A 56,370-nucleotide genomic window follows, 5' to 3' on the forward strand; every position below is an offset into this window, starting at 1 on the left:
AACAGGTCGATGCCACACACTCATGCACTCACCCACACTGTGGGTGGTCGAGTCCAGGCGTTTACTGGATTGCACTTACATACGGAGTATCAGTTGCCGATACTGGTGTCCCGACGTCGGGTCGGGAGCAACGGTTCGATTCCGTTGGTCGGTATTAAGGCGGCCATAGCGGCGGGGCGACTCCCGTACCCATCCCGAACACGGAAGATAAGCCCGCCTGCGTTCCGGTCAGTACTGGAGTGCGCGAGCCTCTGGGAAATCTGGTTCGCCGCCTGCCATTCATACGCGGTTTTCGCCTCGAACAGCCACGGTGCTGTTCGGGGTTTTCTGTATTTATAGCTCACCAGTGGTGACGCCGGAGAACACATCGTCTTGGTGGCCTCGTCCGGTGCTCCTGCGGACTGGACAAGCCGCCACGCAGAGACACGGTCGACGGGTTTCTCACCGATCCCGAACACGGTGTCGACGACATCTTCGACCAACCCGGCGAGCAGGCCGCCGCCGCCCGCGGCCTGCTCGCCTCGGCATACTCATCGATTCGACACACGTCGAAGCGGTCCAGTGCAACGACGCAGCGTCGTAGAGCTACGATCCGACAGCCGAAGAGGACGACTACGCTTCCGGGTGTAGATCGTCCCAACCAGCCCAAAGATCCTGACAGGGGCGGAGCTCACACAAGCCAAGCGAGCATCTCAGGAGACGGCGATACGCGTCACTCGTGAGGGGCTCGCTGTCGAAACACCGACCTAACTGCTTGGAGACAGTGCACACGACATCCCTGACTGGCACGACCTCCGGTTAGCCGCAGGGATTGTGCCAGTCGCGCCGTACTGTCCGCGAAACACTGACGCGCGGCTCGAGACCGAGTACAGAGTCGAATACCGGGTTGAGTAACACGACGACGACGTGCCGCTCAACGATCGCTCTTGAATCAAACATACCGGGTATCCGGTCGTGTTCTCCGTGCTTTGAGCACCACGACAGCGGTGCCAAACACTGGGAAATGAGAGTGAGATGTATCCCGGTGCACAACGATGGTTACGTATGAGTTCTGAGAGCTATACTCCCCACAACCGGATTGCAACCGGCGTTTCGGGCGTCGACGAGATTCTCGAAGGCGGCTATCTCCCCGAATCCGCCACACTCGTGCGAGGACCACCTGGCTCCGGTAAGTCGATTTTCTCACTGCACTATCTTGCCGCTGGCATCGACGCCGGCGAGACCGGGCTCTACATCAATCTCGGTGAGCCCGAGACCTACATCCGGGACACCGCCCGGCACTTCGGCTTCGATATCGATTCATTGGCGTTCCTCAACCTCTCTGCGTCCGGCGACCAGTTTCAGGGCGAAGAGACGTACACGCTGTTCGAGTCCGGCGAGGTCGAAACACCCTCGCTAGTCGAGAATATCCGCACAGAGATCCAGGAGATCAACCCGGACCGAGTCGTCGTAGACCCAGTCACCGAGTTTCGGTATCTGGCCCCGGACGAGCACCAGTTCCGCTCACAGATTCTCGGCCTGATTAACCTGCTCAAAAGCGAGGGTGCGACGGTCCTGTTGACCTCACAGGCTGCCGCGTCGATGCCCGACGACGACCTACAGTTCCTCGTCGACGCCGTCATCAACATGGGGAAAGACTCGGACCGCCGGACGTTCCACGTCTCGAAGTTCCGCGGCTCCTCGGTCCGGTCCGGTCACCACACACTCCAGATTACCGACGAGGGGATGCGAGTGTGGCCGCGACTCGACCCGAACCGTCACGAGCGCGAGCACACCCCGGCGAAACTCTCCTCTGGCGTCCCGGCACTCGACTCACTCCTGTCGGGCGGGCTGATGTCCGGAACGATAACGTTCCTGAGCGGTCCGACCGGCGTCGGCAAGACCACGACGGGCCTCCAGTTCATGAAGGAGGCTGCGGGCCGGGGCCAGCGCTCGGTCCTCTACAGTTTCGAAGAGGACCGGACCACGCTGTTCGAACGCGCGAGCGCCGTCAACATCCCCCTGGCCGAGATGATCGACCGGGGCACACTCAACGTCGAAGTGATCGGACCAGAGGAACTCACAGTCGACGAGTTCACCCACCACGTCCGGGACGAAGTGGAGGACAACGACGCGGAAATCGTGATGGTCGACGGCACGAGTGGGTTCGAGCAGTCGCTTCGCGGGACGAGCGAGAACCCGATGCAGGACCTCGTTAGGATCGGCCGCTACCTCCGCAACATGGGTGTAACCGGGCTTGTCAGCAACGAAGTGCACAACATCACCGGCGAGTTCCGCGCGACGGACCAGGGGATGAGTTACCTGGCCGACAGCATCGTCGTACTGCGCCACGTCGAGTACAAGGGATCGCTCCGGAAGGTGATCGGCGTTCTCAAGATGCGCACCAGCGAGTACGAGAACCAGCTCCGGGAACTGGAGATAACTGAACACGGGCTGCGGGTGGGGGACTCGTTGCCCGAACTCCGGGGGATTCTCACCGGCACACCGACCTGGGACGACAGCGGTGATGATGGAGACTGAGACGCCGGCCTGGGGAGCCGATGTCCAGCTCGGAACAGAGGCCGCACCAGCCCAGGTCCTTCCGATGCTCTCACATGGGGGCAACCAGCGTGTGCTGGACGACTGGATACAGCGACAGGACCGCTACGAGGTCGTCTCGGGCGACCCCGATGCGCTCCCCGAGGCAGACATCGACGTCGTCGTTCTCGACGAGCCCTCACTCCGCGAGCACCGGACGGAGATTCGAGAGCGAAAAGCGGACGCAGACGCCATCCTCCCGGTGCTCCTCGTGAGCTCCGACACGACAGGGGACGCCTGGACGCAGACGGAGACACAGCCAGCGGTCTCAGAGCTCTTCGACGAGGTCCTGAAGACGCCCATCGAGACCGCGGAGTTGCGGAGTCGCCTCGACACGCTCGTTCGAACGCGAGCGCAGTCCATCGCGCTGAAACAGAACAGCGACCAGCTGTTGCTGTTGAACCGGATCACTCGACACGACATCCGCAACGACATGAGCGTCATCATCGGCTGGACCGAGCAGATCGCTGCCCACACCGACGACGCCGGTGACGAGATCCGGCAGCGAGTCCTGGACAGTAGCCAGCACGTCGTGGACCTCACGAAGGCCGTCCGCGAGTTCGTCGACACACTCCAGACGGCCGGTGACCCGGAACTGGAGGCGGTCGAACTGGGGCCTGTCGCGACGGCCGAGCTCACGAAACGCCGCGAGGCCTTCGACGACGCGGAGTTCGTCGTCGCCGGTGGTGAGATTCCACAGGTGCACGTCCGGGCGAACAACCTCCTCGCGTCGGTGTTCAGAAACGTCCTGAACAACGCCGTCCAGCACAACGACAGTGCGACTCCGCGCGTGGAGATCGCTGTCGAAGCGCGCAGTGACACGGTCGTCGTCACCGTCGCCGACAACGGCCCAGGTATTCCGCCCGACCGACGGGACGCAGTCCTGGGGCGGACCAAACAGGGGCTCGACCACCCCGCTGCGGGGCTCGGGCTCTACCTCGTCGACACACTCGTCGCCCAGTACGGCGGAACCCTCCAGATCCGCGACGCCGACCTGGGTGGCGCCGCCATCGAGATCGAGCTACCGAACGCACCAGCGGAGGCGGGGGAACTCCGAGACCGATGACTCCTGACGAGTCTGCCGACTCCCGCAGCCGTGTCCTCCCGCTGGTCTCGGATGCGGGCAATCGTCAGTTGCTCGTGGAGTGGCTCACCGACCACCCTTCCTACGAGCCTGTCGAGTTGGCCGACGGGCTGGCAGCGACCGACTTCGACGTCTGCATCCTCGACAGCGGGGCGTTCCAAGAGCACCTCGATGCGCTCAGCGCGAAGAAGTCGGCGACCGAGCCCGTCCTGTTGCCGTACCTGCTGTTGTTTCCGGACGGCAAGTCCGACGTCATCGACACGGACGCCGGACAGCTTGCAGACAACGTCGTCACGGAGTCGGTCGACGAAATCGTGACTCTGCCGATTCAGCAGGCAGAACTCCAGTGGCGGCTGTCAGCGTTGCTCCGGCTCCGAGAGCAGTCGACGACGCTACGCAACCGGGAGCGAGAACTCGAACGGCAGGTCGACCTCTTCGAGAAGGCCCAGGACATCGCGAGTGTCGGCGCCTGGGAGTACGATATCGATGACGAGGAGGGGTGGTGGACCGAAGCGGTGTATCGAATCCACGGCCTCTCAGAAGACGTGACGGCGTCCCCGGAGTCGAGCCTCCAGCAGTTCCACCCCGACGACCGCCCGGCCGTGAAGGCGGCGTTCGAGACGGCTGTCGACGACGGTGAACCCTACGACGTCGAAGCGCGCCTCGTCACTGGCGCCGACGATACTCGCTGGGTCCGGACACGCGGGGAACCGCAGTACGAAGATGGGGAAGTGGTCCGGATTCGCGGGACGGTCCAGGACATCACGGAACGCAAGGAGCGCGAGCGTAACCTCCAGCGGATCAAGCAAGCGGTCGAATCCGCTGGCCACGCGATCTACATCACCGACCCGGAGGGCGTCATCGAGTACGTCAATCCGGCGTTCGAAGCGGGGACCGGCTTCGCTGAGGAGGACGTCGTCGGCGAGACACCGCACGTGTTGACCTCTGGTGAGATGTCCGACGAGTACTTCGCAGACCTCTGGAGCACGCTTCGATCGGGGGAGGTGTGGGAAGAGGAGATCGTCAACCGCCGCAAGAACGGGGAGACGTACACGGCGATACAGACAATCGCGCCGGTCACTGACGGTGACGACATCCACGCGTTCGTGGCGATCCACGACGACATCACGGAGCGCAAGCAGCGTGAGGAGCGGCTCACGCGACGCACGAAAGCGGTCGAGGAGGCGCCAGTCGGAATCGGCATCTCGGACCCCGGTCAGGAAGACAATCCGCTCATCTACGTGAACGACGCGTTCGTGGAGATGACGGGGTACTCGCGAGCGGAGATTCTGGGGTCGAACTGTCGGTTCCTGCAGGGCGACGGTACAGACCCGGACCGAGTGGCGAGCATCCGGGCGGCGATCGACGACGAAGAGCCGGTCTCGGTCGAGCTCCGGAACTACCGCAAGGACGGCACGGAGTTCTGGAACCACCTCGAGGTCGCGCCGGTCGAGAACGACGCTGGGGAGGTCGTCAACTGGATCGGGTTCCAGCAGGACGTGACCGAGCGGAAACAACGGCAGGAGCAGCTGTCAGTGCTCGACCGGGTGTTGCGACACAACCTGCGAAACGACATGAACATGATTCGGGGGCTGGCCGAGACCATCCGCTCCGAAGCCACGGGCGAGGTCGCGGATTTCGCGGCTCGCATCGTCGAGAAGAGCGACCAGCTGGTCGAGCTGACCGAGAAAGAGCGACAGATAACTGCGCTGTTGCAGGAGGACCCGGAGTACGAGCAGTTCGAGGTGGGAGACCGGCTCCGAACCGTCGTGTCGACAATCGAGTCGAAGCATCCGGACGCGAGAATAAATGTGGACTGCCCCGAGGGCATCACTGTCGATGCGACGACGCGGTTCGAGCAGGCGATCAGCGAACTGGTCACGAACGCCGTCGTCCACAGTGACTCGCTGTCGCCCGAAGTGACACTTTCGGCCACGCAGACCGCTGAAACCGTCCGCATCGAGATAGCCGACGACGGGCCACAGATTCCCGAGATGGAGCGGGAACTGCTGACGGGCCAGACGGAGGAAACACCGCTGTACCACGGCAGTGGGCTCGGCCTGTGGCTCGTCAAACTACTCGTCACTCGCTCCCACGGCACCATCACGGTCGAAGCGAACACGCCGACGGGCAACGTCGTCACCATCGCACTGCCACGGTGACAGTGTCCGTCCAGTTCACTCACTGCTGGCCCTCCTCGTCTCGCGCGCTGCCATCGCGTTACGGGACTACGCCGTCCCGAGCCGGAACCACGCCACCGCGACGGACGGCGTCTCTCGCCCCTGCAGCGGTCCCTGTGTAGATCGGGTGGCTTGGTGCGCCAAGCAAAAGTGGTTCTGTGGTGGCTGCAGAGTCTAGCGTATGAAAGATACTCTCGGTTCCCCCGCCCTCCCGGTTGCCAGCGACGAACCGAGAGACGCTGCTGCTCGACGCGTCATCGACGGCGTCGCGACCCACGCGATTTTCGTGCTCGATACGGACGGGCACATCGTCACGTGGCCGGCTCCAGCCGAAGCACTCTACGGATACGACGCGGCGGAAGTTCTCGACAGCCACGTGCGGCTGCTGTTCGCCGACGACGAGGACGACGCAGACACCGATTCGCTTCCCTCTGACTTCTTCGAGGAGCCGACGACCGACTCGGTGGAGATCGAACACTGGCACCGACAGGCAGATGGCTCCGTCTTCTGGGGGACGCTGACGCTGTCACCGCTGGGCGGTGACTCACTCCACGGGTACGCCGCGGTCAGTCAGGACACCACGACGACCAAAGAGTACGAGCGGATGCTGGAACGCCAGAACGACCGGCTCAAGGAGTTCACCGACATCCTCGCACACGACCTCAGAAACCCGCTGAACGTCATCGATGGGCACCTCACCCTGTACGAAGACACCGGCGACGAGGACCACCTCGAAACCATCGACGAGACGACCGACCGGATGGCACAGCTCGTCGACGACTTGCTCCGTGTGGCCCGACAGGGAGACGTCGTCACGGACCCGGAGCCGACCGACATCGGAGCGGTCATCGATACCACCTGGCAACGCCTGGCCCCCACGGGTGCCACCCTGCACTACGAGACGGTTCGGTCGGTGAGCAGCGACCCCGACCGGCTCTCCGAACTGTTCGAGAACCTCTTCTCGAACGCCATCCACCACGGCGGAGCCGACGTATCGGTTCGCGTCGGCCCACTCGACACCGGATTCTACATCGAAGACGACGGGCCGGGAATCGACGACGAGCACAAACCGGACGTCTTCGACCACGGATTCACTACCAGCGAATCTGGCCACGGATACGGGCTCTCGGTCGTCCGGACGATTGTCAACGCCCACGGCTGGGACATCGTCGCGACAGACGCACACCCCCACGGCGCACGCTTCGAAATCACCGGAATCGAACTACTCGGCTAAGACACAGCTACAACGAGCCCGCTCTCCGCTCCGAACAGCACACAGACCAGTGTACGAGTCCATCTAGTCTCTCTCCAGAGAGAAACCGATAGATCTGATACGTGACACCCTGTGACGAGTGTTCAACAGTCACGATTGACGCTCTACTACCGCGGTGATGAGTTTCACTTCCGCTTTCTGGAGATGTTCGCTGACCGTGTTAGCCGCACACCCGAGCTCTTCCGCTAACTCTGCGTGAGTCGTCTCTCGGGGGTGCCGATAGTACCCGTGTTCGAACGCCGTGACAACCGCCTCACGCTGCCGATCGCTCAACTCGGAGAATGCGTCCGCCCGTACCGACGGCCGTGACCCAACGTTCTCGATAGTCACGTCAATAGCCCGTGGTGCGGCGTCGACGGCGGCCTGCAGCGCCGAAGCGTCTCCTATCACCTCGCCTCTCGTTTCGAAGTCGCTGTACGCGACTGGCGATCTGACGAGCAGCCCCGCTCGTGCCGTCAGTACGAGAAACGTCCTGAAGAACGGGAGTGCGCCGGGGTCTGCCGTGACCAACACCCACCTCGAACCACCGGTGGAAGTGGGTACCGCGACATCTTTGATTCCGTCGGTGCCACGCGCTGCATCGGCGAACACACCCGAATCACCGTCGACGTCGTACAGAACGGTTGCTAGGTCCTCTGCTGCGAGATTCCAGTCCACGAGACGCAACTGTGAGATCGCTGTCGATTCTGTCACCGCGACGTAGAACGACGGGAGGGCCCGGGGAGCCAACGTCGCTGAAACCTGGAGTCGAGTCAATGACATCGGCAGAACGTACCTCTCGTTTCACCACCTGTCTGGTAAAAACCCCATGACAATACCCTGCAGAACGCTCACCGGCTGACTACTCTTATCTCCAATCATGACGCCAGACGCCGCCAAGTTGGGAGACAACACCGCGGTCAACGACGCAGACCTCGTAGTACACGACGCAGTGGTCGTAACTGTCGACGAAAACAACAGAATCTACCAGAACGGCACAGTTGTCGTCGAAGACGGCGTCCTCACCGACGTGCGAACGACGCGAGACGGTGACCGGACCTGTGACGCCGATCGCGTCATCGACGGCGAGGGCACCCTCGTGATGCCCGGGCTGGTCAACGCCCACACCCACCTCGAGCTGACGCCGCTAATCGGCGCGTTCAGCGACCTGGACCTGATGGAGATGACGAGCGGGATGACTGCGATCTTCGGCCACATTGCCGAGGGTGAGTACGACTACCTCACCGATGCGGGCTACGACCTTGCGGCGCTGAACTTTCTGACGGGTGGGGTCACGACCGTCAACTCGATGGACGTCCGACCCAGTGGGGGCGCAGAGACGTTCGGCGAAGCCGGTCTCCGCGGATTCTTCGGGACGGCGCTCTCGGACCTCTTCTGGGACATCCCAACTGATGAGCAGTTTGCCCGCGCTCGTGAGTTCATCGACGAGTACCACGACACCTACGACGGTCGCATCCGGGCGACGATCAACCCCCACGACGACTGGTCGTGCACACGAGAGCTGTGGGAGCGCACCGCCGCACTCGCCGCCGAGCATCCCGATTTACTCGTCCACACACACCTGCTCGAACTGGAGGCGAGCAACACCATGGCGCGATCGAACGGCGCCGAGGACTCCCTCGACCTGCTCGACGACGTCGGCCTCCTCGACGACCGACTGGTGGCCGCACACTTCCGCCTCGCGGACGACGAGGACATCCAGCGAACGGCTGAGGCGGACGCGTCGGTCGCGCACTGCCCGTCGATCTTCTGCTACTGGAACACGGACGGCGACGTTCAGTGGACACCAGTGCCGGAACTGCGCGCAGCGGGCGTCGACGTCGGCCTGGGCATCGACGACCACTACTGGCACGACTCGTACAGCATGTTTGGCGAGGCGCGGCAGGCCCGACTCGCGGCGAACCTCAAACGCTCGACCGGCCAGTACTCCTCAATGGAACTGGTACGGATGCTCACTATCGAGGGCGCAGAGGCGCTCGGCATCGGCGACGAGATCGGGAGCCTCGAACCCGGCAAGCGTGCCGATGTTATCCTGCTCGATGTAGACAAGCCGAAGTTCACGCCGCTGACCAACATCCCCGCGCAGGTGACCAATAACGCCGCGCCCGCCGACGTGGAGACAGTCATCGTGGACGGCAACGTGCTGATGGAGGACGGCGACGTGAAGACAATGGACGCCGACGCCGTGCGCGACCGCGTCGAGACCGCGGTGGACCGCTTCGAGGCCGAGACGGACTGGGACCTCGGGCTCGGGGAGAGCGACCCACCGAGTACGTTGGATGTCACCCGTGATGTGCCGAAGCGTGGCCCCGCTCAGTTGCTTGGGCGACTCGCGTTCCAGTCGGTCAGAGATAGATTTTCATTCTGAAACGAGATACGCGAGGGGTGCTCCGTAACGGCACGTGAACTACTCCACCCTACTCAGCCGCTGACGCGGCTTCCTTGAGGGTGGGGCTTCCTGTTTCCACGACGCGCTTTACATCCACAACCTCGGAAGCGCCCGAGGAAGTGAACATAGGGAGCGCAGTCTCCACAGGCGTTGTGTCTTCGGACTGTCCCAGTCCTAGCTTCTCGAAACCGCGCGACAAAATGTTGATCGCGGCATTTGCATCTCTATCCATCTCGAACCCACAGGCAGGACACGAGTGTTCACGCACCCACAACGGTTTGTCTGACTCGACACCACACGACGCGCACTCTTTGGTCGTGCCCGCTGGCTCGACCTCAACAAAGTGCGTGCCCTCACGGTTGCACTTGTACTCAAGCATCGTCGTGAACGTATCCCACGCTGATGATGCAGTATTCCGACTGTTTCCAGCCGACTCCAGCAGTGACTTCACGTTCAAATCCTCGACGGCCACCAAGTCGTACTCGGTGGCGTAATAGTTCGAGAGTTTGTGCAGGAAGTCGTGGCGTTTCCGCCTGACTCGCTGGTGACACTCAGCTACTCTCAGCCGTTGTGTCTCCCAGTTGTTCGACCCGTGCTGTTTCCGTGAGAGCGACCGCTGTTCACGCTGGAGGCGTTCTCGTTCGTCTTAGAGGTCGAGTGAGCCGACAGCACGCCCGTCCGTGTCGTGAGCGTATTTGAGGATGCCCACGTCAATCCCGACACAGCGGTCAGGATTAGCTGGTTTCGGTGGCTCTTCTTTGCCTTCAACCGCGAAGGAAGCGTACCATTCACCAGTCCGTTCTTTCTTGATGCAGACCTCTTTGATGGTGACATCATCGGGGATTTCGCGGTGGGAACTGATTGGAATGTCAGCAAGTTTCGAGAGTGAGAGGACGGTCTGGCCGTTTTTCTTGTCGAACTCGAAGCCAGACTGAATGTACGTGAAACTCCTGAACTCGCTGGGTGCCTTCCAATTGAGACTCCCGACGTTGTACCCGTTCTGTTTGAGTTGTGAGAGTGCTTTGATGCTATCTTCGATTCGCATCACGGCAGCTTGTGCGACAGTTGAGTACAGGTCGGTAAGCTCGTTCCACCAGTCTTTGAGGTTGGGTAGTTGGTCGCGGACCTGGCGCACTCGCTGGTTGAGCGTTCCTGCTGATTCGGGGATTTGCTCGAACTCGTTGAGTGCGTGATTGTACAGTTGCCGACAGGTATCGCGGTGGTAGTCCAGCGTCTCGCGCTGGGCTTCTGTTGGGTGGAGGCGATACCTGTAGGCGTAGTGCATCGATTACTCGTCGGGTTCCGATGTTCGGACGATTTTCACGTCTGCGCCACGCCAGTCCTTTGGGACGAGCACGTGAGCGCCATTACCAGTGGCTTTGACCTCACCTTCGATAACTTCGTGGCCTTCGATTTCGTGTCTATCCATCACCAGAGTTTAGACATTGTTTCAACATAAGTGTATCGGTCGTGGGCATGTGGGCCTGCAACAGGACAGTGTATATGAGATGATGACGGCGCTGAATCCCCGCCCTACTCGCTCCCTACAGTCACTCCTTGAGGACGGGGCTTAGCGCCTAAAGACTGCTAAACCTGTACCACACCTCCGGCACCTATACGGGCGCGCGCTGTCAGGTGGCAGCTATGCGATTCCTCGTCTGTAACGATCTCCACCTCAAGCCCACTGCAAGCGACTACGACGTCGAGGCGGTGCAGGTATCCGACGATGTCGACGCAGCGTTCGTCGCGGGGGACCTCACTCATCGTGACGGCGAGGACGACATCGCACTCGCGCGGCGGTTCATCGACCGGCTCGCGACTGGCGCCCCCGTCATGTACGTCCCGGGGAACCACGATTGTACGCCGATGCCAGCTCACGTCGTCGACGGCCTCGAGAACGCTACCTCCGGACACGATGTGGTCTCGGAGTGCGAGTCGGTGACGGTCGTCGGCTGGGGGTGCGAGCGGCGGTCGCTCGATCCTATTCTCGACCAGACGGCGTTCCCAGCGCTGGACCCACGGACTGAGCCACGTGGTGAACGCCGGTACGCCGCCGACCGGACTGCAGACGCTATCGAGGACGCACTTCTCGAGGTCGTCTCCGATGATACGAGCGCACGAGACGCCGCTGACACGCTCGACATCACGCCCGAGAACCGCGGGGCGTTCCTCCGAAGCGTCACCTCCGTCCAGGCGGCCTACGACCACCTCGCCAGCCTCGTCGACGCACACACGAACGTCTTCCTTGTCACGCACCTCTCGCCGTTCAACACGTCCTTCGATCGGCATCACTCGACGGGAACACGTGAAGAAGATCGTGAAAGCCTCCACACGGGGTCTATCGCACTGAAGCTCGTTGCGAGAACCCACGACGTCTTCGCGACTATCTGCGGCCACTCTCACCAGTTCGGGTACGATACCGGCGATGATGCCGACGGCGCACCACACATGCTGAACCTCGGGTTTCGCGGAGTCGGCATCGTCGATGTCAACCCCGACGCCGGAGTATTCTCGTTTGCCGACGCAAACCCGAGTATGTAGAGAACTGTATCTGACCTACGAAGCACTACTTCCCCGAGCGCAACGCAGCCCGGTACAATCAGAATCTACTGGTAGCCCGCCGGCCCCACTCAGTCGTCGGTTTCGACGGGGATGTCGACGGTGCTGTCTGGCTCGTCGCTGGACTCGTCCGTTTCGATCGCTTCGGCGAGGTCGTCCAGTGCGAGTTCGACGTTGCGCTTGTTCGCCTTCCAGAGGGCGTCGAAGACAGTACCGGCGTACGGAATGGACCCTCCGGCCACGTCGATGGTGATGTTGCCGAGCATCGTGACCAGCGTCGTGAAGGAGACGCCGAGGTACGCCGACTCGGCGACGATGTACAGGGAGAAGGCGGCACTCGCCAGGTCGCCAGCGACGGGGAGTGCGCCCAGAATCGGGTCGAGACCGATGCGGACGCCGATGCCGGGGACGCGCACGCTCTCGTCGAGGACGTACGCGACCGTCTCTATCCGCTTGAGCGCGGCCTCGTCGACGTTCTCCGGGAGTTCACCGTCGAGGTCGATGTCGAAGCGGGATTCGAAGTCCGCAGGCATGGGGCTAGAAGTTTGGGTGGGAGACGGAAAGTCTGTGTGGCGGGTGTCGCCACGACGCCAGTCTCGGACCAGTCGTTCGTTCAACTTTAATGGCGGAGGATGTCATAGAACGATTACCACAGTGAACTACCCCACCCTACTCAGCCGCTGACGCGGCTTCCTTGAGGGTGGGGCTTCCTGTTTCCACGACGCGCTTTACATCCACAACCTCGGAAGCGCCCGACGATCTAAAGAGCTAGATGAACGCTGAGGCGGGATGATTCCGGTCGTGAGGTATTTTGGCCTACACCGGATAGTGATGAGAGTGTTCGGAGAAGACATTACGCCAGCAGCGGCAGTACTCGGTCCCGGAGATGACGCTGACGTAGCAATTGTCGGGGGTATTCATGGTGATGAACCGAGTGGCGTTCGGGCAGTCCGGGAAGTTCTCGAATCCTCCGCGAACTTACAGCGACCGATACAACTTGTAGTAGCGAATCCGCCTGCCGTCGCGAGCCATCGCCGATACCTCGATGCCGACATGAACCGAGTGTTTCCAGGCGATCCGGCCAGCGAGGACCGCGAACGCCGACTCGCTGCTGCGCTCCTCAATATAATCAGCGACTGTGGCGTCGTCCTCTCTCTCCATTCCACCCACTCCTACGATGATCCAATCGCGTTCGTCTCACGGTCACACCCCGAGGTACAGGCACTAGCCGCTCGCCTCCCAGTTACTCACGTTGTTGACCCAACGCCCTGTTTTGAGGGAGCATTCGCAGCGTCAGCACCTGTTCTCACTATCGAAGCAGGCCGGACGCGTACCGAGGAGGCGACAGAGAACGCGCGGCAAATCGTTGAGGCCTTCCTTCAGTTGGTTGATGCACTTCCTGGGGAACCGGTAGAGGTAGATTCGACATATTACACGATGACTGAAGCAGTCTCGACACAGCCGGACGCCAACTATGATCTCCTCGTCGACAACTTCGAAGTGGTCGAACCAGGGACAACCGTCGTACGTAGCGAGGGGGACGAATACGTAGCCGATACGTCCTTTGTTCCGATTCTGATGTCCGAAACAGGGTATGACGACATCCTCGGATACAAGGGCGCTGTCGCCGGCGAGACGCTTTCGTCAGCGCGCAACGCCTGGGGAGTCTCCCCGACTCCCAGGAACTAATTCATCCGTGTCGTTCCGTAGAGAGTAACTGTTTTCCTGAGGCAGACACCCCTGTCATGAGTAGCCACCAGACTCTCGGCAGAAGGATGGCAACTGTTCTACGACATTCTCTAATGAACGCCTTGGGAACCCTTCTATGACACCCTCTTAGTGGCGAACAAAGGCGAACTCTCCTGATTCAACCTGTCTGCGAAAGCGTTCGTGGGTATGGATTCTGTGACGGCACCATTGACATCCTCCCCGCCCTGAAGGGCGAGGTTTTGCGCCTGCTCATCCCATAATAATTCATCCAGATCGGGGGGCCTCCTATCCAAACACCATCCAAGCAACCACCCAAGGTTATAAAATAACGTCCCGAAGTTCGAGTGAACGCGTGATATTTCGATCGGCAGCTGTCACAACAGTACCACAGTTCTCTCGGAGGAGTCGATGAGTGGGACAGCGTCGACGGCGAGTTCGGTCCGGAGTATCGAGGGAGTCGGTGAACGAGCGTTGCATTGGCTCCTTCTCGGTGGGAATCGAATCGCCGTCACCGGCGTTCTCGTCGCCGCTGTCGCGGCGCTGTTTTTCGCACTCACCCGACTCGGGTTGTTAGCCATCGGGCCAGGGAGTGCTGCGGCGTCGGCCTTTGCGAGCGGATTTATCTCTGGCACGGTGACCCTAGTCACCATCGCGCTATCCATCAACCAGCTGGTCCTCTCGCGCATGTTCGGCTCCCCCAGGGAACTGTTCAACCAGATGGACGGTACGCGTGACCTCCGCCGTCGGGTGCGGGAGCACGCCGGCGAGTCGTCCGTGCCGAACGATCCGGCGGATTTTCTCGGCCTGATCGCTGAGACGCTCACTGAACGCGCGAACCGCCTCAGTTCGGCGTTCGAGTCCAGTGACGATATTCCCGCCGAGGCCGAGGACTACGCGGCGGGAATCGCCACCTACGGTGAGAGTATCTCCGAGAAGATAGAGAGTCAGACAGCCATCGCGAACGTTCTCGCGGTCATCCTGGGTACCGAATACGCACGGAATATGACCGCGACAGAACATCTCCAGAACGAGTACGACCAGTTCTCTCCGGCCGCGGAGTCGGAACTCGATGCGATCGACGACCTCTTGGAGGCGATCGCCGTCACACGACAGTTCTTCAAGACACTCTCGCTCCAGCAGGACTTCGCTCGACTCTCCCGTGTGGTCGCGTACAGTGGCCTCGTAGCCCTCGCCGCCAGCGTCGCAATGGCCCTTATTTACCGGCCTGACTCCGTCACCGTTCCGGAACCGTATCTCCCGCTGTTGTTTAGCCTCGGTCTCGGGATCATCGTCACGCCACTTGCGGTGTTCATCGCGTACATGTTCCGTGCGGCAACCATCGCTCGCCACACTGTCTCAGTCGGCCCGTTTGTCCCACCCGAGGAGCGAACCGACAGCGAGTGATGCCTCCCACCGTCTCGTCCTACGAATGCTTTCGTGGCGGCTCCTCTCGGGCCCATGCAAACCCCCGACCCCTCGCGTCTACGACCGGCGGCTCCCGTGAGGTCGTTTCTCTACTCTTCGGTCGCCTCGATGGACTCGGCGACGGTCTCACCTTCGGTCCCTCAGACGACGTAACTGTAATTTCGCAGGGCGACGAACACGACGCCACCGACGAGGTTCTCCACCGTGGTGCGTGCGAGAAACTGCGCCCACTGGAGGTGGGAGATATCGGCGCCAGCGAGCATCCCGGCGATGACTTCGATGTTGCTAGCGACACAGTGTGAAAGGTGCCTGGTAGCTGACCGGCACAGCCCGCGAATGCTCCGAAAGTGGACGCCCCCGTCAGCTGGGGGAGCCTGCGACGGGAGAGCGGGCTCTGTCCGCTAGGCGGCACAGTTGTTCGGCCCCAGTTCGAGTTCCGTCGCCTCGCCCTCGTCATCGACGGTCTCTTTGCCGATATTGATGCCGATAACTGTCTCGTAGTTCGGGGGCTTCTCCGGGGCATCCTCGGTCAATCGCTCGACGAACGCTTCGCGGTCGAGCCCGAGGAAGTCGAGTTCGTCGCGGAGGTTCCCGAGCTGGGCCTCGAGGGGTTCGCCCGGCGAGCCGTTCTCGTAGCGGCCGTCGCTCGTGACGGTGAGGTGGCCCGGCAGGATCGTCGTGTCGTCCGGGAGGTCGAGGATGGTCTCGTGGAGCGAGTCGTACAGTAGTTCTGCACCACGGGAGGCGTCGTCCTCGCCGAACTGGAGTTCCGTCCGCCCGACGGAGTCGACGAACAGCGTATCGCCCGTTAACAGGAGTTCGCAGTCGACGAGGTAGTTTATCATCTCCGAGGTGTGGCCAGGCGTGTGGTGCGCCTCGATCTCGACGTCACCCACGTCGATGACCTCGCCATCCGACACCGGTTCGTAGTCGTATTCGACACCGCGCTCGCTGGATGCTTCGCCGAGGTGGTAGGGTACGCCGACCTCGTCGGTGTCGCTGGCTGGTGTCCACCACGGCTCCAGGTACGCTTGGTACTCACCGCGGCCCACGTTCTCGATGATGTCCAGCGCTCGCAGTCGCTGGAGGCGCGGCGGGCCAGTTCATGCCGTGAGAGGGACGCCGGGAGTGGCTGGTGTTTTGCAGGACGACGGGAGCTGGTGCTCGGCTAACTTTTGTAGTAAACTGTTTACCAGCAACTAACATTTAATTATAATGAATATCCCAAATGTTTATAATCTATAGTGTAATATGACTTACTCGTCGTTACATGGAGTTAACACGACGCACGCTGCTCAAAATCACGGGCAGCACGGTAGCGATCGGGAGTATTGGCACCGCGGCGGCACGCGGCAGCAAGCCGAAGAGGGGACGGATCAAGAAGCTCGGGCACTCCCTCCTCTCGGACCCAGCCGGCGGGTACTCCGAAGAGGACGTCCGATCCGACGGACAGTACGCACTGCTCGGCAGCTACACCGGCCCGGGTGGGTCATTCCTCGTAGACATCGAGAACCCGACAGACCCGACAGAGGTACACGAGTTCCCGACACCGTCTGATGCCGTCTGGCATGGCGACGTCCAGTTCGACCGGCGCGACGGCCTCTACTACCGGAGCCGTGAGGGCGGCGGCGGCGACAGCGCGGCACCGAACGGCGTCGACGTCATCGACTACGGATACAGCGACGGCACACTCGAGGACCCGGTGAAAGCGTCACGAATCCCGGCCGGCGGGACGCATAACCTCGAACCACACCCCGGGGGCGACGTGCTCTACACGACCGAGCACAACGGCGTCGGCGTCTGGGACACCAGCGACCCGACCGACGTCACCGGCGGCGACGTGGTTAGTCCGGACCCGGCAGGGGACTGCCACGACATCGTCGTCGACACCGAGCGCGACCTCCTGCACTGCGCGTTCATCGGCGGCGGATTCGACGGCTACGTCGCCATGGACATCAGCGACCCACTCTCCCCGACCGTAGCCGGAAAATTCAGCTACGAGGAGCTTCCGGACTACTCCGAAGACCGACTCGACGCCGGCAAGCCCGGGTTCAGTAGTTGTCACTACGCGAGCCACGACCCCGACCGCGACCTCGTCGTCGTCGGCGACGAAATCGGGTACGGTGCGCCCGGCGGCAAGCACATCTTCGACATCGGCTGGGGAGACGGCTCAGTCGCCGACCCAAAACACATCGGGTTCACGTACTCCCCCAACGCCGAGCTGATGGACGAAGGGCTCACCGAAGTCTTCGACTGGACGACCCACAACCACCAGGTCATCTCGAAGGGGTCGAACTCGATGCTGGTCAGCGGCGACTACCACGAGGGCACCGTCGTCTACGACATCTCGGACCCGACGGACCCGACGCCGACCGACCAGTACCGCACCGACGACATGGCCGATCAGGCCGACGGCGCCGGCTTCGTCGGCGAACCGCCGATGGCGTGGGGTGCGAACTACAACGAGGAGCGCGATCTCGTCGTGACCAGCGACATGCAGACCGGCATCTACGTGTTCAAGGTCACGCCCGCCGCCGCGAAGGGCGGCGGGAACGGCAACAGAGGAAACAGCAACGGCAACGGTCGATAACCGTCGGTGAACCGCTCGCTCACTGACCGCTCACTCCACCCACAATGACTGACCAAACACGGCGAACGACTCGACGCACAGCGCTCAAAGCCATCGGTCTGCTCGCGTTCACCGGCACGTCCGGTGTCGCGGCTGCGAGCCCACCCGGGAACGGCAATGGGAACGGGGACGGCAATGGGACTGACGACTCGCTGCGGCTGTTCAGCGAGGTGGCGGTCGACGGCACTCACGAAATTGCGACGGACGGGAACTACGCGTACGTAGCGACGGGCGACGGCCTGTCCGTGGTCGATTTCCGGAATCCGACCCGGCCGGAGGTAGTCGGTTCGATGACGGCCTCAGACCCGGCGGGGGGTATCCTCGACGCCAAGGTCGACGGCGACCTCGTCAGCCTGGCAAGCAACGGCGGGCCGGGCATCACGCTGGTCGACGTCAGCGACCCCAGCGACCCGACGGAGATTTCGTTCGTGGACGTCGGCCACCACATCCACAACAACTTCCTCGCCGACGGCTACGCCTACCTCACGGTCAACGAGTCGGGCGACGCCGCGTTCAGCAAGGCTCGCACCATCGTCGTCGATGTACGCGACCCATCGGACGCGGCGGTCGTCGGCGAGTACCGACTCAAAGACGACTTCCAAGAGTTCGCGATGGGCGGCGTGAGTGCGTGCCACGACGTCTACGTCCAGGACGATCTGCTCTACCAGGCGTTCTGGGATTCGGGCGTGGTCGTCGCCGATGTTAGCGACCCCACCGACCCACAGTTGGTCACCCAGTTCGGCGAAGCCCCCGGCGCGGACGTCCCGGGATACGACCTCGAAACCTACCTGACGCCACCGGGCAACGCCCACTACGTCCAGCCGTCGCCCGACGGCGACCTCGTGTACGTCGGCGCCGAGACGTTCCCCGGGAACTTCGTCGACAATCCGGACAACGACGACTACGGCGGCATCAAGATCTTCGACGTCTCCGACACGGCCGACCCCCAGGAGCTCGTGCGTATCGACCCACCGAACGCCGACGGGTTCCGCACGTCGCACAACTTCGACGTCACGGCGAACCGCCTGCACGCCTCGTGGTACGACGGTGGCGTGACTGTCCACGACGTCACCGACCCCGAGAATCCCGAGACACTCGCCGGCTACCGGACCGATGACACGTCGTTCTGGGGCGCGAAGACAACCCGGAGCTTCACCCTCGCCGGCGACATCGGCGGCGGCATCGCCGTCCTCCACAACGACCGGGGGAAGCGGGAGTCACCCGGCTTCGACGGCAGCGGCAGCCCCGACGCACCCGGCATGCAGTGACCGAGTGCCCGCGAGACCCATCGCACGACGACCACCACTCTTTCGAAGACACCAATGGACGACAACCGACAATTCACGCGGAGAACAGCACTGAAGACGACCGGCCTACTCGCTGCTGTCGGCCTCTCCGGCGTCGCAGCCGGTAGCCCAGCCGGTAATGGCCGTGGCAAGAGTGGTGACACGCTCCGCCGGTTCAGCGAGGTGGCCGTTTCCGGCGCCCAGGAGGTCGTCACCCAGAAGACGTGGGCGTACGTCGCCACGGGTGACGGATTCGCTGTCGTCGACTGGCGGAATCCGAACCGGCCCGAGCGCGTCGGGACGTTCCACGCCCCCGGGACGGGCATCGCCGACGTGAAAGTCGATGGCGACCTCCTCGCAGTCAGTTCGCAGGGCGGCAGTGAACACGACCACGGGCCGGGCGAGGACCCCGACCCAGACCCGGACGCGGACATCGGCACGCACCTCTACGACGTCAGCGACCCCGCCGACCCCGAGTACTTGAGCACGTTCCAGGTGCTCCCGGCTGGCGTCCACAACGCCCACCTCGTCGACGACACGCTCTACGTCGCGAAGGAGGCGCCGTTCGACGAGAGCGCGCTCATCATCGTCGACGTCAGCGACCCCACCGACCCCACGGAGCTGTCGCGGTGGGTCCTCGAGGACGTCCACCCCGAGCTCGACTCGGTGACGAACTTCATCCACGACGTCTACGTGCAGGACGACTACGCCTACCTCGCGTACTGGGACGCCGGGACGCGCGTGCTCGACGTCAGCGACCCCGCCGAACCGGTCGAGGTCACCTCCTTCGGCGAAACCGAGGACGCCGACAAGGGCGACGAGGGCAACCCCTGGGACCGAGTCTATTCATCCCCGGGGAACGCCCACTACGTCCAGCCGTCGCCTGACGGCGACCACGTCTACGTCGGCGCGGAGACGTACGCTGGCGAGTCCGGCGGCATCAGAGTGTTCGACGTCACCGACTTCGACAACCCCCAGCAGGTCGCCGAAATCGAGGCCGAGGACCGCAACAACGGCATCTTCGCGGACACCTCACACAACTTCGACGTGACGTCGAACCGGCTGTATACCGCCTGGTACAACGCCGGAACTCGCGTCTACGACATCACCGACCCCGCGAACCCGGAACAGACCTACGAGTACGACCCCGACGGATCGTCGTTCTGGACCGCGGTGCGCGCACGCGGATTCGTCGTCGTTAGCGACATCGGCGGCGGGCTCGTGTTCCTGCACGAAGACCGCGGCAAGCCGGGCGCCCCAGCCTTCGACGGCGCCGATTCCGTCCCGAACCACAAGCAGGGTCAGTAGACGATGGCTTCGAAACTGACGAGACGGCGGCTCCTGCAGGCGTGTGCCGCGCTCGGGGCTGCCAGTACCGTGCCCGGATACGCGACCGCGGAGTCGGAGCCGGACCTAGAGAAGTTCGTGCAGCCCCTCCCGATCCCGTCGGTCCGCGAGCCTGATGGGAAACGGCAGGGCGCCGACTACTACGAGATCCCGATTCGTGAGTTCGACCAACAGGTCCACCCGGACCTCCCACCGACCACGTTCTGGGGGTTCGACGGCACTGTCCCGGGGCCAGTCGTGAAAGCCCGGCGGAACGAACAGATTAAACTCCGCTTCGACAACACCGACCTGCCGTCGGACCACCTCTTCGACATTGACGACCGGATTCACGGCACTTCACCGGAGGACTACCCGGGCCACGACGACCCCGTTCCGGACGTCCGCACCGTGATCCACCAGCACGGGCTCAACGTCGAACCGGAAAGCGACGGTCAGGCGACCGCCTGGAAGTCACCGGACGGCACCACCGGGCCCCGGTTCGTCAAGCACGTCCACGACCTCCCGAACCGTCAGCCGAGGATGACCGCGACCTACCACGACCACGCACTCGGCGTCAGCCGGCTGAACAACTACGCCGGCCTGAACGGGTTCTACGTCATCGAGAGCCCGCACGAACAGCGGCTGAACCTGCCCAGCGGCGAGTACGACGTCCCGGTGATGCTCCAGGACAAGACGTTCGAAGCCGACGGCTCGCTGCACTACCCGAGTTCGTTCGTGCCGAACTTCGCGGGCGACACCGCATTCGTCAACGGCGCAGTGTGGCCGTACATGGAGGTCGAACCCCGCCGCTACCGGTTCCGACTCGTCAACCAGTCGAACGGCCGGACGTTCGACCTCGCGCTTGAAGGCAGTCACAACGATGACGATGGGCACTCGGACGACGCTGCCGTGCCCCTTCTCTACCAGTTCGCGCCTGACCAGGGGTTCCTGAACAATGTCGTCCCCATCGGCCCGGGCCAAGACCTCGAGTCGCTGGTTCTGGGGCCCTTCGAGCGGGCTGAGGTTGTGGTCGATTTCTCCGGCCACGAGGGCGAAACGTTCACTGTCACGAACGACGCCGAATTCCCGTTCTCGGGCGGCCAGAATGGAGACGGCAGCCATGGCAGCCACGGCAACGGTGGCGACTCCGACACCCACCTCGGCGAAATCATGCAGTTTCGGGTCACCGACCCCGACCACAAGGTCGTCGACGACAGCGCCCATCCGCGCAACCTATCGCTCCCGACACATCCGGGATACAGCGAGCAGGCCGCCAAGCAGACCCGGCACATGACAATGGGAATGCGAATGGACGACGGACTCGAGACCCACGTCCTGAACGGGAAAACGTTCAGCGACGGGGGCGTCGACGCGACGCCCCAACTCGGCACCACCGAAGTGTGGGAACTCGAAAACAACACGATGCACACGCATCCGATCCACCTCCACCTCGTCGAGTTCCGTGTAATCGGGCGCGGCCCAGACGGCACCGAGGACCCCGCACCCAACGAACGCGGCCCCAAAGACGTCGTCCGCGTCGACCCCGACGAAACAGTCCGAATCATCACCAAGTTCGGTGACTTCACCGGCCGGTATCCCTGGCACTGTCACGTCCTCGAACACGAAGAGCAGGCGATGATGCGCCCCTTCGAGGTCGTCGCTGGTAACTCCGCCAGACAGGGTCAGAACAACGGCCACGGGCCCGGTAACGGCAACGGCTCTGACAGAAGCAGTCAAGGTCAAGACAATCCGTCGGGTAGAAGCCAGTAAACTACCCCTCCCTACTCCCTCGGCGCATACGCGCCTCGGTCCTTGAGGGAGGGGCTTTGATGTGGACTCCCGGCGATCAGCTTTCGGCGATTGGCCGATAGCCGTCGCCGTTCAACGTCCCACCATGTATACGCACGTCTACTGGTGCGTCTGCGCTCCCCGACGTGGGCGAGGAACGCAGGCTGTGTTGTCGCTTCCGCATATACCGCAGGCCGACGTTTTTCGCGCCATTGTAGTCCGCGTTGATCTCGTACCCGCATTTGAGGCACTTGAACTGCTCGCCGTCGCGGTTATTTTCGTGAGTGAACCCGCAGTCGGTGTGTGAACACCGCTGGCTCGTGTGATCTGGTTCAACCTGTGCAACCGCCACACTCCGTTCTGGCGCTTTGTACTCGACGTACTCGACAAGACGGCGAAATGCCCAGATGTGATGCCAGTCAGCGTGGGGCAGCCGCTCTCGAATGTCGGTCAAGTCCTCGAACACGATCACATCGCAGTCGTGGGCAACCGCTTCCTCAACGATCTCGTTGGCAACTCTGTGGAGATACTGTTTCCGCCATGCGCGCTCTCGCCTTCCAAGTCGAAGCAGGGCGTTATGAGCGGCTTGTGTGCCACGCTGTTGCATCTCTGCCCGGCGCTTCTCGAACTCGTGAATCCAATGGTCGTACTCGTCACCGCTCCAGAACGTGCCTGTTGACGATACGGCGAGACTGTTCACGCCGAGGTCGATCCCGAGGACTGTTTGGTGCCCGGTATCGTCCGAATCCTCAACTTCGACAGCCTCGCCGTCGTCGTCTATCTTCCGTGTTTTGACGTGGAAGTAGAACTCGTCAGTTGCTTGATCGTATTGGAGTGTACTCGTCCGAAACTCGTAGTCTTCGGAAAGAACGTACTCCTCGTATGGTGTTGGACTGTCTGCTGGCAACTCAAACCCACACTCAATGCGCCCGTTCACCGTCGAAAGCGAGATTTTGTTCCGGTAGAAAGTTGCACTGCGCTTGTCGTAGACCAGACTCCAGGAGGTGAACTCTGGCTTGTTCGTCCGCTTGCCCTTCTTCCAGCGGTCAACACCACTATCGACGGCGTGGACGGCCCGCCGGATGGCTTCTTGGACGAGATTTGCTGTCAGGTCAGTTTCCTCGCGGAGTCGGTCGTACAGCGCATCTCTGGCTTTCACGTTCGAGGTGACGCAGTCTTCGTAGTCGGTGTTGTCCCAACAGTAGTCACTGGCTTCGTTCGCACAGTAGAGGAATTGCTCGGCGGTTTCGTGGAGGTCGTCGTAATACTCGTCGGGGACGACGAGTTTGACCGGCGCGGTACGCCTGACCTCCATACTTCAGATGTGGTTTCGACGGTACTTAATAATACGGGAGTCAGACAGCAACAGTCCCATCATTTGTGTCGGGATGTGTCGGCTTCCTCCCCGGCCTACTCGCTTCGCGCTTCCGACTGGTCGGAAGCTCTCGCTCCTTGAGGCCGGGGGCTCCGCCTCGAAACTGCTGAACACGGCCACTACGCACCGGCAAACGTTATGTGGGTTCACTGACCATACGCCAGTGATGGCTGCCCTGCCCTCCCTCGCGGCCACGGCTCTCCCCGGCTGGTGGTCGCCGTGACACTCGCGCGCTACCTCCTGCGCCGCACAGCGCTCGCCGTGTTCTCCGTGTACGCCAGCGTCTCGCTGACGTTTGCGGTAGTCGCGTTTGCGCCGAACACCGCTCTCGGTGGCCGCCTATCGGCCGCTAGCTACTACGAGCGTGCCGACGCCGAGGAGGTCGCTGAGCTGCAGGCCGCGTATCTTGAAGCGCGCGGCCTCGACGACCCGCTCGTCGAACGCTATCTCGACTGGCTGGTGGACATCGCGTCCTTCGACTGGGGGTTCTCGTTCGTGTACAACCAGCCAGTCTGGGACGTGCTCGTCGCTCGTGTCCCCACCACGTTCGAGTACGTTGTCCCCGGCGTTCTCCTCGCCGTCGCACTCGGCGTCCCGTTAGGCGCGGCGACGGCGATGGTGCGCTCCCAGGAAATCGATTTAGCCCTCCGCCTCGCCACCTACGTACTGGTGGGTCTGCCAGGGTTCATGTTCGTCGCGTTCCTCGCGTTCGGCACCGGCGGCGAGTGGAAGGAGTGGACAGGCGTCTACGTCCACCGATACTGGGTGAATACTGCGCTCCCGCGGCGACTGGTCGCTGCGATGGCGGTTGCCGCCAGCCTGCTCGGAGCCCAAATCCGATTCGCGCGCACCGCCGTGCTCGAAGAGGCCGGCAAGGAGTTCGTAAAACTGCTGCGCGCAAAGGGCGCCAGCCGCCTGCGCGTGGGTCGGCACGTCCTGCGGAACGCCGCACTGCCAATCGTCACTCTGTCCGCGACTGAACTGCTCTCTGTCCTCCTCCTAAACATCTACGTCGTGGAGGACGTGCTCCGAATTGACGGCCTCGCGGGCGCCAGTTTGATGGCCGTGCGGCGGCGAGACTTCCCGCTCATCATCGGGACCACGATGGTACTCGTGTTCGTCGGCGTGCTCGGGTCGCTCCTGCAGGACGTCTGCTACGGCTACCTCGACCCGCGCGTAGAGACGGAGTAGCCCGCCAGGTAGTGTCTAGATAAACTAACAGTTCGTTGGGGGAGATTAGCGCTACTCGTCGATAGTACGGTAGGGGACGTAGTAGTCGTAGTCGTCGATCCAGGTCTGGAGCCAGTCATTGGCGGTAGCTTCGGTGATGCGGCCGGCGTTGAGCGCGGTGAGGAGGAGGCCGACGGAGCCGACAACGGTGACGTCCTGTTGTTTGGCGAAGGTGCGGGCGTCGCCGTCGTCAGTCAGCAGACGGCCGTGATGGGTGTCTGCGAGAGCGAACGCCTGTGATTCGCCGGGGTCGAGGTGGCTGCGAACGACGTCGTCGCGGTTGGCGACCGTCTCAGAGAATGGTGCGACCAGAATGGTGTCGTGGAGTGCGTCGAGGGCAGGCTGCAGGTACGGATGGGTCTGGACGCCGGCGTTGAGTTCGTGCTTGACCACGGGGACGGTACAGATGCCGGCGAGGTGGGCGACGAGGCCGATGCGGTCGATGGCGGCGAAATTCGAGAGGACGGTCGTGTTCAGGACGCTTGGATCAGTTGGAACTGTGTCCGACGTCATTCGGGCTCCGACTCGTCGTCTTCGTGGTCGTTCGCGTCAGCGTAGTCGAGTTCTTGGGCGGCCTGGGCTTCGTATTCGGCGTCGGCTTCGTCGGCGAGGCCGAGGCGGAGTTCGACGCCGTGGTCGCGGAGGATGTCTTTCATTTCGAAGCGGTTGACGCCGGCGAGGCGGGCGGCGTCGCCGAGCGTGATGGTTTCGCGCTCGTAGAGTGCGACGGCAGCAGCGACGCGTTGTTCGTCGTGGTCGTCGAAGTAGTCGCGGGCGAACTCGCGGAGTGCGTCGCTCTTGCCGCTGAAGACGCCAGCTTCGACGGCCCCCTCGATGAGGAGGTCGAGGTCGTCGGGGTAGGAGCCGGTGATGCGTGCCATTGGTCTACCCGACACTATGCTTTCATACTATTTATGAATTGGACTGGTGGTGTATCCCGGTTTCGTCACAGGGTATTACTGGTGGCCTTCGCGCCCGCTAACCGCCTCTGGAGGGTGTCATCGAACAGTTCGCACACCTGGTTGGAGCGGTACGAACAGGTGAACTACTGGGCCTATTCACCGGATTTGAACCGAGAACTGCATCCAGAATCAGCCCCAGGAGCTCTCTCCAAGCGTGACATCCTCCCCGCCCTGAAGGGCGAGGATTCTCGACCGCCGTTGGGATATTGTGGTTTACGGAAGTTGCGGATTCATTCCCGCCCTAAAGGGCGGGGCTTTCTCCTCGAACTTCCGTAACTGTGAACAAGTCATCATCACCGAGGACGGCTTGGACGCGACCATGCCACGCCTCTGCGAACACCTTCCGGTCGCCCTCATCGGCTGTTCCCTCGATAATATGCTGGAGATTGCCGAGCGCCGGTCCACCCTCGGGAACCTCGCTGACGTGGTAAGTCACCTCGACGGTCTCGCCCGTATCTGTTCGGCGGAATCGGAACGTCGGTGCTGCGCTGTCGGGCTCAAATGCGTCGTACGTGAGTAGGTTCCGGCGGCCACCGTAGCCGTCGCCGAGCCCGGCGAACCCGTCTTCCTGGGTTGCACCGGTCACGTACGAGATGAGCCGTCCCATGACGCCGTACGTGGCGTCATCACGTGATCCCGGGGCAAGCACTTCGACGTCGCTCCGGACGGGGAGTTCGTCTGGGTATAGCGCGTCGAGACCCTGCTGTGCGATCCGGTAGGCGCCCGAGGCAGTCGGGCACGAGTGCCCGGCCACCTTCACGAGGTCCTCGTAGGTGATGACGAACGGCTCGCCTGCTTCGAGGACGGCGAGTGCTTCTGCGACGGGATCGCGGATGCGGATCGGTTCGACATCGTATTCAACAGCCCAGTTCGAGTCGGTTCGGTTCGTGTCAGTCGGCGTCGTGTTCTGTGACATTGGTTGTGAACGTGTGCGTGTCGTCTGTGTCTGTGCTGTCAGTACCGCAGCAGGCGCATGCCGTTGCCAATCACGGCGAGGACGCTGGCCTCGTGGACGAGCATCCCGAGCGCGAGGGTAACGTAGCTCGTCAGCACGCCGGCGAGCAGCATCGTCACCACCACGAGGGCCAGCCCGACGTTCTCGAGGACGTTCCAGCGGGTGGCTTTGCTGAGTTTCACCGCGTAGGGGATGCGTTCGAGGTCGTCGGCCATCAGCGCAATGTCCGCTGTCTCGATGGCGGTGTCCGTCCCAGCCGCACCCATGGCAATGCCGACGTCAGCGGTCGCCAGCGCCGGCGCATCGTTGATGCCGTCGCCGGTCATCGCCACGACGTGCCCGTTGGCCTGGTACTCCGTGACGACATCCTGCTTGTCCTCGGGCAGCAACTCGGCGCGGTAGTCGTCGATCCCGATCTCTTCGGCGACTGCGGCCGCGACGCGCTCGTTGTCGCCGGTCAGCATCACCGTCTCGATACCGGCATCCTGTAACTCCCGAACGACGCCCGGCGCGGCCTCGCGCAGCTCATCGTGGAGCGCAATAGCACCGACTACGGTCCCGTTGAGGACGACGTGGATGGCGGTCTCGCCGCGTTCCTCGCGGCCGCGGACGTACTCGGCGACTTCGTCCGGGAGATCAATGCCACGCTCGTCGAGGAGCGCGCGGTTCCCGACGACGATTTCGCGACCATCGTGGTGAGCGACAACGCCCTTGCCAGCGACTACTTCGAAGTCGTCCGGCTCGGGCAGCGACCGCGTCTCCGTGGCAGGTGATTCGTGGTCTGCCCGGTCAACTGTCGTGCCACCGTCGGTCGCGGGCGTCTGGCGGTTCTGGGCCGCGTTGAGGATGGCGTCGCCGAGGTGGTGTTCGCTCTTCATTTCGGCGATGGCTGCCAGGTCCAGGACCCCATCGTCATCGATATCGAACCCCTCGACGTCAGCGACGGCCGTCTCGCCTTTCGTGAGGGTGCCGGTCTTGTCGAAGGCGATGAGGTCGATCTTGCCGGCCTGTTCGAGGTGCTCGCCACCCTTCATGAGGACGCCGTTCCGTGCGGCGTTGCCGATGGCCGAGACGATGCTAACTGGCGGCCCGATCACCAGGGCACCGGGACAGCCGATGACCAGCAGCGTCAGGGACAGAATCGCGTTCTGCGTGACAGCGTACGCACCGATAGACAGCACGATGATAGCGGGGGTGTAGTATTTGGCGAAGCGGTCGATGAGGCTCTCGGTGGGTGATTGCGCTTCCTGGGCCTCTTCGACGCGCTGGATGATCCGCTGGAGCGTGGTATCCGTCCCGGAGCCGGTAGTCCTGATCTCAATAGCTCCTTCTTGGTTGATAGTGCCGGCGTAGACCTCGTCGCCGTCGGCCTTGTGGACGGGCGCGCTCTCGCCGGTGACCGGCGCCTGATTGACGGCACTTTCACCATCGACGACCTCGCCGTCGACGGGAATCTTCTCGCCGGGTTTGACGATGACGATCTCGCCCTTTTCGACCTCGCGGGCGGGCACCTCTTTTTGCTCGCCGTCACGGCGCACGGTGGCCGTGTCGGGCGTCATCTCGAGAAGCTCCTCGAGGGCGTTACGGGTCTTCCGCATCGTGCGGCCCTCGAGATACGAGCCCAGCGCGAACAGGAAGACCACCGCGGCGGCCTCCCAGTACGAGCCGATACCGATCGCGCCGATCGCCGCGAGCGTCACGAGCGTCTTGACACCGAGTGTTCGGCTTTTGACCTCGTGGTAGGCTGTCTTGGCGATGTCGTAGCCGCCGACGACGGCCGCGAGAATCAAGATTGCAGTACTCGCGGTATCGAAGGCGGGGCCCGGGACGTAGCCGATGCTCCACCCGCCAGCGTAGAACAGGCCACTCAAAACGACGATGATGGCCTTCCGGTGTTTGCGGTAGTACTGTTTGAGTGATTGGGTATCCATTGTGTTTCCTCGTTAGGCGGGCTGGGGGGTGTAGCCCTGGTTTTCGATGGTCTGTGCGAGGGTATCGGAGTCAGCGATGCTGTCGTCGTGCTCGACTTCGACGCGGCCGGTGGCGTAGTGCACTTCGACGTGCTGGACGCCGTCGACGTTCGAGAGGGCGCGTTCGACGGTGCCGGCGCAGGTCGGGCAGTCGAAGTCCATGACGCGGAACTGGGTTGTGTCGCTCATCACAGTTCTTCGTAGCGTCCACACCCCGATAAGTATTTTTTAGATGATACGTTCGAATGTGTATATAGGGTGTTGGAACAGTCAAACAGGTCGTCTAGAGCTTCCATCCGCACGGATCCAGTCGGGGACCAGACTCCCGACGGCCGCCCCACTCCAGCCGTACCCGTACCTTTTCCCACCCGCTCACCCTCGGTTTTCGTATGCACAGCTCCGACACTGACCACCGTCTCGAGGATATCGCGGTGCGAGACACCCGGATTTCGGACGCCATCGACGAGCCGATGCGGGCGATGGTGCTCGACATCCTGTCCGAGGAAGCCCTGACCGCGAGCGAGGTCCACGACCGCCTCGCGGACCGGGGCGTCGACCGCACGGAGAACACGGTCCGCCACCACATCAACGAGCTCCGGGACGCCGGCCTCGTCGACGTCGTGCGCTTCGAGGAGGGCCGCGGCGGGACGACGAAGTACTACCACGCCAACACCATCGTCCTCTCGTACTCACTGCCGGACTCGGCCGACGACACCGTCGAGGAACTGGTCGAGGCCGTCCAGCCCCAGGTTCAGGACGCGCTCGCGACGCTCACCGACGAGTACGACGACGCCATCGAGGACGTCGTCGCGGACATGCAGCCCTGCGAGCACTGCCGCACCCAGAAGTACGAGACCTACGTGCTCCTGACGGCCCTGCGACGTGCATTCGTCCGCGCTCACCGAGACATCTGAGACTGGATTCGTCCCCACTGCGTGCCGGAGAGTACCGGTAACCGCTAGCAGTGCGTCATTAAATCCTCGAACTCGAACCCCGAGAGATCGTCCAGTACAGCCATCCTCAATTATGTGGACAGTACGTTGCAACTGTCAAATACGTTGCCGAACGCTACGCCGTCCTGTTTGTGGAACCCCTGAGAGGGGTGCAGGGGTCACCGAATCGCCCGCGAGCAACGAATGAACGGGAATGTACCTGTAGCAAGTTCGGAATCGGTTCCAGAAGCATTGCCCGGTCAGTTTCACCGAGACACCGTTGAATACGTCGGCTTCCGCGTCGACGGCCAAGCCGTCGTTCTGAACCTCTCGGAGCATCGGCGACTCTCCCTCGAGCGCAGTCTGGACGTCGTCAACCACAGTCTGGGTATCGGACCGAAGGTACTTACGTGATACAAGCGTATCACAGCATATGAGCACTGACAGCGACGCCGGCGGCGACGGTGAAATGGAGAAGATCAACGTCCGGGTGCCACAGTCGCTGCTGGCGCAGGTCGACGACGTCTGGGGGGAGCGTGGCTATGCGAACAAATCCGAGTTCATCCGCGACGCGCTTCGCGATGCCGTCAATCCACCCACACAGCTGTCCGCGGAAGCGCTGGAGCACCTGGCCGAGAGCCGCAAGCAGCGGGAGCAGGGCGAGACGGTGTCGCAGGACGACGTGAAAGACCGGCTGGGCATCGATGACTGAGGTCGAGTGGACACCGAAAGCACTTATCGTGGGACGATGGACTCTGTCAGGATTCACCGACTCGTAATGGTTGCAGAGCGTGGATTCGACGCCGTTGAAATCCTCGCCGACTAACGAATTCTGACTGGGAATCTCGTTGAGTGCCGGGAACGCACGTCCAATGGCTCTGATCAGTCGTTGTCTGCTGTATATGCGCCCCCTCGACGCTTGATTCGGGCAATGACGAGCTGGTTTCCTCCTGTCGGAATGTCACGGCGAGTCGGAATCCGCCAACTCGGATTTTCTTGTGGGGGCTGTTTTGCAGTGGTTCGCCGTAGTCTGGCGGGTCGCGCCACGGGGGGAGGTGACGATTTCATCGAGTTTGTCGAGGATTCGTTCCTGCTTCTCGGGGGAGAATGCGTCAAGGTCGGTCCGCGCGGTCGCGGAGAGTTCCCATGTCCACTCCTCGTCACTCATCGCTTGTGCCAAACGTCTCGCGCGCTTGTTCGGCGTCCATCGTCTGGCCCTTGCGGCTGTCTTCCTCGGCGGCGAGCAGTGCGATGAGCTCATCACGGTCGAACGTCGGGTTCTCGACTGCATCTCGGAGCGTGTAGCGAATAAACTCGCTCCGACTGTTGAAACCGCGACCTTGCCAGGCCTCGTCGATCTCGGTGAGGAATGACTGCGTGGTTTTGAAATTCACCGTGACAATCTCGTCTTCTTCGTCCCCTTCCGTAGAAGCTTCGGACATACAGGCGTAATACGCTGGTAATACTGTTAATCGTTTCGCCGACTTCGACGTCCGAACCGCCTGATGCGCTCGCCACCTCCACTTACCGGCTGTGTCACCAGAAATCGTATCGAACGTTTGTGCCTTCAACAGCGATGGAGACTCCAAAGGAGTGCAGCCGATTGACTTCGCGGCGTTTCTATACGCTTGTCCGAGCACGCCCCGGCGTAGATAATTAAAAATATCCTGATATACCGCTGGGGCCCGGGGTGTCACGAATTATTCTGTGGTTAGAGAGCGGTTCCGGGTGAGAATCTAGATGGCTACCCGGGGGGTGTCCCGAATTCCACCCAGGACCATGACGTTTTCTGACCGGCCAAGCTACAGTATCAACGCGACAGAGTCGAGTAGTCGCAACCGGATATTCGGCATCAACAGTTTCTCGTTGCTGAACTTAATCCGCACCGGTCAGTACAGTTGGTCGATCTCTGTGAGTGTCCACGCCGCGCGGCTGCGAACTCGTTCGTCGTCGTCATTGATTCGAACATCGTCCAGCCGTGAAGCCGCCGGGTCTGCACGAACGTGTCCGAGCATCCAGCAGGCGTTCAAGCGGACGAGCCGATGGTCGTGGTCGAGTAGCGCGATGTACTGGTCGGTCAGATGCTGGACTGCGTCGGGGTTCGTGTCGGCGACTCGTGAGAGGGCGGCAGTCGTGTTCACGAGTGCATAGTCGTCGTCGGATTCGAGGAGCGCCGCGAGTTGGTCAACGTGGGGTACGAGCTCGGTCGCGTGGACGGTTGCGACATCACCGAGGACACCAGCCGCATTTGCTCAAGTGGCTTGGAAATCGGGAAGTTTCAAACTGGGGGCGAATCGCTGAAATCAGAACGATTGTGGGAGTGTGAACCGGGGGGAGCCGGGGGCCACTGGCTGATTTTCTGGAGGAAGATTGTTGGTCGTATGATGGGCGGTGGGGGTCTGTTCGGGTGGCGGTTCATGAACGACTCTGTTAGTCGCTCTCTTGGCGGTTGAATCGAGTATATTGTGGCTTGGAAATCTCCGCTGAGGCAAATTGTCTATCCGTAAGGGTGGGTCTCTCAGGGGCAATTCTTTATCCGTAACTGAATCAAATCTGTAACTATCGTATGACGGATCGCGCTCGAATCAACCATGGCGATTTCAACCAACCATCACAGGCGCGGATATCGAACTCGTACAGCAAGCCGATCGAGTTAGCAGACAACCCAGCCAAAGACGGATACGGACCAATTCCTGAACGGTTCGTCGAGGAGTTCGAACTCACGCATCCGGCACCCGACCTCGACACGCTGTACGAGACAACACATCTAGCTGCCCAGCTCCACGCCTTCAACCGCCGGCGGCAGGCAGGCAACTGGCCCCACCCCAATGATGGCACCACGTTGTACGACGTGGCCGTCCTCGACGTCATCACCGACTTTCTCAACGAGTACGACATCTCACCAGTCCCACTCGATATGCCGAGCCGGCGGTTCTACCTCGCCGTACTGAAGAAAGCGCGCAAGCCCGCGAAGCACCAATCCTTCGTCGAGTACCTCCAGACGGCAGACCACGTCTTAGCCGAGCTCGGCTACCCGGACACCGACGCGCTCCCCGGCTACGAAACGCTTCGCGTCGCAGCCGCGGACACGCTCCCCGAGGAACTCACCGACGACGAACGAGACCAACTTGACGAAGCCGTCGTCCGAGCGATTTACGCGGTCTACCGGAACGGCATCGTCGTGCCGACGACTGTCGCGACGACGTTCGGCTTCGGCGCCGTTGCCCAACCGCTGTCCGAGCGGGACGTGCCGCGGGCACGCGAGCAACTCGCGCTCCAGAACTGGGTGCGGTACCTGATGGACAACACCCTCGACGAACTCTCGTTCGGTCGGGTAAACCCACAGACGTCGTTCCGCCAATACATCGGGCTGTTCGCGGCCTCCGCGCTGTACAACTGTGGCATCCAGGAAGTCGCCAACATCTCGGATTACACGTATCCCCGCGAGCTCATTCCAGGCGGCAGCGGGGTTGGGAAGTACATTCGGGATGATGACCTCCCGTTGAACGACGAGCGGGCTGCCATGATGGACTCGGAGCGGCGGCCGATAACCGCTCAGTTCGACGCCGTCCACCGGGCGACGCTTGCTATTGCCGAGGACATGGGGTTCTTTGAGAAGTCAGTGTCGGTCGCTGTTGACCTCTACCGAATTGACTGGGACGGCAAAGAGACTGACCGCACGATTAATCGTCCCGCAAAGTCGGACAATGACGTCCGGTCTCAATGGACGTATGGGGTCTTCGGCGTGATTGACACGGACGCCCGATTCACGCTCGGCGCACGGTGGCTCCCGGAAAAATCCGCGTATCCCCGTGTCGTCCAGTCACTGGCCCCGATCGCCGACGAGTTCCTTGACGTCCAAGCGTTGTACGCCGACAAAGAATTGGTCTCTGGAGCGCTCATTGATTCGTTCCATCAGATCGCGGACGACAACTGGATCACCCGCGCACCCGAGCAACCGACCGTCAAGAAACTGAAAAAGTACACGCCGAAAAATCACATCGGGTACATCCCGAGCGTATCGTGGAATACGACACATCAGTCCACACTCGTTGCCTACCCCTACAATAGTTCGAACCCGTCAATGCTGGAGTTCAATGCCAAGGAATTGCACCAGGCAGACGAGACGGATTTCGACAAACAGTCGAGTATCCTTGAGTTCTCCGCGGGTAACTCTTCGAGCACCCGAGAGCCAGATCCACTGAAGCCATCGGTCGCGGACAGTGACGCGGTGGATGGTGTCGGTGACAAGACGACGCATGCGGCGTATCTGACCGGCCGCACGGTGCCGGATCGGTCGCCTGCTGGCATTCACTTCAATTACTATCAACGGTGGACGATTGAGGATGCTATCGATGCGATCTCGAACAATTTCATGCCGGTCGTGCACGCCAACAACGAGAAACTTCGGCTCTACGGCGTGAACCTCGCCATTCTCTTTCAAAACTGGCATACGTTGATCAATCGGGCGCTCTCACCGGACCTCGGATTGCCGCGGCACGCCACCCATCAAGAGGTCTTACGAGCGATCGAAGCAGTCGCGTTCACCGAGCCGGAGTGACCTGACATCGGTCCGCTCTGATCGGACCCGCGTGATGGTTCCGGGGGTGCCGCAAACGAGGAATTCCGTAGTGACTGATCGACCGTAGCTTTGTGTCGTGAGTAGCTCGCGTGGCTGCGTGACTCTGGTACCCCAAACCGTTCGTCTTGATTCGGATTGCCCTGCCGGCAACCTCCCCCTGTTTTATAATGCCGGCGGTGCTTAGATCGGTGTACACGGACGAACACTACCGATTCGGGACGGAAGCGATCGGGACAACCCGTCAGATCGCCCGATGACCTCTCTTGCCCTCTCACGGCAATCAGTGTGTCTCAATCTCGGAGGAAGTAGTCGAACGGGAAATCGAGGAGAGGGAACCCAGGGCAGAGTGACGCGTCACCCCGAGAGAAGGGGACGTCTGACTCACATTCGCAGGTTATTCGGAGTGATCTCGCAGTTCGGCGATGTCTTCAGCAACTGCTTTGACGTGTTGCTTGTGCGCTGCTGACGTCTGTACACTCTGCGCGGATTCAAGTTGGTCGTTGACAACGGTGTTTTGTTGTGGCCCCCACTTCTCCGGGGGCTCAGACGTGATGTACTCGACCCAGCGTTTGACCGCTTCGATGCGTTGCTGGCGGTTCTGATTGTGCTTCGCGTCGAGGGAGTCAGGCGCGTTTGAGTCGGTCATATGCGTCTTCGACGCCGAGGCGCGTTACCCAGCCTTCGAGGCGGGCGACACTAAGACTTTGCTCCAGGAGCGTGTAGAGGTGGACTGCGTCCTCGAGGTCTTTCTGCGCGCCGAGATGGAGTTTGTAGGCTATCTGGAGTTCCAACGGACCGATCGGGATCGTCTCCCCACCGATTCGAGCGGTGATCGCGTTCTCGAGTGAGGCACGATCGAACTTGTCGCGTGCGAACTTCACCTCGAGGTGTGGCGTGACTTGGTCCTCGGGAGCGACCCATATGTTATCCCCGTTCGATAGCATCTCGTACATCGAATCGAGTGGCATCGCCGCACCCCAAAACCCCTCTTCACGAAGTACCGCGACGAGTTCGTCAGCAGTGGCTTCGTCGATATCTTCGATGAGGACGTCAACGTCTTCGGTCGACCGGGCGCGTCCGGCGAGGATCGACACGTATCCTGCGATGTAGACGTGGTCGATGTCGAACCGGTTCAGAATGTCTGAAAACGCAATCGCCAACTCGTCGAGCTGGTTCGGCTCCCGACTGACGTTGAGCGTTCCGTTTCGGAGCTCGATACCACTCATACATGGACCTCTGTAGTCAGGTAGATAAATAATCGGGACGGGGTCGTCATAGACGACCGGTGACGGCTCCGGGTGATGGTTTGGACTTGTCGGCGCCCCATTTTCCAAACTTCATTGTGAGACGCTGCGACGACACACCCTTGCCTCATCAACTGCGCCGACCCACGAACCCCCGGATTTGTCACTCACTGTTCTACCGTCTCACCCCCCTACTATCCGTGAGATCGGGTTTCTGTGAGTTCTACCGTCAGGTATGACGGCTGGGTGTGACCCCCGCTAGGACGAGGGTTTAACCCGTCCAGGTTACTGTAGCTGTGTGCCTCATGTCAGATACGAACGAGCAATCAATCACGGATCGGCTCACACGGGCACTCGGCGACGATGCCGGCCGCGTCGAAGCGTTCCTCGAGGAGTACTACGACTGGCTCCGCGAGCGGGGAAGGAACCCAGCGCGAAACCAGCCGATGGCGGACAACGGTGCGGGCAACTACCACGCTCGCATCGATCAACTGTACCGGTTCGCCCTCCGCTTCGACGACCTCCACAAAGTCCCGCGACTCACGCAGTCGCAGGCAGACGAGTTGATTCGGCAACTCGACCACGACCAAATCAACAAACAATCCGGTGACCCGTACGCCGACGGGTCCAAGCGCAAATTCTCCGACGCGCTCCAGAAGTACTTCGAGTGGCTCCACAACACCGATATCGTCGACGACGAGTGGGAACCGAAGGTGGTGTTCGTCGACGGTGATCCGGAATCCGCTGACTCGCTGTCGTACGCCGAACGCCACCTGATCCGCAAGGCTGCCCTCGACTACGGTTCTCTACCAGCGTACTACGAGACGGACCCAGACGAACGCGACCGACTCGAGGGACTCATTGCCCAACGGATCGGGAAGCAGAAACGGGACATCACGCAAGAGGACTGGCAGGCCGCAGACACCAGCAGGAAGACCGGGTCGCTCATCGCGGTGACTCTCGAAACGGGGATGATCCCCATCGAGATCGAGTACGCTACCCTCGACTGGTACGACCCCGGCAAGCAGGTGTTCGTCATCCCCGAGGAGTACGCGGCGAAAGACCGCCCGACGACTGAGCTGCCTCTCACGGACGAGACGGCAGATGTCTTCTCAGCGTGGATCCGTGAACGCCGACATCTCGATGCCTACGACGACACCCGTCGAATTTGGTTGAATCAGCGTGGGAACCCCTATGGTTCGGGGAACCTGTGCTACCTGCTGCGGCAACTCTGCGAGGAAGCCGACATCGACCACGACAACCGAAAGATCGTCTGGTACAGTCTCCGGCACAATCTCGGACAGACCGTCGAAGATACCGCCGACATCTCAACAGCAAAAGACCAACTGCGGCATCAGTACATCGAGACGATCAAGAACATCTACGGGGAGACGGTAACCGAGAAGCGACGAGCCACACTTGAAGAGATCCAGCAAACGGCGGAACGAGCGGCGACTGACGAGACGTACAACCCGTACGCACCCGAGGACAAGAACGGGATTGCCGTCTACCCTGACCTCGACCAACCGACCGGCGACGAGACCTCCATGCACGTCGATGCAACGATCGAAGATACGACGGCTGCCCGAATCGACCTCATCAGAGAGATCATTGAGAGCGACGACTAAGTCGCCACGCGGATTCTGTCACCCTCGTTCAGCTGAGCGCACGCTGTTACGTGAGCAGCCGTCACTGGAGCTGGACTGAACCCAGAGAGTCGGCTTACATCCTATCGAGGGCGTTCTGGCGGTCCTCCACGGGGACCTGATCGTATTTCATCGTTGTTTGTTCCGAGGTGTGCCGAAGCTGGGTCTGGGCGGCCGCTAACCCTTCTTCGCGGGTCATGTAGGTGCCGGTGCTGTGGCGAAGAGCATAGAAGCTCATTTGGCGGTGCTCGTAGTCGATGCCCGCCGTATCGCAGAGCCGTCGCAACACCTGCCGGAGCGCCGAGGAGCCGTAGGGGTTGGCTTCGCGGGTCAACCAGAGATGGTCCGAATCGTCGTACATGGGGTTCGTGTCCCGTTGGGCGAGCCAGCGGTCGAGCATGTCCGCCGTGTCGTCCTGCAGGCTCACCACCCAGTGTGCCTCATTCTTCGACGACTCCGCCTTGGGAATACGGAGGACGCTATTGTCGACATCCACCCATCTCGGAGATGCTCGTTCGACCTCGATGGGGCGGAATCCCGCGTCGAGACTGGTGGCAATCAGGCTCGGAATCTTCCACCCGTTCGCGCGCTCCCAATCGTCGGGTACGACGTCTTCTTTTGGTTTCCCGTATCGTTGGGCTAGGTACGCCTTCCAGCGGTCGCGTTCTTCGGGGCTGAGATTCCCGTACGCGGGGACGCTGCCGTGTTCGAGGGCGGCCTCCCGGATTTTCGTGCGTTCGTCGCGGGTGAGGTAATCGCGTGGCGTCGTCGATCGGTTGGGGGCGCTGAACGTGTAGTCGGGCGTCCATTCGTCGAGGCCGTGTTCGTGTTCGCGCCACCGGAACAGCATCAGCAGCGATTTCCGACAGTTGGATTTGTGTGCGGCGGAATGATCGGTCATTGCGATGTGTTTGAGCCACGCGTCCGCGTGGTCGTGCGTGATGTTCGTGGTGTACCCGTCGGTCTTTTGCTGCCACACCCACCGGTAGAACTGGTCCATCCGGTGAGCGCGAGTTTTCACTGTCGAGCGTGCATAGCCCTCTGCTTTGCTCGGGTTCTTGCCGAACGTGACCAGCCACTTGAGGCAGTTCTGGCGGGTGGTGCGGAAATCAGTCTGCTGGCGTTCGTTGAGGAGGTCTTCGGTTGGTTCTGTGAGGACGGTGATTTTGCGGAGGGGGTCGGTTGCCTGGTCGGCGTCTTTCATTGCCGGGCACCTCCGCGGGCGGAGTGTGGTGTGTCAGAAATGTGATTCCGGTCGCCAGAGGGCGACGGGGTCGGTACGGTGAGTGTACTTGCCGCCGAAATACCGCTAATCGCAAGATGGCGGCGACCTACACCGGTCGTGTGAATCGGCTTGCCCGTGGACATAATTCGGATACCATTGTCTCACGGACGAAAACTACCTGGCGGCAGGAAGTTGGAATGCTCCGTCAGGGATTTGAACCCTAGTCCTTGCCGTGAGAGGGCAAGATGATTGGCCGGACTACACCAACGGAGCGCGTCCACTTCCGGATAGCCGGGTTGCACAAATAACGGTTTCGTCTCGCGGCGAGACTGCCATTGCGTACCGTAGCCCGTGGACCGGCGTCGCCTGCAGCCGGCATCGAGTCGACCACCAGACACTTGTCGGTGGTGGGCGGGACTACTAGTATGTACGAGCCCTCCATTCGGCAGCGCCGGCTCGCCGTCGTCGCCGGGGTGAGCGCTGCGATAGCCGTTGTACTCCACGTTCTCGGCGGTGCCGCCGTCGAAGGAGTGACTGGCGCCTTCGTCGGCGTCGGCGTGGTGGCGACACTCGGCGTGCTCTACGTCCACGGGCAGCGGCGGGGGGACGACGACGACGGGGACGGTGACGAACTCGACGACGAGACGAAACGGAAGCAACAGGAGATGAAGGGGCGGGCTGGCGGGATGGGTGGGAACGGCGGGCACTGACAGTCGGGCGTCGCTGCTGTCGACGCTCCGGGCGTGGTCTCCGCCACGTCAGGCGTCGATTGTTTTCGACACCCAGCCGGTCGGCCCGCTCGGGAAGGCGTCGGTCTCCTCCTCGGGTTGCAGGTCGCCGGTGCCGTCGACCGCTCTGACGACGACGTCGTGGCGCTCGCCGGGCGCGTCGTACTCGTGGGTCCACTGCCGCCAGACGTCGTCGCCGGGCAGTGGGTCGGAGAGGGCGGCGTCGGTCCACGTCTCGCCGCCGTCGGTGGAGACTTCGACGCGGTCGATGCCCCGGGTGCCGGCGTACGCGTGGCCGGCGACCTGCACGCGCCCGCCGTCGCGGACGTTCGTGGCGTGGAGTTTCGCGACGGTCTCGACGGGGCCGGTGCCGTGCCAGCCGCGTTCCTCCCAGTAGCCGGTCTGTTCGGTCTGGAGGACCTCGATCTCGGTGAGCCACTTGACGTTGATTTCGCCCCAGTGGCCGGGGACGAGCGCGCGAGCCGGGTAGCCGTGGCTGCGCGGGAGGACCTCGCCGTTCATGCCGAACGCGAGGAGGGCGTCGTCGAGGGCGGGCAGCGGGAACTCCTCGTAGAAGCCGTCGGCCGCGCGCAGCATCACACAGCAGTTATCGGGGACCCCGGCGGGGTCGACGAGGTCGCGGATGGGGACGCCCTGCCAGAGGGCGGTGTCGAGTTTCTTGCCGTTCAGGCTCTCGCCGACGCACCGCAGGGAGACGAACCGGTTCTCGGCGTCCATCGCCGTGATGTCGTCGTACTCGTAGGTGAGTTCTTCCTCGACGTCGCCGGTGACGGTGAGCTCCCAGGTCTCGGTGTCGGGGTCGGGGTCGACGTTCGCGATGTCGACGTTGTAGAAGCGCTCGCTGACCAGCGGCTCGATACCGTCGACGCCCATCGACTTCTCGTCGGCTTCGGCCAGCAGGCTGGACGCCTCGTCGAGGACGGCGTCGTCGACTGCGAGCGTGGCCTGGGTGGCAGTCGTGGTACGGTCGCCGGCGAGGACGCCGCCGGCGGACAGCGACAGCGCCGCTGCGACGCCGCCGAGAACGCGACGCCGATCGCTGGAGACGCCCCGTGGGCTACCGACGGCCCCGGCGACGGCAGCGACGGCGAGGACGGCGGCGACACCGGCGCCGGCCGCCAGCGACGGGGTGACTGCGCCGGTGACGACAAGCGACACCACGAGCGAAGAGACACCACCGACGACCGGAGCGAACGCCGAGACGCGAGCGCGACGGCCGGCGGCGATGCCGAGGAACGCAGTGCCGGCCAGCAGCAGGACGGACACCGCGAGGGCAGCGGCGAGATTCAGGACCTTCCCGAGGTCGCCGAGCACGAGAATGGCGAACGTCACCACGGCGCCCGGCATGCGGTTCGTGAGCACCGTCGCGACGGGCGCCGTCAGGAAGCCGGGCGTGAACCCGGCCACCGCGTACGACCCGGCGAGCCCGGCTGCACCTGCGGCCACGGCCACGAGGACGGTGGCGGCGCTCGGGAGTCGGGCCGCGACCTGTTCGCGCGCAGCGCTGAAGCGTGACGGCATACTGGACAGACAGACGGCAGACGACCGAAAAGGGGTTTTCCGAACTGCGGCCGGACTCTCACCAGAATTCGCCCCGCGAGCCACGCAGGTCGACGGGCAGCGGCGACCGACTCAGGGCGCGAGCCGGTTCTTCCGGTGTTTCATCTCGGACTCGTAGTACTCGAACGTGTGCGGGCACCACTCGGCGGCGATGTCCAGCAGCTGCTCCGTGAGGTCCCGGATCTCCCACTGGGCGTCCGCAGCCGCCCGCATGTCCGCGATGTGCATCAGCGACCGGGGGTTGAGCGTGACGACGATGTTGACCTCGGTGCCGATGGGGAGCACGAACCGGGCGTCTTCGGGGGGCATCCCGAGGTCCAGCAGCTCCTGGTAGTCCTCGACGGACTGGCGGACGGACCGCTGGAAGACGGCTTCTCGCTGCTCGATTGTCTCCTCGTCGACGTCGCCGACGTCCTGGTTGCGGCCGACCCAGTCCGGGTCGGTCGCCGATGGCGGCGTGACGACCATCTCGCCGTCCTCGACGTCGGCGGGGTCGACGTCGTCGAAGGCGACGTACCGCATCGACTGCACGTCGAAGCTCGCGTGCCGGTGGCGGGTGAGCTGGGCCATACAGGACCGGCTCGCGCCCTCGATGGCGAACGTCGCCGACGGGTGCTCGAAGGGCCCGTAGTGGCCGCGCGTGAGCAACTGTGCGATGAGGTTCGCCATCTGGTCGTCGAGGGTGTCGCCCTCGACGGACGCCATGACGTCGTCGAAGGGCTGGTCGCCGACCCACTCGCTCATGTAGTCGTTGCGGGCGCCCCGGCAGATGAGTTCCTCCGGGTTCTCGGTCGCGTCGAGGAGACGTACGCGCATGCTCCGGGGTCCTCCCGCTGGCGGCAAAAACGCTCCGACCCGCCGCCGCGACCACTCCCCTGCAGAGGGCCGCCAGCAGCGTGAAGTGTCGGCGTGTTGTACTCTCTCGTATGCCGTACCAGACCACGTCAGTCGACGACGTCGACTCTCGGCTGCCCGACGACGCCGACGCCGAACTGTACTTCATGAAGGACGCGCTGGACACCGACGAGGTAGCGTTCTCGGTGTTCCGGATGGAGCCGGGGGCGGTGGGCATGGAACACGACCACGCCGGCGACAGCCAGGAGGAGGTCTACTACGTCGTCAACGGCGGGGTCGACGTCCAGTTCGGCGACGAGACCGTCTCACTGGACGAAGGCGAAGCGGTCCGCATCGACCCCGACGAACAGCGCCAGGTCCACAACCGCGACCACTACTCCGAACTGGTGCTCGTCGGCGCGCCCCGCTGACCGGCTGCGACAGCCCGACTGGCCGCAACGAACGAACTGGCCGAGCCGGCAACCCCTAAGTGGTGGCCGGCGTACGGACTGCCATGGCGACCAACCTCTCGGCGGGCGTACAGGCGTTCACGAGCAACGCCTTCCTCGTGACTGGCGACCGCGACGTGCTCGTCGACCCGGGCGCGAACTACGACGTCGTCTCGAAACTCCGGGAGCGCGTCGACGACCTCGACGCCGTCGTCGTCACCCACCCCCACCCGGACCACGTCGGAAACCTCGACGCCGTCGCCGACGCCTTCGACCCCGAGATCCTCGGCTTCGAGGGCGTCGAGGAAGCAGACCGCGAACTCGCCGACGGCGACACCGTCACCGTCGGCGACGACGACTACGAAGTCTTGCACACGCCCGGCCACGAACCCCACCACGTCTGCCTGTACTCCCCGAGCGCAGACGTGCTGTTCTCCGCGGACCTCGTGTTCGCGAACGGGAGCTTCGGCCGCACGGACCTCGAGGGCGGCGACCGCGAGACGCTCGTGGACAGCATCGACCGGCTCGTCGACGTCGTCGACGACGACCTCGCCGCCATGCACACCGGCCACGGCCCGAGCGTCACCAGCGACCCGTACGCGGACATCGAACTCGCTGCCCGCACTGCGCGGTTCCGCTGAGACCGGCTGGCGTCGACCGACGCCTCAGTTCGCGTCGAGCCCGTAGTAGCCGGGCTCGTCGTCGTCCCGCGGCTCGGCCACCACGAGGTCCTCGGAGTGCATCATCACCCACGGAATCGCCCAGTCCAGCAGCACGTTCTCCACGTCCCGGTCGATGTCGGCGTCCGCCTCCAGGTCCTGGAGGAGCCGCGCGATCTCGTAGACGGTGTACATCTGGTCGTCCTCGAGGAGTTCCGCGGGCTCGTAGAAGTCACAGGGGTACAGCTCCTCGAAGTCGGCTTTCGGAATCGGCATACCCCGACTGGGGGCGCCGACGCCGAAAAACCCCCCGGGTCGGGGGAGAACGTTTAACCGTCCGACGACTGGCTATCTGCACGAGCAACGCCATGTCAGGCAACGCCACGCGAGTCAGGTCGGACGTCGCCGACGCGAAAGCAGCACTCGTCGACGTGGTCGAAGCCGCCGTCGGCGACAGCCTCCGCGACGTCTGGGTACTCGACGAGCAGACCCAGGAACCCCTCTACCTCCGAGAGGACGTCGCCGAACGCATCTCGGACGTGGACGTCGAGAAGTACCTCGACAACGAACGCTACGGGTTCGTCACGCGGGAGACGTACAACCTCCTGCACTACTCGGAGTTCCGGTACACGCACCGCGGGTTCGACACCTGGGAGCTGTTCCGGACGTTCGTCGAAGCCGACGGCCAGAAAGCCGGTGTGGTCGTCGGCGTTGACGCGGACGGTTCGCACTACGACTTCGGCGCCCTCACCGACGAGGTGCAGGCTGTCGCCGCCGAACACGGCGTCGACGCGCTCACACCCGCCGCTGGCGGCGAGCACTCGTAGCGCGCGAAAGAAATGCGGTGGGGTGGACCCGGTTACTCGAACAGCGAGACGACGTCGTCGTAGTTCTGTGCGACCTCGTCCCAGTCGACGACCTCGAAGAAGGCGTCGACGAAGCTGCCGCGGTCCGGGCCGTAGTCGTAGTAGTAGGAGTGCTCCCAGACGTCCAGCGCCATGATGGGGTGGCTGCCCCAGAGGGCGCCCTGGTCGTGCTTGTCGACGGCGACGTTCCGGAGCTGCTTGGCGACCGGGTCGTAGACGAGCAGCGCCCAGCCACCGGCGGCCGAGGCTGCCGCCTCGAACTCGCCTTTCCAGCCCTCGTAGGAGCCGAAGTCCTCCGCGATGCGGTCGGCGAGCTCGCCGGACGGTTCGCCGCCGCCGTTCGCGTCCATGTTCTCCCAGAACAGCGTGTGGAGGTAGTGCCCACAGCCGTTGTGGGTCACGTCACCGAGGGCGCCGGCCGTAGAGGCGTGGTCGCCGGACTCGCGGTTCTCCGCGAGCGTCTCCTCGGCGCTGTTGAGGCCGTTCACGTAGCCCTGGTGGTGGGTGTCGTGATGCCACGTGAGCACCTGTTCGCTGATGTGGGGTTCGAGTGCGTCGTAGTCGTAGGGGAGCGGCGGTAGTTCGTGCTGGCTCATGTGTGGAAACCTCCGACTGTACGGTGTGTCGGCGTGCTGTTAAAGGTTGAGGAGCCAGCAGCTAGCACGTGACACGGCCGATGCGGGCCTGTCGACACAGTCCGCCCGAGGGCATCGGGTCTCGCGTCTGCCGACCAGCGACCGGCCACTCTCGAACCGCCGTCCTATGCCTGCGCTGACGTGTCGGCTGGATGGTGTGGACCGTGATTCGGTCGTGTCGTTCGGTCGTCATCGCTCACCGTTCCGTCGCTCCGACGACCGACTCGTTGCCTGCGGTCACTCGTCGCCCCTCGCTCTCTCGAACATCCCGATTGCCTCCTCGCGGCGCTCGCTGTGGTCCACGATCGGGTCCGGGTACTCCGGCGCGTGCTTGCGGCGTTCGGACAGCGACAGGTCGGGCCACTCGTGGACGACGTCCGCGGGCACGTCCCGGAGCTCGGGGACGTGCTCCTTGATGTACTCGGCGTCGGGGTCGTAGCGCTCGCCCTGCGTCGTCGGATTGAACACCCGGAAGTACGGCTGGGCGTCGGTCCCCGTCGACGCCGCCCACTGCCAGCCACCGTTGTCGTTGGCGGTGTCGTGGTCCGCGAGCTTCTCCCGGTACCAGTCGTAGCCCGCGCGCCAGTCGACGAGCAGGTCCTTCGTCAGGAACGCCGCGACGATCATCCGCACCCGGTTGTGGACGTACGCCTCCTCGCGGAGCTGGCGCATCCCGGCGTCCACGATGGGGTAGCCCGTCTCGCCGTCCTTCCACGCCTGCAGCGCCTCGGGGTCGTCGCGCCACTCGATGGGCTGCTCGTAGTCCTTGAAGTTCTGCGAGACGACGTCCTGATTGAAGTACAGCACCTGTGCGTAGAACTCGCGCCACGCGAGCTGGCCGACGAACTCCTCGACGCTCTCGTGTTCCTCGTCGGTCTCGGCGTCGGCTTTCGCCGCCTGCGCCGCGTCGTAGACCTCCCGCACGCCGATGGTGCCGAACTTCAGGTGCGGGGCGAGTCGGGACGTGGTTCCGTCGGCCGGGTAGTCCCGGCGCTCGGCGTACCGGTAGATGTCGCCGTCGCAGAACGCCGCGAGCAGCGCTCGCGCTCGCTCGGTCCCGGCCTCGGGGACGTCGGCTTCCGGCGTCTCGAAGCCGAGGTCGGCCAGTGTCGGCAGGGCTGTCTCGTCCACGGCGTCGAGCGCGTCGACGTCGGCGAGGTCGCCGGCGTCGGGTTCGGGCGCCGGGTCGTCTTTCTCCCGGTCCTGCCACTTCTTCCAGAAGTACGTGTACACCGAGTACGGGTCGCCGGCGTTCGTGCGGATGTCGCCCGGCCGGTGGTGGACGGCGTCGTGGAACTGCTCGTGGGTGACGCCGTCATCGTCGAGGGCGGCACGGACGGCCTCGTCGCGTTCCTCGGCGAGCCCCGAGTAGTCGTGGTTCCAGACGACGCGGTCGGCGTCCACCGCCGCGGCGAGGTCGGGGAGCACTGCCGACGGGTCACCGAACCGAACCACGAGGTCGCTGCCGACCGCGCGGTAGCGCTCCCGGAGGTCTGCCAGCGCGTCCAGCATGAACGCCACCCGGGGCGGCCCGGCGTGCTCGAGGACGGCGTCGTCGAAACAGAACACCGGGAGCACGCCGCCAGCGCCGTCGGCACTACCGTCGCCGTCGCCGCTGTCGGCTGCGGCCTCGGCGGCCGCTGCGAGTCCGAGGTTGTCGGCCGTGCGGAGGTCCCGCCGGTGCCAGAACAGTTGCATGCTGTCTGCCTTCGGCCGCCGACTCCCTGAAGATGTGGGGTCTCTGTCGACGGGGCTGTGTCCTGTGGTCTCAGTCGCCGCGGAACACCCGGAACGACCCGCGGCCGACCGCGACCTCCGACGGCTCGCTGCGCTCGTGGTCCGCCGTCGGGTGGGCCTCGACGGTGACTTCGGCGACACCGACGGTCGAGCCGACCCGCACGACGTCGGCCTCCGCGACGAGGTCGCCGCGAGCCGGCCGGAGGTAGGAGACGTTCAGGTCGATGGTGGCGACGCCCGCCTCGACGGGGTCGTCGAGGGCGGTGCGCACTGCGAGGCCACCGGCGGTGTCGATGAGCGTGGCGGCGATGCCGCCGTGCACGTCCCCGCGGCCGGGGCCGTGGTTCGTGAGCTTGTCGTTGTGGGGGACCCGCATCGTCATCTCGCCGTCCGCGACGTGCTCCACGGAAAGGTCGAGGAACGACAGGAAGCCGTGGTCGTCGACGTACGACTGGATGAACGCCCGCGAGTCCTCGGCGTCGAACCCGGTCATGGCTGCGACTGGGGCGGGCCGCCGCATAAGCCCACCGAGCCAATCGTGTCACAGGATACCGTCCCACACGGCCGTAAGTAAATGATAAAGCGCGTGGGTACAGAGTAAAGGGTAGTGACTGGGGAGGTTGCCGGGACACTGCTGGTGACGGTGGACTCGCTGCGGGCCGACGCGCGCTCGCGAGCGGAGACGCCGACACTGGACCGACTCGCACAGCGGGGCACGGAGTTCGAGCAGGCGTACGCCCACGGCAACTGGACGCCGTTCTCGTTCCCGAGCATCCTCGGCGGCAGCCACGTCTTCGAAGACGACGGCGCCATCGGCGTTGCGTCCCCCACCCTCGCCGAGCGCCTCGCCGACAGCGGCGTACAGACGGCGGGGTTCAACGCCGCGAACGGCTTCCTGACCACCCACTGGGGGTACGACGACGGCTTCGGTGAGTACGACGCGTTCACGGACACGAACTCCTGGCTGGGTCAGAAGCTCGCCGCCCACCCGACCGTGCAGGGCTGGCTGCAGGTCGGTGCCTCGCCGTTCCGTCGCCGCGACGACGACCGGGAGCGCGTGGACGCCTCCCGGATGCTGGACGTCGAGGACCACGCCGTCGACTTCCTCGAGTCCACCGACGAGCCGTTCTTCCTCTGGCTGCACTACATGGACACGCACACGCCGTACGTGCCGGCGCCACGGCACCTCAAGGCGACCACGGAGCGCCGTGGCGCGATGCTGGGGATGCTGTCGGCACACCTCCGGGTCGGCCTCGGGTCGGGCGTCAGCGAGTCGACGGCGACCGAGCTCCGGACGCTGTACGACGCGACGGTCCGGCAGGTCGACGGCAGCATCGGCCGCGTGCTGGACGCGCTCGGCGACCGCCGCGACGACACGATGGTCGTGGTCGCGGGCGACCACGGCGAGGAGTTCCTCGAGCACGGCCACCTCGCACACTACCCGAAGCTCTACGACGAACTCGCCCACGTCCCCCTCGTCGTCGACGACCCGCACGGGACTGGCGAGGACGTCTCGACGGCCGTCGGGCTCTCGGACGTGCCGGCGACGGTGCTGGACGCGATGGGGGCGTCGACGGCCGACTTCGCCGGCGAGAGTCTGCTGGGCGCCGTACGTTCGGACGAACCCCTCGAACGCGGTCCCGTGACGTCGCTGGCCGTGCGCGGCGAGTCCATCACCCAGCAGCCGATTCCCCGGCGGCTCGTCGACGGCCGCCCCATCGTGAGCGCGCGCGACGACCGATGGACGTACATCTTCGACCCGGAGCGCGACGAGCACGAGCTCTACGACCGGGACGCCGACCCCGGCGAGCAGGAGGACGTCTACCCGGACGGCCGTGCCCCGCTGGCCGACCTGGAGGCGGCCGCCCACGACCGGCTGGACGCGCTCGGCGGCGGCGGTGACGGCGACGAGTCCGCCGCTCCGGACGACGTCGAGCGCCAGCTCGCTGCACTCGGGTACCGCTGAACGGCCGGCGAACCCCACCAGAGCGGTTTCTCGAACACCTGTGCCCGAATAGTTTCGTCGCCAACCAAACGTATTTGTCACAATCTATCGTGGTACTGTGTAACTCATGACGAACCTCGTCACGAACGTCCAGGCCATCGCCCGCGACCACCCCGACGAACCGGCCGTCGTCTACGAGGACACCGAAGTCACGTACGGCGAACTGTGGGCCCAGACGGGCCAGTTCGCGGCAGCGCTGCGCGAGTCCGGCGCCGAGCCGGGGGACCGCGTCGCGGTCTACCTCCCGAACCTCCCGCAGTTCGTCGTCGCGTTCCACGGGGCGCTCCGGGCGGGCTGCGTGGTCGTGCCGATGAACCCCCAGTACAAGAGCCGGGAAATCGAACACCTGCTCTCGGACTCCGGGGCGGAGACGGTCGTCGCGCTGGCGGACCTGGTGCCGTTCGTCGACGAGGTCCACGAGGACACCGACGTCGAGACGGTCGTCACGGTCGGCGGTGAGACCGACACCGGGACGCCGTTCCGGGAGTTCCTCACCGGGGGCGACGACAGTGTCGCCGAGCGCGCGGACGAGGACCTCGCCGTCCAGCCCTACACCTCCGGCACCACCGGCCAGCCCAAAGGCGTCGAACTCACTCACCACAACCTCGCCTCGAACGCCAGCCAGTCCATCGACATCATTCCGGACGGCATCGGTCCCGGCGACCGACAGCTCGGCGTGCTGCCCCTGTTCCACATCTACGGGATGACCGTCGTGATGAACGCGACGCTGTTCGGCGGCGGCGCCTACTACCCGCTCCCGGAGTGGGACGCCCAGCAGGCGCTGTCACTGGTGGAGGACGCCGAGCTCACGCTGATGCACGGCGTGCCGGCGATGTACAACGACGTCATCAATCAGCCCAACGCCGAGGAGTTCGACCTCTCCTCGCTGCGACTCTGCGGCGTCGGCGGCTCCGGCATCCCGGCGGAAGTACTGCGGCGCTTCGAGGAGCTGTACCCGGTGAAACTCTACGAGGGGTACGGACTGACCGAGACCAGCCCCGTGACCCACTTCAACAGCCCGAAGTGGGGACGGCGGGTCGGCTCCATCGGGAAACCGCTTGAGGGCGTTCACGCTCGCGTCGTCGACGGCGACTTCGACGAAATCGACCCGGTGGCGGAGGGGCCGGTCGACGAGGACGACCACGACATGGACGACATCACGGGCGAACTGGTCGTCTCCGGCCCGAACGTCATGCGGGGGTACTCGGGCCTGCCGGAGGCAAACCGGGAGGCGTTCACCGAGGCCGACGGCAAGCGCTGGTTCCACACCGGGGATCTCGGGTACCACGACGAGGACGGCTACTTCTACGTCGTCGACCGCAAGAAGCACATGATCGTCACGGGCGGGTACAACGTCTACCCGCGGGAGGTCGAGGAGCTGCTGTTCGAGCACGACGCGGTCGCCGACGCCGCCGTCGTCGGCGTCCCGGACGAGCGCCGCGGCGAGACGGTCAAAGCCTTCGTCGTCCCCACACCAGACACCGAGGTGACGGCCGACGAGCTCCGCGAGTACTGTCTCGAGAGCATGGCCGAGTACAAGCACCCCCGCGAGGTCGAGTTCGTCGAGGAACTGCCGCGCACGACCACCGGCAAGGTCAAGAAACACGAACTCGTGGAATCGTAGCCCGCCGGGAGAGCGGTGACTCGCCGCCCGCGGCCGCCACCGGGACGACGGTCGACTGCGCTCCGCCCCTGCGTGATACCGGCACCGTACCGGGGTTGGGCAAACGTATTTGCGACGGACTATCCTGTACGATGATGCATGACGAATCTCGTCACCAACGTTCAGTCTTCTGCCGAGGCGCGTCCGGAGGCGCCCGCAGTCGTCTACGACGACCACGAGTTCTCCTACGCAGAGTTCTGGGCACAGACCGGCCAGTTTGCGGCAGCGCTCCGGGAGCGAGGCGTCGAACCCGGCGACCGGGTGGCGCTGTACCTCCCGAACCTCCCGCAGCTCGTCGTCGCGTTCCACGGCGCGCTCCGCGCAGGCTGTGTGGTCGTGCCGATGAACCCCCAGTACAAGAGCCGCGAGATAAGCCACCTGCTCTCGGACTCCGGGGCGACGACGGTCGTCGCGCTCGCGGACGTCGTGCCGTTCGTCGACGAGGTCCGCGAGGACACCGACGTCGAGACGGTCGTCACGGTCGGCGGTGAGACCGACACCGGGACGCCGTTCCGTGAGTTCCTCGTCGAAGACGGCGACACCAGCGTGGCCGAGCGCGACGACGACGACCTCGCCGTCCAGCCCTACACCTCCGGCACCACCGGCCAGCCCAAAGGCGTCCAGCTCACGCACCACAACCTCGCCTCGAACGCCGAGCAGTCGATGGACATCGTGCCCGACGGCCTCCAGCCGGAGGACCGCAAGATCGGCGTGCTGCCGCTGTTCCACATCTACGGGATGACCGTCGGGATGAACGCCGCGCTGTTCGCGGGCGCGACGTTCTACCCGCTGCCGAAGTGGGACGCACAGGAGGCGCTGTCGCTGGTGGAGGACGCCGAGCTCACGCTGTTCGACGCCGTCCCCGCGATGTACAACGACGTCATCAATCAGCCCAACGCCGAGGAGTTCGACCTCTCGACGCTGCGCCAGTGCACCGTCGGCGGCTCCGGTATCCCCATCGAGGTGCTGCGGCGCTTCGAGGAGATTTATCCCGTCCGCATCGACGAGGGGTACGGGCTGACCGAGACCAGCCCGGTCACGCACTTCAACAGCCCGAACTGGGGGCGACGCGTCGGCTCCATCGGGAAGACGCTGGAGGGCATCGACGCCCGCATCGTCACCGAGGACTTCGAGGCGGTCCCGCCGGTCGAGGAGGGGCCAGTCGACGAGGACGACCACGACATGGACGACATCACGGGCGAGCTCGTGGTCTCCGGGCCAAACGTGATGAAGGGCTACCTCGGCCTGCCGGAGGCGAACCGGGAGGCGTTCACCGAGGCCGACGGCAAGCGCTGGTTCCACACCGGCGACCTCGGCTACCACGACGAAGACGGCTACTTCTACGTCGTCGACCGCAAGAAGCACATGATCAACACCGCGGGCTACAACGTCTACCCGCGGGAGGTCGAGGAGCTGCTGTTCGAGCACGACGCCGTGGCCGACGCCGCCGTCGTCGGCATCCCGGACGAGCGTCGCGGCGAGACGGTCAAAGCCTTCGTCGTCCGGACGCCGGATTCGGACGTGACGGCCGACGAGATTCGGGACTACTGCCTCGAGAACATGGCCGAGTACAAGCACCCCCGCGAGGTCGAGTTCGTCGAGGAACTGCCGCGCACGACCACCGGGAAGGTCCAGAAGTACGAGCTCGTCGAGGAGTAGCTGCCGCTCGCCGTTCTCCGTTTTCCCGGTCGGGCGCTTCTCCAAAACCCACTGGGGGTTGCCAGTCGTTGACACAGATTTATGCGGTGAGCCGGGGAATCGACTGGTATGCCAGACACCTTCGCGGTCACCGGGACGGCAGTCGTCACCGGGGCGTCCAGCGGCATCGGTCGGGCCGTGGCCGAGCGGTTCGCCGCCGACGGCGCCGACGTCGTGGTGTGTTCGCGCGAACAGGACAACGTCGACCCCGTCGCCGAGGGCATCCGGGAGGCCGGTGGCAGCGCGCTCGCCGTCGAGTGCGACGTCACCGACCGGGACGCCGTCGACGCGCTCGTCGAGGCGACCGTCGAGGAGTTCGGCGGGCTGGACGTCCTCGTGAACAACGCCGGCGCGAGCTTCGTCGCGGGGTTCGACGACATCTCGCCGAACGGCTGGGACACCATCATGGACGTCAACCTCGGCGGCACCTACCACTGCACGCACGCCGCCGCAGAACACCTGAAAGACGGCGGGGGTGCGGTCGTGAACGTCGCCAGCGTCGCCGGCCAGGAGGGCGCGCCGTACATGAGCCACTACGCCGCCGCGAAGGCCGCCATCATCAATCTCACGCGGACGCTCGCCATCGAGTGGGCGGGCGACGACGTGCGCGTGAACTGCATCGCGCCCGGGTTCGTCGCGACGCCCGGCCTCGAGGCCCAGATGGGCGTCTCGGCCGATGACGTCGAGCGGGAGGACGTGGACCGACGCATCGGCGTCAGCGAGGAGATTGCCGACGCCGTCCGGTTCCTCGCGAGCCCGGCGGCGTCGTTCGTGGTGGGTGAGACGCTGACAGCTGGTGGCGTCCCGCAGGGCGAGGAGGTGCCGTCGCCGTGACCCGACACAGCGTCCACCTCCCGGTCGCCGCCCAGGAGTCCATCGGGGACTTCACCGGGATGGCCGAGCGCGCGGAAGCACTGGGCTACGACCGCGTCTGGTTCCCGGAGACGTGGGGCCGGGACGCCGCGACGACGCTCGCCGCCGTCGCCGAGCGTACCGACGACGTCGGCATCGGGACGAGCATCGTGAACACGTACTCGCGGAGCCCCGCGCTGGTCGGTCAGACTGCCGCGACGCTCCAGGAGCTCTCGGATGGCCGGTTCCGCCTCGGCATGGGTCCCAGCGGCCCCGCCGTCATCCAGGGCTGGCACGGGCAGGACTTCGAGCGGCCGCTGCGCCGCACGCGCGAGTACGTCGAAATCGTCCGGCAGGTGCTGTCGGGCGAGCAGGTCGACTACGACGGCGACATGATTCAGACGCGGGGCTTCCGGCTGCGCCAGGACCCGCCGGAGCCCGCGCCGGATATCGACGTGACCGGGATGGGGCCGAAGGCCGTCGAACTCGCCGGGCGGTTCGCCGACGGCTGGCACGCGCTCATGTTCACTGAGGACGGCCTGAGAGACCGGCTGGACGACCTCCGGCGGGGCGCAGAGCTCGGCGACCGCGACGTCGACGACGTCCAGACGACGCTCGTGCTGCCGTGCTGCGCGCTCCCGGACGGCGACGCAGCGCGCGACCTGACCCGCCAGCACCTCGCGTTCTACGTCGGCGGGATGGGCGACTTCTACCGGGACGCCCTCTCCCGGCAGGGCCACGAGGACGCCGCCGTCGCCATCCACGACGCCTGGCAGGACGGCGACCACGAGCGCGCAGTCGGCCTCGTCGACGACGACCTGCTCGACGCCCTCGCTGCGGCCGGCACTCCCGGAGCAGTCCAGCAGCGCTTCGACGAGTTCGCTGCCATCGAGGGTCTGGACGCTATCGCTGTCTCGTTCCCGCGGGCCGCCGACCCCGAGGTGGTCGACGCGACTCTCGAGGCCGTCGCCCCAGACGCCTGATCGGGTTTCTCGGGCCGCCTACCGGCCCGTGCTGCCGGGAACGACCAGTGCGTTGCCCGGGGTTTGCACTCCCTTTTCCGGACGGCCGCCGTACTACGGAGCGTGCTAGCAATCGAGGTCACCGAGTTCGGCGACGACAGCGTGCTCGAGGAAGTCGAACGCGACAGGCCCGAACCCGGCCCCGGCGAGGTCCTGCTTGACGTCGAGGCGGTCGGCGTGAACTTCGCGGACGTGATGCAGCGCCGCGGCCACTACCACGGCGGGCCGGAGCCGCCCTACGTGCCCGGCATGGAGGCGGCCGGCACCGTCGAGGCGACCGGCGCGGGCGTCGAGGACCGCGAGGCCGGCGACCGGGTCGTCGCGATGCTCGACGGCGGCGCCTACGCCGAGTACGCCACGGCGCCCGCACAGGCCCTGTTCGACGTGCCGGAGTCCATCTCGTTCGCGGAGGCCGCCGGGTTCCCCGTGCAGTTCCTCACCGCCTACCTCTGCCTCCACGACTGGGGCGAGCTCGACGAGGACGACGACGTGCTCGTGCAGGCTGCCGCGGGCGGCGTCGGTACCGCAGCGACCCAGCTGGCGAGCCACCACGGCGCCGAGGTCTACGGCACCGCGAGCACGAGCGAGAAGCTCGAGCTCGCCGAGCGCCTGGGCTGTGACCACCCCATCAACTACACGGAGACAGACTTCGCCGAGGAGACGGACGACCTGACCGACGGCGACGGTCTCGACCTGATTCTGGACGGCGTCGGCGGCGACACCTTCCGGGAGAGCGTCGACGCGCTCGCGCCATTCGGCACCATCGTCGCGTACGGCGCCGCCTCCGGGGAGCCCGGTACGGTGGACACGGCGACGCTGCTGTTCGGGAACAAGTCCGTCGAGGGCTTCCACCTCGGCCGCGCGACGCAGCTCGACCCCGAGCGCGTGTTCGCCGCCGTCCCCGAGCTCTCGGCGATGCTCGCGTCCGGCGACCTCGAAGTCGTCGTCGGGCAGACGTTCGCCCTCGCGGACGCCGCCGACGCCCACCGCGCGCTGGAGAACCGCGAGACGACCGGGAAGGTCGTCCTCGAGCCCTAGGGCGAAGTCGCCGTTTGACTCACCCCCGCTCATTTACACCCGGGGGTGTAAGCTGACGTATGGTAGACACGAGACGCGCGGCGCTCGCCGCCGCGGCAGTCGTCGCGCTCGTCGCCCTCGCTGGCTGCGGCGCGTTCACGTCCGGGACAGAGACGACCCTCTTGCTGGTGAACAACGACGAGACGACCCACGACGTGACCGTGGAAGTGGTTGACGACGGCGACGTAGTCTTCGAGGAGCAGCAGTCCGTCGACCCCGAGACGGACAGCGAGTTCGGCGCCGTCGGCACGAACGGCGAGTCCACCGTCCGCGTCACCGTGGACGGCGAGACGACCGAACGCACCCACGAGTTCGGAGACGGCGGCACGCTGTCCATCGGCGTCCAGAACGACGGCTCGGTCATCGTCGACGGCTGACTCGGTCGCTCCTGCGCCGGTAGCCCGTCAGCTGACGGGGTCGATGGCGTCGCGTCGGCCGTCGAGGACGTCGAACTGTTCGTCGCGCAGGGATTCGAGCCAGTGCAGCAGGCGCTCGGCCCAGTCGAGTTTCCGTGCCTTCTCCTCGTCGACGTCCGGGTCGTCGAAGTCCCAGCCGGGGAAGACGAGTGACCCGGCGCCGACGTGGTTGGCGAGGAAGGCAGCCCGGTCGCCGTCGGTGAAGCCACCGAAGTTCTCGACCGGGCCGGCCGGTTCGGCCTGCGTCGTCCCGAGCACGTGCTCGGTGTCGAAGGTGGGAACGTGTTCGCGGACGGCATCAATGTTGTCTCCGTGAGCGTGCGCGGCCACCGGCGTCCCCTCCTCGGTGAGTCGGCGCGCTGTCTCCGGGTTCTTGTCTAGGTCCGTGACCATCACGTCGACGTCGACGCCCGCCTCGGCGAGCACGTCGACCGCCGTCGACGCGGCGAACACGCTGTCGGCGGCCGCAGCCACGTCGGTCTCGTCGGCCAGCGTCGGCGCGCCACCGGCTATCGCGACACTCTCGCCGCTGCAGTCCAGTCGGCCGGTGTCGAAGCGCTCGACGTACTCGGCGAGCACGTCTCGCGCGCGCTCGTCGCCGGCGCGGTCGTACCCGAAGTCCGCGAGCACCGCCTCGTACACCGGCGCCCAGTCGTCGTACTCCATAGCTGTCACTACGCGGCGTGAAATAGTGAGGATTCCGTGGTCCGAGCCGAGACACCCCGCAAAGTACCCCTACCCGACGGGGGTCCGGCTTCCATCTCCGCGTTTTTCCGCCGTGGGTATAAGCTTTCCCGTTAGTTACCGGCTGCCCGCAGGGTGGCCGCGAGGGCCCCGAGCGCACCGTTCTCCCCCGAAAGAGCCCGGCCAGCCGCCCGAAGCGTCTCGGCGCTCCCCGCGACCAGCGCCGGGTCGCTGCCAGTGACGGTCACGCCGGCGTCGGCGAGCGCCCCCCGGTCGTCGTCGTCGAGTCCCTCGACCTCGTAGGCGCGGGCGACGGCCGACGTCCCAGCAGACGGGTCGCCCGCCAGCCGGTCGACGTGGCGCTCGGCCTCGCCGACGGTGGTCACGTCCAGCTCCTCGATGCGGCCGTCGCTGGCGCGCTCCCGCGTGAACTCGTGGCCGACGAGCGCGGCGTCCCGGGTCTCGGCGACGTCGTGGGTCCGGATCACGTGTGCGCCGCGTTCGACGGCCATCGCCGTCGCCGCCAGCGAGACGGGCAGCGCCTCCTCGGTGTCCCTGCCGGCGAGTTCCCGGAGGAAGTTCTTCCGGTTGATCGAAACGAGGATGGGGTAGCCGTACCCCCGGAACTCCCGCAGCCGGTCGAACGTCTCGCGGTCGTCCGCGAGGGTCTTGGCCTCGCTCCAGCCGCCGAACGCCGGGTCGACGATGGTCTTGTCCGTGAAGCCGTTCAGAGAGAGAGCGTCGTAGATGTTATCGACCTCCTCGACGGCGCCGGGGCGTTCGAGGTCCGGCGGGCTCGCCATCTTCGCGACGGCGACGTCGTGGGCCTCGCAGACCGCCGGCATCTCGGGGTCCGCGAACCCACACACGTCGTTGACCATGTCGAAGCCCTGCGAGAGCGCCTCGTCGGCGACCTCGCTGTACCGGGTCTCGATGGAGAACACGGCGTCGCCCTCGACGCGCTCGATGGTCTCGACGGCCGTCTGCAGGCGGTCGAGCTCCTGTTCCGCGGAGAGCACGTCGAAGTCCTTGTTCGCCGACTCGAGGCCGACGTCGACGATGTCGGCGCCCTGACCGACGAGCTCCTCGTCCACGTACGCTGCCGCCTCGTCGGGGT

51 protein-coding genes, 1 tRNA gene, 1 rRNA gene and 4 pseudogenes (1 of these 57 only partly in view) are annotated in these 56,370 nt (G+C 64.2%); 30 read left to right on the forward strand and 27 right to left on the reverse strand.

Annotation, left to right across the window (positions count from 1 at the left end; all coding sequences use genetic code 11):
* The first annotated feature begins 155 nt into the window (after positions 1-155).
* From rrf to LT971_RS14005, 6 genes and pseudogenes are all read left to right on the forward strand, one after another.
* Positions 156-277: ribosomal RNA gene (rrf, locus tag LT971_RS13980) — 5S ribosomal RNA — on the forward strand.
* A 103-nt stretch (positions 278-380) separates the two neighbouring features.
* Positions 381-1,001: pseudogene (locus tag LT971_RS13985) on the forward strand (IS5/IS1182 family transposase); the annotation flags it as partial.
* 13 nt (positions 1,002-1,014) lie between these two features.
* Positions 1,015-2,520: an ATPase domain-containing protein gene (locus tag LT971_RS13990; RefSeq protein ID WP_237007564.1), complete on the forward strand. Its 1,506-nt coding sequence runs from the start codon at positions 1,015-1,017 to the stop codon at positions 2,518-2,520.
* Complete coding sequence (locus LT971_RS13995) at positions 2,507-3,643, forward strand: sensor histidine kinase (protein WP_237007565.1); 1,137 nt, start codon at positions 2,507-2,509, stop codon at positions 3,641-3,643. The genes LT971_RS13990 and LT971_RS13995 overlap by 14 nt, the downstream gene beginning before the upstream one ends.
* On the forward strand, positions 3,640-5,823 hold the full coding sequence (locus LT971_RS14000) for a PAS domain S-box protein (RefSeq protein WP_237007566.1): 2,184 nt from the start codon (positions 3,640-3,642) through the stop codon (positions 5,821-5,823). The genes LT971_RS13995 and LT971_RS14000 overlap by 4 nt, the downstream gene beginning before the upstream one ends.
* A 199-nt stretch (positions 5,824-6,022) precedes the next feature.
* Positions 6,023-7,075: a sensor histidine kinase gene (locus LT971_RS14005; RefSeq protein ID WP_237007567.1), complete on the forward strand. Its 1,053-nt coding sequence runs from the start codon at positions 6,023-6,025 to the stop codon at positions 7,073-7,075.
* Between the two features lie 129 nt (positions 7,076-7,204).
* On the opposite strand, the gene LT971_RS14010 is transcribed toward LT971_RS14005, so the two are convergent.
* Positions 7,205-7,807: a helix-turn-helix domain-containing protein gene (locus tag LT971_RS14010; RefSeq protein ID WP_237007568.1), complete on the reverse strand. Its 603-nt coding sequence runs from the start codon at positions 7,805-7,807 to the stop codon at positions 7,205-7,207.
* Between the two features lie 166 nt (positions 7,808-7,973).
* Between LT971_RS14010 and LT971_RS14015 the strand changes: the two genes are divergently transcribed.
* Complete coding sequence (locus tag LT971_RS14015; RefSeq protein WP_237007569.1) at positions 7,974-9,482, forward strand: amidohydrolase family protein; 1,509 nt, start codon at positions 7,974-7,976, stop codon at positions 9,480-9,482.
* A gap of 49 nt (positions 9,483-9,531) precedes the next feature.
* Here LT971_RS14015 and LT971_RS14020 read toward each other — a convergent pair.
* Together LT971_RS14020 and LT971_RS14025 are read right to left on the reverse strand one after the other, a co-directional pair.
* Positions 9,532-10,788: pseudogene (locus tag LT971_RS14020) on the reverse strand (RNA-guided endonuclease InsQ/TnpB family protein).
* A gap of 3 nt (positions 10,789-10,791) precedes the next feature.
* Entirely contained in the window at positions 10,792-10,932 is a 141-nt protein-coding gene (locus tag LT971_RS14025) for a DUF2080 family transposase-associated protein (protein WP_272904879.1), read from the reverse strand.
* Between the two features lie 215 nt (positions 10,933-11,147).
* Here LT971_RS14025 and LT971_RS14030 point away from each other — a divergent pair, with 215 nt between their 5' ends.
* Positions 11,148-12,044: a metallophosphoesterase gene (locus LT971_RS14030; protein WP_237007571.1), complete on the forward strand. Its 897-nt coding sequence runs from the start codon at positions 11,148-11,150 to the stop codon at positions 12,042-12,044.
* An 89-nt stretch (positions 12,045-12,133) separates the two neighbouring features.
* Here LT971_RS14030 and LT971_RS14035 read toward each other — a convergent pair whose 3' ends face one another.
* Positions 12,134-12,595 carry a DUF4112 domain-containing protein gene (locus tag LT971_RS14035; protein WP_237007572.1) on the reverse strand — a complete coding sequence of 154 codons (462 nt, stop codon included), beginning with the start codon at positions 12,593-12,595 and terminating at the stop codon, positions 12,134-12,136.
* A gap of 256 nt (positions 12,596-12,851) precedes the next feature.
* Here LT971_RS14035 and LT971_RS14040 point away from each other — a divergent pair, with 256 nt between their 5' ends.
* Together LT971_RS14040 and LT971_RS14045 are read left to right on the forward strand one after the other, a co-directional pair.
* Positions 12,852-13,751 carry a M14 family metallopeptidase gene (locus LT971_RS14040; RefSeq protein WP_237007573.1) on the forward strand — a complete coding sequence of 300 codons (900 nt, stop codon included), beginning with the start codon at positions 12,852-12,854 and terminating at the stop codon, positions 13,749-13,751.
* Between the two features lie 429 nt (positions 13,752-14,180).
* Positions 14,181-15,176, forward strand: coding sequence for a DUF7972 family membrane protein (locus LT971_RS14045; RefSeq protein WP_237007574.1), 996 nt, complete (start codon positions 14,181-14,183; stop codon positions 15,174-15,176).
* Between the two features lie 161 nt (positions 15,177-15,337).
* On the opposite strand, the gene LT971_RS16600 is transcribed toward LT971_RS14045, so the two are convergent.
* Positions 15,338-15,460 (reverse strand): hypothetical protein, encoded by a 123-nt coding sequence (locus LT971_RS16600; RefSeq protein WP_503488459.1) that lies wholly within the window; start codon positions 15,458-15,460, stop codon positions 15,338-15,340.
* A gap of 138 nt (positions 15,461-15,598) precedes the next feature.
* On the reverse strand, positions 15,599-16,222 hold the full coding sequence (locus LT971_RS14055) for an MBL fold metallo-hydrolase (protein ID WP_272904886.1): 624 nt from the start codon (positions 16,220-16,222) through the stop codon (positions 15,599-15,601).
* A 245-nt stretch (positions 16,223-16,467) separates the two neighbouring features.
* Here LT971_RS14055 and LT971_RS14060 point away from each other — a divergent pair, with 245 nt between their 5' ends.
* From LT971_RS14060 to LT971_RS14075, 4 genes are read left to right on the forward strand one after another with little or no spacing between them, the layout of a single operon-like run.
* Positions 16,468-17,787, forward strand: coding sequence for an LVIVD repeat-containing protein (locus LT971_RS14060; protein ID WP_237007577.1), 1,320 nt, complete (start codon positions 16,468-16,470; stop codon positions 17,785-17,787).
* A gap of 44 nt (positions 17,788-17,831) precedes the next feature.
* Positions 17,832-19,094, forward strand: a complete 1,263-nt coding sequence (locus LT971_RS14065) for an LVIVD repeat-containing protein (protein WP_237007578.1) — start codon at positions 17,832-17,834, stop codon at positions 19,092-19,094.
* Positions 19,095-19,148: 54 nt separating this feature from the next.
* Positions 19,149-20,420 carry an LVIVD repeat-containing protein gene (locus tag LT971_RS14070; RefSeq protein WP_237007579.1) on the forward strand — a complete coding sequence of 424 codons (1,272 nt, stop codon included), beginning with the start codon at positions 19,149-19,151 and terminating at the stop codon, positions 20,418-20,420.
* Positions 20,421-20,423: 3 nt separating this feature from the next.
* Complete coding sequence (locus LT971_RS14075; protein ID WP_237007580.1) at positions 20,424-22,208, forward strand: multicopper oxidase family protein; 1,785 nt, start codon at positions 20,424-20,426, stop codon at positions 22,206-22,208.
* A gap of 76 nt (positions 22,209-22,284) precedes the next feature.
* Here the strand turns inward: LT971_RS14075 and LT971_RS14080 are convergent, their stop codons facing one another.
* Positions 22,285-23,541, reverse strand: coding sequence for an RNA-guided endonuclease InsQ/TnpB family protein (locus LT971_RS14080; RefSeq protein ID WP_237007581.1), 1,257 nt, complete (start codon positions 23,539-23,541; stop codon positions 22,285-22,287).
* Between the two features lie 279 nt (positions 23,542-23,820).
* On the opposite strand from LT971_RS14080, the gene LT971_RS14085 reads away from it, so the two are divergent.
* On the forward strand, positions 23,821-24,792 hold the full coding sequence (locus LT971_RS14085; RefSeq protein ID WP_237007582.1) for an ABC transporter permease: 972 nt from the start codon (positions 23,821-23,823) through the stop codon (positions 24,790-24,792).
* A 51-nt stretch (positions 24,793-24,843) separates the two neighbouring features.
* Here LT971_RS14085 and LT971_RS14090 read toward each other — a convergent pair whose 3' ends face one another.
* The 5 genes from LT971_RS14090 to LT971_RS14110 all read right to left on the reverse strand — a co-directional run bounded on the left by LT971_RS14090 (position 24,844) and on the right by LT971_RS14110 (position 28,907).
* The gene (locus tag LT971_RS14090; RefSeq protein WP_237007583.1) at positions 24,844-25,344 is read right to left on the reverse strand and encodes a PIN domain-containing protein; all 501 of its coding nucleotides are present in this window, start codon (positions 25,342-25,344) and stop codon (positions 24,844-24,846) included.
* Positions 25,341-25,712: a DUF7317 family protein gene (locus LT971_RS14095; RefSeq protein ID WP_237007584.1), complete on the reverse strand. Its 372-nt coding sequence runs from the start codon at positions 25,710-25,712 to the stop codon at positions 25,341-25,343. Before LT971_RS14095 ends, LT971_RS14090 begins: the two co-directional genes overlap by 4 nt.
* Positions 25,713-26,034: 322 nt before the next feature.
* Positions 26,035-26,709, reverse strand: coding sequence for a hypothetical protein (locus tag LT971_RS14100; protein WP_237007585.1), 675 nt, complete (start codon positions 26,707-26,709; stop codon positions 26,035-26,037).
* Positions 26,710-26,747: 38 nt separating this feature from the next.
* Entirely contained in the window at positions 26,748-28,679 is a 1,932-nt protein-coding gene (locus tag LT971_RS14105) for a heavy metal translocating P-type ATPase (protein ID WP_237007586.1), read from the reverse strand.
* A 12-nt stretch (positions 28,680-28,691) separates the two neighbouring features.
* A complete protein-coding gene (locus tag LT971_RS14110) occupies positions 28,692-28,907 on the reverse strand; it encodes a heavy-metal-associated domain-containing protein (RefSeq protein ID WP_237007587.1) in 216 nt (71 codons plus the stop codon).
* 200 nt (positions 28,908-29,107) lie between these two features.
* Here LT971_RS14110 and LT971_RS14115 point away from each other — a divergent pair, with 200 nt between their 5' ends.
* Positions 29,108-29,632 carry an ArsR/SmtB family transcription factor gene (locus LT971_RS14115; RefSeq protein ID WP_237007588.1) on the forward strand — a complete coding sequence of 175 codons (525 nt, stop codon included), beginning with the start codon at positions 29,108-29,110 and terminating at the stop codon, positions 29,630-29,632.
* Positions 29,633-30,083: 451 nt separating this feature from the next.
* Positions 30,084-30,362, forward strand: coding sequence for a ribbon-helix-helix domain-containing protein (locus LT971_RS14120; RefSeq protein ID WP_237007589.1), 279 nt, complete (start codon positions 30,084-30,086; stop codon positions 30,360-30,362).
* A 170-nt stretch (positions 30,363-30,532) separates the two neighbouring features.
* On the opposite strand, the pseudogene LT971_RS14125 reads toward LT971_RS14120, so the two are convergent.
* The 3 genes and pseudogenes from LT971_RS14125 to LT971_RS14135 form a co-directional block, all read right to left on the reverse strand.
* Positions 30,533-30,818, reverse strand: a pseudogene (locus LT971_RS14125) (type II toxin-antitoxin system RelE family toxin).
* Positions 30,811-31,092, reverse strand: coding sequence for a ribbon-helix-helix domain-containing protein (locus LT971_RS14130; RefSeq protein ID WP_237007591.1), 282 nt, complete (start codon positions 31,090-31,092; stop codon positions 30,811-30,813). Before LT971_RS14130 ends, LT971_RS14125 begins: the two are co-directional and overlap by 8 nt.
* Positions 31,093-31,539: 447 nt before the next feature.
* Positions 31,540-31,815, reverse strand: a pseudogene (locus LT971_RS14135) (HEAT repeat domain-containing protein); the annotation flags it as partial.
* A 401-nt stretch (positions 31,816-32,216) separates the two neighbouring features.
* Here LT971_RS14135 and LT971_RS14140 point away from each other — a divergent pair.
* A complete protein-coding gene (locus LT971_RS14140) occupies positions 32,217-34,211 on the forward strand; it encodes a hypothetical protein (protein ID WP_237007593.1) in 1,995 nt (664 codons plus the stop codon).
* A 415-nt stretch (positions 34,212-34,626) separates the two neighbouring features.
* Here LT971_RS14140 and LT971_RS14145 read toward each other — a convergent pair whose 3' ends face one another.
* Together LT971_RS14145 and LT971_RS14150 are read right to left on the reverse strand one after the other, a co-directional pair.
* Positions 34,627-34,878 (reverse strand): DUF8150 family protein, encoded by a 252-nt coding sequence (locus LT971_RS14145; RefSeq protein WP_237007594.1) that lies wholly within the window; start codon positions 34,876-34,878, stop codon positions 34,627-34,629.
* A complete protein-coding gene (locus LT971_RS14150; RefSeq protein ID WP_237007595.1) occupies positions 34,856-35,458 on the reverse strand; it encodes a hypothetical protein in 603 nt (200 codons plus the stop codon). The genes LT971_RS14145 and LT971_RS14150 overlap by 23 nt, the downstream gene beginning before the upstream one ends.
* A 323-nt stretch (positions 35,459-35,781) precedes the next feature.
* On the opposite strand from LT971_RS14150, the gene LT971_RS14155 reads away from it, so the two are divergent.
* Positions 35,782-37,104: a site-specific integrase gene (locus LT971_RS14155; RefSeq protein ID WP_237007596.1), complete on the forward strand. Its 1,323-nt coding sequence runs from the start codon at positions 35,782-35,784 to the stop codon at positions 37,102-37,104.
* Positions 37,105-37,198: 94 nt separating this feature from the next.
* Here LT971_RS14155 and LT971_RS14160 read toward each other — a convergent pair whose 3' ends face one another.
* Both LT971_RS14160 and LT971_RS14165 read right to left on the reverse strand, forming a co-directional pair.
* The gene (locus LT971_RS14160) at positions 37,199-38,326 is read right to left on the reverse strand and encodes a tyrosine-type recombinase/integrase (RefSeq protein WP_237007597.1); all 1,128 of its coding nucleotides are present in this window, start codon (positions 38,324-38,326) and stop codon (positions 37,199-37,201) included.
* A 219-nt stretch (positions 38,327-38,545) separates the two neighbouring features.
* Positions 38,546-38,620: transfer RNA gene (locus LT971_RS14165), tRNA-Glu, on the reverse strand.
* A 152-nt stretch (positions 38,621-38,772) separates the two neighbouring features.
* Here LT971_RS14165 and LT971_RS14170 point away from each other — a divergent pair.
* Positions 38,773-39,057 carry a hypothetical protein gene (locus tag LT971_RS14170; protein WP_237007598.1) on the forward strand — a complete coding sequence of 95 codons (285 nt, stop codon included), beginning with the start codon at positions 38,773-38,775 and terminating at the stop codon, positions 39,055-39,057.
* 48 nt (positions 39,058-39,105) lie between these two features.
* Here the strand turns inward: LT971_RS14170 and LT971_RS14175 are convergent, their stop codons facing one another.
* Complete coding sequence (locus LT971_RS14175) at positions 39,106-40,617, reverse strand: molybdopterin-dependent oxidoreductase (protein ID WP_237007599.1); 1,512 nt, start codon at positions 40,615-40,617, stop codon at positions 39,106-39,108.
* 111 nt (positions 40,618-40,728) lie between these two features.
* Complete coding sequence (gene thyX / locus LT971_RS14180) at positions 40,729-41,472, reverse strand: FAD-dependent thymidylate synthase (protein WP_237007600.1); 744 nt, start codon at positions 41,470-41,472, stop codon at positions 40,729-40,731.
* A 110-nt stretch (positions 41,473-41,582) separates the two neighbouring features.
* Between thyX and LT971_RS14185 the strand changes: the two genes are divergently transcribed.
* Both LT971_RS14185 and LT971_RS14190 read left to right on the forward strand, forming a co-directional pair.
* Positions 41,583-41,921 carry a cupin domain-containing protein gene (locus LT971_RS14185; protein ID WP_237007601.1) on the forward strand — a complete coding sequence of 113 codons (339 nt, stop codon included), beginning with the start codon at positions 41,583-41,585 and terminating at the stop codon, positions 41,919-41,921.
* An 83-nt stretch (positions 41,922-42,004) separates the two neighbouring features.
* Positions 42,005-42,580 carry an MBL fold metallo-hydrolase gene (locus LT971_RS14190; protein ID WP_237007602.1) on the forward strand — a complete coding sequence of 192 codons (576 nt, stop codon included), beginning with the start codon at positions 42,005-42,007 and terminating at the stop codon, positions 42,578-42,580.
* Between the two features lie 24 nt (positions 42,581-42,604).
* On the opposite strand, the gene LT971_RS14195 is transcribed toward LT971_RS14190, so the two are convergent.
* A complete protein-coding gene (locus LT971_RS14195; RefSeq protein WP_237007603.1) occupies positions 42,605-42,874 on the reverse strand; it encodes a DUF5827 family protein in 270 nt (89 codons plus the stop codon).
* A 92-nt stretch (positions 42,875-42,966) separates the two neighbouring features.
* On the opposite strand from LT971_RS14195, the gene LT971_RS14200 reads away from it, so the two are divergent.
* Positions 42,967-43,425, forward strand: coding sequence for a DUF7522 family protein (locus tag LT971_RS14200; RefSeq protein WP_237007604.1), 459 nt, complete (start codon positions 42,967-42,969; stop codon positions 43,423-43,425).
* 32 nt (positions 43,426-43,457) lie between these two features.
* On the opposite strand, the gene sod is transcribed toward LT971_RS14200, so the two are convergent.
* The 3 genes from sod to LT971_RS14215 form a co-directional block, all read right to left on the reverse strand.
* The gene (gene sod / locus LT971_RS14205; protein WP_237007605.1) at positions 43,458-44,060 is read right to left on the reverse strand and encodes a superoxide dismutase [Mn]; all 603 of its coding nucleotides are present in this window, start codon (positions 44,058-44,060) and stop codon (positions 43,458-43,460) included.
* 276 nt (positions 44,061-44,336) lie between these two features.
* Positions 44,337-45,797, reverse strand: coding sequence for a cryptochrome/photolyase family protein (locus tag LT971_RS14210; protein ID WP_237007606.1), 1,461 nt, complete (start codon positions 45,795-45,797; stop codon positions 44,337-44,339).
* Positions 45,798-45,867: 70 nt separating this feature from the next.
* Complete coding sequence (locus LT971_RS14215; protein ID WP_237007607.1) at positions 45,868-46,329, reverse strand: PaaI family thioesterase; 462 nt, start codon at positions 46,327-46,329, stop codon at positions 45,868-45,870.
* A 114-nt stretch (positions 46,330-46,443) separates the two neighbouring features.
* Between LT971_RS14215 and LT971_RS14220 the strand changes: the two genes are divergently transcribed.
* The 7 genes from LT971_RS14220 to LT971_RS14250 all read left to right on the forward strand — a co-directional run bounded on the left by LT971_RS14220 (position 46,444) and on the right by LT971_RS14250 (position 54,530).
* Positions 46,444-47,802 carry a sulfatase family protein gene (locus LT971_RS14220; protein WP_237007608.1) on the forward strand — a complete coding sequence of 453 codons (1,359 nt, stop codon included), beginning with the start codon at positions 46,444-46,446 and terminating at the stop codon, positions 47,800-47,802.
* 106 nt (positions 47,803-47,908) lie between these two features.
* Positions 47,909-49,465 (forward strand): long-chain-fatty-acid--CoA ligase, encoded by a 1,557-nt coding sequence (locus tag LT971_RS14225; protein WP_237007609.1) that lies wholly within the window; start codon positions 47,909-47,911, stop codon positions 49,463-49,465.
* Positions 49,466-49,603: 138 nt separating this feature from the next.
* Positions 49,604-51,163, forward strand: coding sequence for a long-chain-fatty-acid--CoA ligase (locus LT971_RS14230; protein ID WP_237007610.1), 1,560 nt, complete (start codon positions 49,604-49,606; stop codon positions 51,161-51,163).
* Positions 51,164-51,271: 108 nt separating this feature from the next.
* The gene (locus LT971_RS14235) at positions 51,272-52,036 is read left to right on the forward strand and encodes an SDR family NAD(P)-dependent oxidoreductase (protein WP_237007611.1); all 765 of its coding nucleotides are present in this window, start codon (positions 51,272-51,274) and stop codon (positions 52,034-52,036) included.
* Complete coding sequence (locus LT971_RS14240; RefSeq protein ID WP_237007612.1) at positions 52,033-53,037, forward strand: TIGR04024 family LLM class F420-dependent oxidoreductase; 1,005 nt, start codon at positions 52,033-52,035, stop codon at positions 53,035-53,037. Before LT971_RS14235 ends, LT971_RS14240 begins: the two co-directional genes overlap by 4 nt.
* 102 nt (positions 53,038-53,139) lie before the next feature.
* Positions 53,140-54,114 carry a quinone oxidoreductase family protein gene (locus LT971_RS14245; RefSeq protein WP_237007613.1) on the forward strand — a complete coding sequence of 325 codons (975 nt, stop codon included), beginning with the start codon at positions 53,140-53,142 and terminating at the stop codon, positions 54,112-54,114.
* A gap of 59 nt (positions 54,115-54,173) precedes the next feature.
* On the forward strand, positions 54,174-54,530 hold the full coding sequence (locus tag LT971_RS14250) for an Ig-like domain-containing protein (protein WP_237007614.1): 357 nt from the start codon (positions 54,174-54,176) through the stop codon (positions 54,528-54,530).
* A gap of 27 nt (positions 54,531-54,557) precedes the next feature.
* On the opposite strand, the gene LT971_RS14255 is transcribed toward LT971_RS14250, so the two are convergent.
* Together LT971_RS14255 and folP are read right to left on the reverse strand one after the other, a co-directional pair.
* Complete coding sequence (locus LT971_RS14255; protein WP_237007615.1) at positions 54,558-55,235, reverse strand: 6-hydroxymethylpterin diphosphokinase MptE-like protein; 678 nt, start codon at positions 55,233-55,235, stop codon at positions 54,558-54,560.
* A 131-nt stretch (positions 55,236-55,366) separates the two neighbouring features.
* A protein-coding gene (folP, locus tag LT971_RS14260) for a dihydropteroate synthase (RefSeq protein WP_237007616.1) crosses the window boundary here: on the reverse strand, positions 55,367-56,370 show its 3' portion. Its footprint extends 112 nt past the window's final position; 1,004 of the gene's 1,116 nt are visible here — the last part of the coding sequence; its start codon lies off the right edge, out of view; its stop codon occupies positions 55,367-55,369.

It is taken from the genome of Halobacterium rubrum, assembly GCF_021729015.1.
In the GTDB taxonomy this organism is placed as follows: domain Archaea; phylum Halobacteriota; class Halobacteria; order Halobacteriales; family Halobacteriaceae; genus Halobacterium; species Halobacterium rubrum.

Excerpts from the sequence above, each read along its gene's own strand:
- LT971_RS13990 (WP_237007564.1), top strand. The coding sequence starts at position 1,015 with ATGTATCCCGGTGCACAACGATGGTTACGTATGAGTTCTGAGAGCTAT.
- LT971_RS13995 (WP_237007565.1), top strand. The coding sequence starts at position 2,507 with ATGATGGAGACTGAGACGCCGGCCTGGGGAGCCGATGTCCAGCTCGGA.
- LT971_RS14000 (WP_237007566.1), top strand. The coding sequence starts at position 3,640 with ATGACTCCTGACGAGTCTGCCGACTCCCGCAGCCGTGTCCTCCCGCTG.
- LT971_RS14005 (WP_237007567.1), top strand. The coding sequence starts at position 6,023 with ATGAAAGATACTCTCGGTTCCCCCGCCCTCCCGGTTGCCAGCGACGAA.
- LT971_RS14015 (WP_237007569.1), top strand. The coding sequence starts at position 7,974 with ATGACGCCAGACGCCGCCAAGTTGGGAGACAACACCGCGGTCAACGAC.
- LT971_RS14025 (WP_272904879.1), bottom strand. The coding sequence starts at position 10,932 with ATGGATAGACACGAAATCGAAGGCCACGAAGTTATCGAAGGTGAGGTC.
- LT971_RS14030 (WP_237007571.1), top strand. The coding sequence starts at position 11,148 with ATGCGATTCCTCGTCTGTAACGATCTCCACCTCAAGCCCACTGCAAGC.
- LT971_RS14035 (WP_237007572.1), bottom strand. The coding sequence starts at position 12,595 with ATGCCTGCGGACTTCGAATCCCGCTTCGACATCGACCTCGACGGTGAA.
- LT971_RS14040 (WP_237007573.1), top strand. The coding sequence starts at position 12,852 with ATGATTCCGGTCGTGAGGTATTTTGGCCTACACCGGATAGTGATGAGA.
- LT971_RS14045 (WP_237007574.1), top strand. The coding sequence starts at position 14,181 with ATGAGTGGGACAGCGTCGACGGCGAGTTCGGTCCGGAGTATCGAGGGA.
- LT971_RS16600 (WP_503488459.1), bottom strand. The coding sequence starts at position 15,460 with ATGCTCGCTGGCGCCGATATCTCCCACCTCCAGTGGGCGCAGTTTCTC.
- LT971_RS14060 (WP_237007577.1), top strand. The coding sequence starts at position 16,468 with ATGGAGTTAACACGACGCACGCTGCTCAAAATCACGGGCAGCACGGTA.
- LT971_RS14065 (WP_237007578.1), top strand. The coding sequence starts at position 17,832 with ATGACTGACCAAACACGGCGAACGACTCGACGCACAGCGCTCAAAGCC.
- LT971_RS14070 (WP_237007579.1), top strand. The coding sequence starts at position 19,149 with ATGGACGACAACCGACAATTCACGCGGAGAACAGCACTGAAGACGACC.
- LT971_RS14075 (WP_237007580.1), top strand. The coding sequence starts at position 20,424 with ATGGCTTCGAAACTGACGAGACGGCGGCTCCTGCAGGCGTGTGCCGCG.
- LT971_RS14080 (WP_237007581.1), bottom strand. The coding sequence starts at position 23,541 with ATGGAGGTCAGGCGTACCGCGCCGGTCAAACTCGTCGTCCCCGACGAG.
- LT971_RS14090 (WP_237007583.1), bottom strand. The coding sequence starts at position 25,344 with ATGACGTCGGACACAGTTCCAACTGATCCAAGCGTCCTGAACACGACC.
- LT971_RS14095 (WP_237007584.1), bottom strand. The coding sequence starts at position 25,712 with ATGGCACGCATCACCGGCTCCTACCCCGACGACCTCGACCTCCTCATC.
- LT971_RS14100 (WP_237007585.1), bottom strand. The coding sequence starts at position 26,709 with ATGTCACAGAACACGACGCCGACTGACACGAACCGAACCGACTCGAAC.
- LT971_RS14105 (WP_237007586.1), bottom strand. The coding sequence starts at position 28,679 with ATGGATACCCAATCACTCAAACAGTACTACCGCAAACACCGGAAGGCC.
- LT971_RS14110 (WP_237007587.1), bottom strand. The coding sequence starts at position 28,907 with ATGAGCGACACAACCCAGTTCCGCGTCATGGACTTCGACTGCCCGACC.
- LT971_RS14115 (WP_237007588.1), top strand. The coding sequence starts at position 29,108 with ATGCACAGCTCCGACACTGACCACCGTCTCGAGGATATCGCGGTGCGA.
- LT971_RS14120 (WP_237007589.1), top strand. The coding sequence starts at position 30,084 with ATGAGCACTGACAGCGACGCCGGCGGCGACGGTGAAATGGAGAAGATC.
- LT971_RS14130 (WP_237007591.1), bottom strand. The coding sequence starts at position 31,092 with ATGTCCGAAGCTTCTACGGAAGGGGACGAAGAAGACGAGATTGTCACG.
- LT971_RS14140 (WP_237007593.1), top strand. The coding sequence starts at position 32,217 with ATGACGGATCGCGCTCGAATCAACCATGGCGATTTCAACCAACCATCA.
- LT971_RS14145 (WP_237007594.1), bottom strand. The coding sequence starts at position 34,878 with ATGACCGACTCAAACGCGCCTGACTCCCTCGACGCGAAGCACAATCAG.
- LT971_RS14150 (WP_237007595.1), bottom strand. The coding sequence starts at position 35,458 with ATGAGTGGTATCGAGCTCCGAAACGGAACGCTCAACGTCAGTCGGGAG.
- LT971_RS14155 (WP_237007596.1), top strand. The coding sequence starts at position 35,782 with ATGTCAGATACGAACGAGCAATCAATCACGGATCGGCTCACACGGGCA.
- LT971_RS14160 (WP_237007597.1), bottom strand. The coding sequence starts at position 38,326 with ATGAAAGACGCCGACCAGGCAACCGACCCCCTCCGCAAAATCACCGTC.
- LT971_RS14170 (WP_237007598.1), top strand. The coding sequence starts at position 38,773 with ATGTACGAGCCCTCCATTCGGCAGCGCCGGCTCGCCGTCGTCGCCGGG.
- LT971_RS14175 (WP_237007599.1), bottom strand. The coding sequence starts at position 40,617 with ATGCCGTCACGCTTCAGCGCTGCGCGCGAACAGGTCGCGGCCCGACTC.
- thyX (WP_237007600.1), bottom strand. The coding sequence starts at position 41,472 with ATGCGCGTACGTCTCCTCGACGCGACCGAGAACCCGGAGGAACTCATC.
- LT971_RS14185 (WP_237007601.1), top strand. The coding sequence starts at position 41,583 with ATGCCGTACCAGACCACGTCAGTCGACGACGTCGACTCTCGGCTGCCC.
- LT971_RS14190 (WP_237007602.1), top strand. The coding sequence starts at position 42,005 with ATGGCGACCAACCTCTCGGCGGGCGTACAGGCGTTCACGAGCAACGCC.
- LT971_RS14195 (WP_237007603.1), bottom strand. The coding sequence starts at position 42,874 with ATGCCGATTCCGAAAGCCGACTTCGAGGAGCTGTACCCCTGTGACTTC.
- LT971_RS14200 (WP_237007604.1), top strand. The coding sequence starts at position 42,967 with ATGTCAGGCAACGCCACGCGAGTCAGGTCGGACGTCGCCGACGCGAAA.
- sod (WP_237007605.1), bottom strand. The coding sequence starts at position 44,060 with ATGAGCCAGCACGAACTACCGCCGCTCCCCTACGACTACGACGCACTC.
- LT971_RS14210 (WP_237007606.1), bottom strand. The coding sequence starts at position 45,797 with ATGCAACTGTTCTGGCACCGGCGGGACCTCCGCACGGCCGACAACCTC.
- LT971_RS14215 (WP_237007607.1), bottom strand. The coding sequence starts at position 46,329 with ATGACCGGGTTCGACGCCGAGGACTCGCGGGCGTTCATCCAGTCGTAC.
- LT971_RS14225 (WP_237007609.1), top strand. The coding sequence starts at position 47,909 with ATGACGAACCTCGTCACGAACGTCCAGGCCATCGCCCGCGACCACCCC.
- LT971_RS14230 (WP_237007610.1), top strand. The coding sequence starts at position 49,604 with ATGACGAATCTCGTCACCAACGTTCAGTCTTCTGCCGAGGCGCGTCCG.
- LT971_RS14235 (WP_237007611.1), top strand. The coding sequence starts at position 51,272 with ATGCCAGACACCTTCGCGGTCACCGGGACGGCAGTCGTCACCGGGGCG.
- LT971_RS14250 (WP_237007614.1), top strand. The coding sequence starts at position 54,174 with ATGGTAGACACGAGACGCGCGGCGCTCGCCGCCGCGGCAGTCGTCGCG.
- LT971_RS14255 (WP_237007615.1), bottom strand. The coding sequence starts at position 55,235 with ATGGAGTACGACGACTGGGCGCCGGTGTACGAGGCGGTGCTCGCGGAC.